Origin of the sequence: Pseudooctadecabacter jejudonensis, from assembly GCF_900172275.1 — a bacterium.
GTDB classification, from domain to species: domain Bacteria; phylum Pseudomonadota; class Alphaproteobacteria; order Rhodobacterales; family Rhodobacteraceae; genus Octadecabacter; species Octadecabacter jejudonensis.
In genome coordinates, this window is sequence record NZ_FWFT01000001.1 from 1 (window position 1) to 55598 (window position 55598).

The following is a 55598-nucleotide window of genomic DNA, read 5'->3' on the forward strand; positions in this document are numbered from 1 at the left end:
GGAGGAGAGGGAAATCTTAAAAAAGGGTGAGGCCATTTTCCGCCATTGGTCCGAGGACAATGGACGAACCAGTTCTTTGCGGGCCTAAAGCAATGAGATTTAGGTTTGTCGAAGAGCATAGGGCCAGAATGGTCTCAAGGTGTCCATGAGCGGCAAAGGCAACTGCTATGACAATGCCGCCGTCGAAACCTTCTTCAAGACGATCAAAGCCGAGTTGATCTGGCGACGATCATGGGCAACGAGGCGGCAGGCTGAGATGACCATCTTCGAATATATCAATGGCTTCTACAATCCGCGTCGTCGCCACTCAGCACTGGGTTGGAAAAGCCCGGTCGCTTTCGAACGCAAGGTGGCCTAAACGAGCACTTGGGGCGGCACTAAAGCGGGACAGGTCCAGTGTTTTTGTGTAAGAAGATGTGCCCCCTCCGCAGCCAATCACAGCTGAATGAAACCGCTTTCAAATCGGTCCGTCTCTGTGCAGTATGTCCCACGACATTCGCGCGAAAGAGGAACGACAGATGACCGACGCCCCCAGCCGCCCGCTTCGGTCCAGAGCGTGGTTTGACAACCCCGACAACCCGGGGATGACCGCGCTTTATCTTGAAAAATATATGAATTTCGGCCTCTCGCAGGAAGAGTTGCAATCCAACCGGCCGATCATTGGCATCGCGCAGACCGGTTCGGATTTGGCACCCTGCAATCGCCATCATATTGAATTGGCCAAACGGGTGCGGGAGGGGATCCGCGATGCAGGCGGGATTGCCATCGAGTTTCCGGTTCATCCCATCCATGAAAGCGGCAAGCGCCCCACAGCGGGGCTGGATCGCAACCTGACCTATCTGAGCCTGGTTGAGGTGCTGCACGGCTACCCGCTGGACGGCGTTGTGCTGACCATCGGGTGTGACAAGACCACGCCTGCGTTGCTTATGGCGGCCGCAACCGTCAACATGCCCGCAATCGCGCTGTCATCGGGCCCGATGATCAACGGCTATTTTCAGGGGGAGCGCGCGGGGTCCGGAACGATCATCTGGAAGGCGCGTGAGATGATGGCCAAGGGCGAGATCGACTACGCGGGGTTTGTGAAACTGGTCACGGCCTCTGCCCCGTCGATTGGGTATTGCAACACGATGGGCACGGCCTCGACCATGAATTCACTGGCCGAGGTGTTGGGCATGCAGCTGCCCGGGTCCGCCGCGATCCCTGCGCCGCACCGTGACCGGGCCGAGGTGGCGTTTCGCACGGGGCGGCGCATCGTTGATATGGTGCATGAGGATCTGAAACCGTCGGATATTCTGACGAAGGAGGCGTTTATCAATGCCATCCGCGTCAATTCCGCCATTGGTGGATCGTCTAACGCACCCATCCACATCGGCGCCATCGCGCGGCACATTGGCGTCGATCTGCCGGTGACGGATTGGCAAGCCTATGGGCGCGACATCCCGTTGTTGGTGAACATGCAGCCCGCGGGCGATTATCTGGCCGAGGATTTCTACCGCGCGGGCGGTGTGCCTGCGGTCGTCAACCAACTGATGGAACAGGATCTGATCCACGCGGATGCGCCCACGGTCAACGGTCAAACGCTGGGCCAGAACTGCGCAGGGGCGGCGATTGAGGACACGGATGTGATCCGTCCCTATGCGGCCCCCATCACCGAGCGGGCGGGGTTTCTGGTGCTGTCGGGCAATATTTTTGACGCGGCGATCATGAAAACCTCTGTCATCTCAGACGAGTTTCGCGCGCGGTATCTGAGCAACCCCGACGACCCGGAGGCGTTTGAGGGGCGCGCCGTGGTCTTCGACGGGCCGGAGGATTACCACGAGCGGATCGAGGACCCTGCCTTGGGCGTCACCGAAAATTCGATCCTGTTTATGCGCGGCGCGGGCCCCGTGGGCTATCCCGGTGCGGCTGAGGTCGTGAATATGCAGGCCCCTGCGGCCCTTCTGACGGCGGGCATTTCATCGCTGCCGTGTGTGGGCGACGGGCGGCAATCGGGGACCTCTGGCTCCCCCTCGATCCTGAATGCCGCACCTGAGGCGGCGGTGGGCGGGGGGCTTGCGCTTTTGCAGACTGGGGATCCGGTGCGCATTGATTTGGCGCGCGGCACCGTCAATATGCTGGTGGCTGAGGATGAGCTGGCCGCGCGGCGCACAGCCTTGGACGCGCAGGGCGGCTATGCCTATCCCGAAAGCCAGACCCCGTGGCAGGAAATTCAACGGGGACTTGTGGGCCAATTGGACAGCGGCGGGGTTCTGGAACCGGCTGTGAAATATCAACGTCTCGCGCAGAAGGGTCTGCCGCGGGACAGCCATTAGACAACAAGGAAAACGCAGATGAAACTTATTCGGTTCGGCCCCGCAGGTCAGGAAAAACAGGGTGTTCTGGATGACGCGGGCACACTCCGTGATCTGAGCGGGGCACTGGACGGCACCGCCGCCTATTTGTCCGACGCCTATATGGCGCAGATTGCGGCGCTTGATCTGGCCGCGTTGCCCGCTGTGCCTGCGGACACGCGCGTGGGCGCTTGCGTCACGGGGGTGGGCAATTTCATCGCCATTGGCCTCAACTACGCTGATCACGCGGCAGAGGCGGGCATGGACATCCCCGCAGAGCCTATTTTGTTCAATAAGGCGCCGTCCTGCATCGTTGGGCCCAACGACGATGTGCGCATTCCGCCCGGATCCGAGAAGACCGATTGGGAGGTCGAGCTGGCCGTCGTCATAGGCAAAACCGGAAGCTATATAGCCGAGGCTGATGCCATGGATCACGTCGCGGGTTTTTGCGTGTGCAACGACGTGTCCGAACGGGAATATCAGCTGGAACGGGGCGGCACATGGACCAAAGGCAAGGGCAGCCCGACGTTTGGGCCGCTTGGGCCGTGGTTGGTGACCCGTGATGAGGTGGACACCGCAGATCTGGCCATGACCTTGTCGGTAAACGGCGACACCGTGCAGAACGGATCGACGTCGACGATGATTTTCAAGGTGCCCCATCTGGTGTCCTATGTGTCCCATTTCATGGAATTGCAGGCCGGGGACGTGATCACCACGGGCACGCCCCCCGGTGTGGGCATGGGGCTGAAGCCGCAACGCTACCTGAAGCCTGGCGATGAGATGGTGCTTGAGATTGCGGGCCTTGGCGTGCAGCGCCAGACCGCTGTGGCCACACCGTAAAGAGGGGGGGTAATTATGTCAAAACTGACGGCGAAGACCTGTCTTGTGACCGGCGCCGCCCAAGGCATTGGTGCGCGCATCACAGAGGTGTTTTTGGAGGAGGGCGCGCGCGTCATTGCCGCTGATCTGCAATATGACGGCACCGGTACGGGGTTTGACGACACGGGCCGCCTCAACCGGCATCTGGACGTCACGAACCCCGAACAGGTTGCGGCTTTGGCGGCGGAGTTTCCGGACATCAATGTTCTGGTCAATTGCGCGGGCTATGTGGCGGCGGGCAGCGTGATTGACTGCACGCCTGCGGATTTTCAGCGCAGCGTCGATTTGAACGTTACGGCCACATATTCGGTCACCGCCGCGGTTTTGCCCGCCATGGTCGAGGCACGGGATGGTGTGATCATCAACATCGCTTCGGTGGTGTCATCGGTTATGGCCGCCCCCGGTCGTTTTGCCTACGGGGCGACCAAGGCGGCGGTGTTGGGGATGACGCTGTCCATTGCGCGGGACTTTTCGGACAAGGGCATTCGCTGCAACGCGATCAGCCCGGGCACCGTGGACACCCCGTCGCTGCACGAACGGCTGGCCGCCACGGGCGACGCCGAGGCCGCGATGACGGCATTCAAGGCGCGTCAGATGACGGGCCGGTTGGGCACGGTGGACGAAATCGCCGCTGTGGCGTTGCTGATGGCCTCGGACGATGCGACGTTCATGACAGGATCTAACGTCGTCATCGACGGCGGTATGTCCCTGTAAGCGGCGCGAAGGACACAGCATGCAGAAACTTGCGGTCATTACGGGCGGCAGCACAGGCATCGGCCACCACCTTGTGGGGGCGGTGGCCAAGGCGGGATACCGTGTAGCGTTCACGTACCATTCTACCGCCGCCCCGGCGGAGGCACTGGCGGAGACGTTGCGCGCGCAGGGCCATAGCGTCAGTGCGCACCGGTGTGATGTGGGGGATGCGGATCAGGTGGCAGGTTTTTATGACGCCCTTTTGGCCGAGACCGGACAGGCGCCTGATTTGCTGGTCAACAATGCCGGCATCCAGACATGGGCGCCGCTGCTGGAGTTGGACGTCGAGGACTGGGATCGAACAATCAAGACCAACCTGCGGGGCTGCTTTTTGAACACCCAAGCCGCCGCACGTCAGATGAAGGATCACGGCATCCGAGGGGCCATCGTCAACCTTGGGTCTGGCTGCAACAAATTGGCCTTCCCTAACCTTGTGGATTACACGGCGTCCAAAGGGGGGATTGAGCAATTCACCAAGGTGTCTGCCGCAGAACTTGGCCCCTACGGCATCCGCGTGAACTGCGTGGCCCCCGGTGCGATTGAAACGGACCGCACCAACGAGGAAGCGGATGGTTATGGCGACAAATGGTCGGCATTGACGCCGTTGCGCCGTGTGGGCAGGCCTGCTGATCTGGTGGGGCCGATCCTGTTTCTGGCCTCTGATGCGGCGGGCTTTGTGACGGGCCAAACCCTGTGGGTGGACGGAGGTGTCTTCACCCAAGCCGCGTGGCCACAAGACGCACGCTGAGAGGCACTGTCCCCAACGTCATCATGCGCGAGCCGCGCCAAAGGCATAGGCTGTCCGGGGGCTGCCTGTGGGGAGACCGCGGCCCGAACGGGCGCGCGGTGCGTTACAGCTGAACGGTGACGGGCAGGTGTTTGATGCCGCCCACGAAGTTTGACCGCAGGTATTGCACATCCCCCGCAGGTTCGATGGATTTCAGGCGGCGGCTGAGTTCCTGAAACAGGATGCGGACCTCAAGCCGCGCCAGATGCATCCCAAGGCAGACATGCGGCCCGTGCTGCCCGAATGCCAGATGCTGGTTCTGCGTGCGGGTCAGATCAATGTGAAACGGGTCAGGGATCGCGTCTGGGTCCCGGTTGGCGGAGGTCCACCAATAGACCACTTTGTCACCGGCACGAATGGTCTTGCCGTGGACTTCGGTGTCTTCGGTGCAAGTGCGGCGGAAATAGGTGGCGGGGGTGGCCCAGCGGATGATTTCATCGGCCATGGTGTCCCAGACGTCTTGCGTTTGCATCTGGTGCAGCAGTTCGGGTTTTTCGGCGATGGCGTGAACGCCTGCAGCGATGGAATAACGGGTGGTGTCATTGCCCGCAGCGACCAACAGGCAAAAGAAATTGCGAAACTCATCCTCGGAGATCACGGTGCCGTCTTTGGCCGGTTTCAGGATCATATGCAGAATGCCATCGGTGTCACCCATGCGCGCTTTGTGGTCCATCAGATCCTTGGCATAGGCGTACAGTTCGGCACCTGCGGGGGAGTTGAAGGGCATCAGGCGGAATTCATCCGTGGTCAGTTTATCGACCACATGATCGGTGAAATCCGGGTCCGAATTGGCCATCAAGGCGTCGCCCTTTTCCACCAACCATTCCAGATCACTTTCGGGCAGCCCCATGATGCGGCCCAACATGCGCATGGGCAATTCGCGGGCAATTTCGCGTGTGGCGTTGAAGGTGCCTTGGGCCAAGGCGCGATCAAGGATCGGGCCTGTGAGGTCAGTGATGTCTTGGGCGAAATTGGCGACGGAGGTTTTGGCAAAGGCTTTGAACACCTTCATGCGGGTCTGCAGATGTTCGGGGGCGTCGGTTTCCTGAAAGGTGCGTCGGGCAAGGTATTCTTCGCGGGTCTGGTCCTCGATCCGGATGCCTTGCGCCGAAGAAAAAACGCGAGGGTTGCCGTTCATCGCGGTGATGTCCGCGTTGCGGGTGATGGACCAGAATGGTGCGCCACCGTCCCATTCTGTCCAATGCACAGGGTCGTCGCGGCGCAGGCGGGCGAAGGTGTTGTGCGGCACGCCTTGGGTGTAGGTGTCGTGGCTTACGATGTCGGCATGGCCATCATCTGTCGGGGTCCACATGGACATGGCGCTCTGCCTCCTGCTTGGCATTAATTAACATGTGTAATATGCAAGACCATAAACCGGCCTCTGTCAAACGGAACCTGCGATGCATCTGGCTATTCTTGTGACCAATACGGATTTGTCCGACTTTGCCCATAGGCATCCGTTTGATGCCGAGAAATTCGAGACGATGGTGCACAGTGTCCGGCCTGATTGGACCTGTACGGCGTTCCGCGTGCATCTTGACGAATTCCCGCCCAGTCTTGCGCCCTTTGACGGGATCATCATCACCGGCAGCCCGGCATCGGTGCATGACACGGACCCGTGGGTGGGCCGGCTGTTGGAGGTGATCCGCAACACGACGCTGCCGTTGTTTGGGGCGTGCTATGGGCATCAGGCGATTGCCTTGGCCTTGGGCGGCACTGTTGGGGACAACCCCCATGGCTGGAGCCTTGGGTTGAAGCGCAGCGATGTCGTTGACCCCCAGCCATGGATGGCGGGGCTGGGCGGCAGCTATCGTCAGTTTGCGGCCCACAAGGAACAGGTGACGGCGTTGCCCGACGGGGCGCAGACGATCACATCCGCAGATGGCGTGCCCTGTGCGGGCTTTGTGATGGGCCGGCGGGTTTACACCACGCAGAACCACCCCGAAATATCGCCTGCCTTCTTTGAGGCTTTGTTGGCGGAATTCGGGCCGTCTTTTGGGGCGGACGTCGCGGCGGCGGCCAAAGCGTCGATGACGGGCCAGGACGATAATCTGGCCTACGCGGAGAGCATTGCTGCGTTCTTTGAACAGGCCGTTAAAGGCGAGCGGTATACTCGGTGATCTGGGCCTCAGCCTGGGTGATGAAGCGGGCGTTGCGGGCTCCGGTGTCGTCCTCATCTGCGCGGCTGATGTTCCAACCCACATAGCTGGCGGCCCGCAGCGCCATAAAGAGAGGCAGATGCGGCGTGTCCAGTGGCCGCAAAGAGGTATAGCCCGCCAGAAGTGCGGCGCGCAGGGCGGGGTAATCGCGGGCCGTCCGATGTTTCAACAGGGCTGTTGCGACATCGAACAAACGAAAGCCGAAGCCCCCGTCGTCAAAGTCGATGACGTGCAGGGTGTCACCAGACACCATCACATTTGCCGCCACGAGATCAGCGTGGATCAGCCCGTAGTCAAGGCTGGGCGCGATTTGGGTCAGGTCGTCGCGGGCGCTGTCGCGGAACGCCAACAGGCGCGTCTTTTGGTCCAAGTTCAGCGCGGGATTGTCCCAAAACCGATCCCAAAGCGGGGCGTGCCCCAAAAGGCCACCCTGATCCCATGCCGGACGGTCGCAAGATATGGCCTGTGGCCAGGCATCAATTGCACTGTGCATCCGCGCCATGTCGTGGCCCAGTTGGTGGAACACCTTTTCGCGCTGTGCGGCATCCATCTGGGGCAGGGCGGCATCAAGGGTTTCCCCCTCCAGCCAGGTCAGAACATCGACCTGCATCCCATCGACGCTGTGCAGATACGTGCCCTCAAGGCTGGCAATGGGCGAAGGAACAGACAGTCCCGCGCGGTCCAGCATCGCCATCCAGTCCAGTTCGGCCGCCAGTTCACTGTCCGTCCGGTAGCCCTGACGGTGGAGCCGCAGCGCAAAGCGGTTTTGGCCGTGCTCCACCCTGTAGACTGCGTTTTCGCGGACGGCGATCAGGGTGATCTTTGCCCCCTCAAGGCCCCATATAGGCAAGGCGTTGGCCGCTGTGTTCATGGGTGCAAGGACGTGTCCGCCAGCACTTCGTCCAGCGTGTCAAAAAGAAGATCCGCGTTGTCCTTGGAAAACGGCATCGGCGGACGGATCTTGAGCGTGTTTTTGTGGCGCCCCAGTTTCGACAGGATGACCCCGCGATGCCGCAGGGCGTTGATAACGCGGTCGGTGAAGTCGGAGGCGGGGGCTTTGGTGGTGCGGTCGGTCACCATTTCGGCCCCAAAGATGAGGCCAGAGCCGCGGATATCACCAATGACCTCATGTTGTGTTGCAAGCTTTTGCATCCGTTCACGGGCATAGGCACCGACGGTCTGGGCATTGGCAACAAGGCCCTTGTCGTCGATTTCTTCCAACACGGCCATGGCTGCGGCGCATGATACGGGGTTGCCGCCAAAGGTGTTGAAATAACGATACCCTGTGCGGAAGGCCGCGACGATGTCGTGGTTTGCGACAACGCCACCCACGGGGTGGCCGTTGGCCATGGGTTTGCCCAGCACCATCACATCCGGCACCACACCCATTTTTTCGTGGGCCCACATGTGGGTGCCCGTGCGGCCAAAGCCTGATTGGACCTCGTCACAGATTAGTAAACCGCCCGTACGGCGCACGACCTCCGCCACGGGTTTGAGCCACCCGTCGGGGAGGTCGGGGAAGCCTTCGTTGAGGAAATAGGGGCATACGACAAGGGCCGCAAAGCCTGTGCCGTCCTTTTCCAAACCGTCGATCTGTTGGGCCACATGGGCCGCAAAGGTCGTTCCATCAGGGTCGGGGTGGCGATAGCTGTCTGGGGCATCGACGAACCGGAAAAACTGGCCAAGTCCGAAGCCGACTGTTGGAATGTTGGATTTACCAAGCTGGCTGACCAGCGCGGTGTTCCCGTGATACGTCGCGTCGGTTGCAATGATCCCGCGTTTGCCAGTCACGGCTTCGGCCATGCGCAGGGCGATGTCGTTGGCCTCGGACCCCGTGCAGGTGAGGATCGCGGTATCAAGGCTGGCGTCGGTCGTGGCTGTCAGCCGTTCGATGTAGGACAAAATGCCCTCATGCAGGTAGCGCGTGTGCGTGTTGAGCGTGCTGGCCTGTCGGCAGATCGCCTCAACCACGCGAGGGTTGCAGTGCCCCACATGGGGCACGTTGTTGTAGCAATCCAGATACTTGCGCCCGTCTGCATCCCAAAGCCACACCCCTTCGCCGCGCACCAGATGCAGCGGGTCGTCGTAGAATGTGGACACGTTCGGCCCCATCAGGCGTGCACGGTCGACCAGCAGCTGTTCGGTGGAGCGCATTACAGATCGATCCGGAGGCCGTCGCGCCCCACGATCAGTTCACCGTCATAGTGATCCGCGCAGGCGGCGTGCCATTGGGCCTCGCCAAAGGTCGGATCGTCGGACGGGATGAGGTGGGACAGTGCCAGCCGTTTCGCCCCGGCCTTGGCTGCGGTTTTGGCCGCGTCATGGGCGAAGGTGTGCGACCGCAGCCAATGGGCCATCAGTTTGTCGTTGCCGGTGCCGTTGCCGACGCGGTCCAGCAAGGACGGCAGGGCTGCGTCCAACATGGCCTCGTGGATCAGCAGATCTGCCCCGCGCGCGAAGTCCTCCATCGCAGCGATAGGGGCCGTGTCACCGGAGAAGACGACGTGATGGGTGGCGGTTTTGAACGAAAAGGCAAAGCTGTCGATCAAGGGCGGATGTGCGGTGCGCATGGCGGTGACGGTCAGCCCGTCGTGATCCAGAACCGTGCCCGCATCGACCACATGGATGCGCACGAAACTGCGCAGATCCTCGCGGCCATCGTCGTCGATCCGAAGATCGATGTCGGCCTTCATGGAGGCCAGGAAACCGTCCCAATAGGCTTGCAGGCCGTCTGGGCCATAGACATCAACGGGCGTGACCAGCCCAGAACACCACGCGGTGTGGATGAGGGGGCCCAGTTCGATGTAGTGATCCGAATGCAGGTGGCTGATCAGAATGGTTGAGAGGCGTTTGAGGAGAAACCCCTGATCAACCAGCCCCCGCGTGACACCCAATCCGCAGTCTACTACGATCTGGCGGCCGCCCATGACGCACAGGTTGGATGTGGGCATGGACGATCCTTGCCGCACCGATGGCCCCCCCTTTGTGCCCAACAGGGCCACATAATTTTCCGTCATATCAGGGCCTTTCAGGCTGCGGCAAAACCGGCATCGAGTGCGGTCAGGATGGTGGTGGCGTCCGTCTCAGACAAGATCAGAGGGGGCGACAGGATCAGGTTCGGGCCGGAGACACGGACCATGGCACCGTTTTGATAGGCGACCTCCTGGACGGTTTGGGCTGTGGCTGCATCGATCGGCTTTTTGGTGGCGCGGTCGCTGACCATTTCCATAGCTGTCATCAGGCCATACCCCCCGCGCACGTCACCGATGATGTCGTATTTCTCCATCAACGCCCTGCAGCCTTCGTAAAGTTGGGTGCCCCTCGCGGCAGCGTTCTGCGGCACGTTCAGACGTTGGGTTTCGGCCAGACAGGCCAGGGCAGCGGCGGCCCCAACGGGGTGGCCGGAATAGGTGTAGCCGTGGCCGATCTTGGCGTTTGGATTGTCTTCGAACACGTCGAGCATCCGTTGCCCCATCATGACAGCGCCAAAGGGGAAGTATCCGTTGGTGATCGCCTTGGCCGTGGCCATCATGTCAGGCTGGATGCCCCACAGCCGCGCACCGGACCATGCGCCGGTGCGGCCATAGGCGGTGATGACCTCGTCGGTGATCAGCAGGATGCCATGGCGGTTGCAGATGTCCTGGACGGCGGGGGCAAAGCTGGGGTGGGGCGGGATGACGCCGCCGGCCCCCAAGATAGGTTCCATGATCATGGCCGCGATGGTGCCCGCACCTTGGAACGCGATTTCGTCCTCAAGCGCCTGCAGACAAAGCTGCGCAAGCGCCTCGGGGTCCGTTTCATTGAACGGATTGCGATAGGTGTAGGGGGCGGGGATGTGGAAACAGCCAGGCAAAAGGGGTTCATAGGCGGTGCGGAAATTCGCGTTGCCGTTGACGGAGGCGCCGCCGATATGCGTGCCGTGATAACCCTTTTTCAGGCTGAGAAACTTGGTCCGTCCGGCCTCGCCGCGCAATTTGTGATACTGCCGCGCCAGCCGCAGAGAGGTTTCGACGGAGTCCGACCCGCCCGAGGTGAAGAACGCGCGGCTGAGGCCATCTGGCGCGAAGAACTTTGACAGCTCATACGACAGCTCAATCGAGACATCGTTCGTCGTGCCGCGGAATGTGGAATAATAGGGCAGAATATCGAGTTGCTGCGCGATTGCGTCTTTGACGGGCTGGCAGGAATAGCCAAGGTTCACGTTCCACAGGCCGCCCACGCCATCGACCACGCGGTGCCCGTCAATGTCGGTGATCGAGACACCGTCGGCACCGGTGATGATCGTCGGCGGCGCATCGGCGCTGTCTTTTGGCGATGTCATCGGGTGCCACATCAGGCGGCCATTGTGTTCCTTCAGGAAGTTTGAATCTTTCATGATGTGCGTTCCAATGCGTTTGAATGTGTCAAAGAGCGGGCCCATGCGGCCTCAATTCCTGGGGGGATGGTGCCGCCCCAGTTGCGGGTGATGTTGCGGGCGGCGGTGACCAGTTCGGATTTGATGAGCTGTTCCAGGTCGGGGGTGAAGCGCGTGGCGACGCTGGCCACGGCGACCGCACCGGCAAGATGGCCGCTGTGGTCAAAGACGGGGGCGGACAGGCTTTGGATTTCGGCCTCATAGGTCTGGTTGGCGCGGCCAAACCCAGTGTCGCGGATGCTGGATACCAGGGCGGCCAGATCCGTTTGCGTCGTTGGTGTCGCCGCGGTGAACCCGCTCAGGGATGCCACCGCCACGTCAAACAAATCCTGAGGTCCAAAGGCAACGGCGCACAGGCCCGAGGCTGTTGCGTGCAGCGGGAAGGTGTTGATGTCGATCACGGCGCGGATGCTGTTGTGGGGGGCCTCGCAGGCGCACAACCCATAGAGCGTCTGCCCCGACAGAACGGTGACATGGGCGGTTTCGCCTGTAGCATCGGCCAGCGCGGACAGGACGGGTTTTGCCCCGTCCTTGCGCGGCACTGTCGCCTCGCGCAGTTGGGCCAGCTGCATCAGGGCGGGGCCCAGCCGGTAGTGTTTGGTTGCGGGGTTCTGTTCGACAAATCCCGCCGTTTCAAGGGCCTGAAGGTGGCGATAGGTCGTCGCCTTATCCCGCCCCGCCATCCGGCACAGCTGTGACAGCCCGATCTCAGGCTGGGAGGCCGAGAAATGCGTCAGAAGCGACAGGGCTTTGGTGGTGGAGGACATGATGGGCCTTCAGCATGGGCGAACACAAAAAAAGTTTGACACATGGGGTTAATCAAGACAAGCTTTTTGAAACGTCGGTTCATTATGTGAACCAGATAGCGGAGGCAGGAATGTTCAAGCGCACCACATCCATGTCGGCACGGGCGCTGGCCACGCCCTTGTTGGCGATTGGTGTGCGGGGCCTCGCAGCCCACAGACAGCCAAGACATATATGACGGCGAGACAAGGGTGACCCATGGACCAGACCAAGATTGACGCGTTGCGTGCGCAGCCCGTAGCCGGTTTTGACCATTTGATTGATGGAAAACATGTGCCGTCTTCGGACGGTGGCCGGATGGAGGTTATCTCTCCCATTGACGGGACGGTTCTGACGACCACTGCGGCGGGGACGGCGGCGGACATGGAGGCCGCGATTGCCTCGGCCCGTGCCGCGTTTGAAGATGGGCGCTGGGCCGGGCAGCCCCCTGCGGCCCGCAAGAAGGTGCTTTTGAAATGGGCTGATCTGATTGAGGCCAACGCGCTGGAATTGGCGGTGTTGGGCGTGCGCGACAACGGGACCGAGATCGGCATGGCTCTCAAGGCGGAGCCAGGGTCGGCGGCTGGTACGATCCGCTATTACGCGGAGGCTTTGGACAAACTCTATGGTGAAATCGCGGCCACCCCGGGTGATATTCTGGCGATGATCCACAAGGAGCCCGTGGGCGTGGTCGGCGCGATCATCCCGTGGAACTTCCCCATGATGATTGGCGCGTGGAAGTTGGGGCCTGCCTTGGCCATGGGCAATTCGGTCGTGCTCAAGCCTTCTGAAACGGCGTCACTGTCGTTGATGCGCATGGCTGAGCTGGCGTTGGAGGCCGGTTTGCCCCCCGGTGTGTTGAACGCCGTCACGGGCGAGGGCCGCGTGGTGGGGGAGGCCATGGGCCTGTCCATGGATGTGGATGTGCTGGTGTTCACCGGGTCGGGTGCCACAGGGCGTCGGCTGATGGAGTATTCTGCGCGGTCCAACATGAAACGGGTGTATCTGGAGTTGGGCGGCAAATCCCCCAACATCGTTTTTGCAGATGCGCCCAACCTTGAGGAGGCGGCCAAGGTCGCGGCGGGCGGAATTTTCCGCAATTCGGGTCAGGTGTGTGTCGCGGGGTCGCGCTTGCTGGTTGAGGCGGCCATCCATGACGAATTTGTCGCAGCTGTTGCCAAAGCGGCCGTGGCGATGCGCGTGGGCGATCCGTTAAAGGTCGACACCCACATCGGGGCGGTGAATTCCGAAGGTCAGTTGAAGGCCAATCTTGGCTTTGTGGACACGGCCACATCCGAAGGCGGGCAGGTTATCACCGGTGGCGGGCGCATTCTGGAGGACACGGGCGGCTTTTACATGGCCCCCACGATCATCACCGGCGTGGCCCGCGACGCGACGCTGGCCCAGAAGGAGGTGTTTGGCCCCGTTCTGGCCGTGACGCCGTTCGAGACGGAGGAGGAGGCCATTTCGCTTGCCAATTCAACCGTTTATGGCCTGGCCGGGGCCGCGTGGACATCGAACCTTGGCCGCGCGCACAGGATGGTCCGCGCGGTGCGCACGGGCGTGATGCATATCAACACGTATGGCGGCGCGGATGGCACTGTGCCCTTGGGAGGGGTCGGCCAGTCGGGCAACGGGGCGGATAAGTCCCTGCATGCGATTGAGAAATACGTGAACCTTAAAACCGCGTGGATCAAACTATGACAGACAAAACCATTCTGGTCATCGGCACCTATGACACCAAAGATGATGAACTGAGCTTTCTGGCGGGGGTGATCCGCGATCAGGGGGGACGGGTTGTGACCATGGATGTGTCCGTGCTGGGCGATCCATCACAGCCCACCGATTATTCCAAACATGCTGTGGCCGAAGAGGGCGGCAGCACCATTCAGGCCGCGATCGACAGTGGCGATGAAAACCACGCGATGCAGATCATGGCGAAGGGTGCAAGCCTATTGGCCGCGCGGCTGCATGCCGAAGGTGTGTTTGACGGCATGATCGTGCTGGGTGGGACGATGGGCACTGATTTGGCGCTTGATGTGGCTTCGGCCCTTCCGCTGGGGGTGCCGAAATACATCGTGTCGACTGTGTCTTTTTCCCCGCTGATCCCAGCAGACCGATTGGCGGCGGACACGCAGATGATCCTTTGGGCCGGGGGGCTTTATGGGCTGAACTCTGTGTGCAGGTCGTCGCTGTCACAGGCGGCGGGCGCTGTGTTGGGGGCCGCGCGTGCGGTCCAGAAAATGGACCCTACGAAGCCTTTGGTGGGCATGATGTCGCTGGGCACATCTGCATTGAAATACGTCATCCCGTTGAAACCCGCCCTGGAAGAGCGCGGGTTTGAAGTGGCCGTGTTCCACGCCACCGGCATGGGGGGGCGGGCGTTTGAAAGCCTTGCCGGGCAGGGGGCCTTTGCCTGTGTGATGGATTTCTGCACGCAAGAGCTGGGTAACCACATCCATGGATCGAACATATCGGCAGGGGCGGATCGTTTGACGAATGCGGGCCGGACGGGCACGCCGCAGATTGTGGCGCCTGGCTGTTATGATCTGGTTGATGTTGTCGGCTGGCAGCCGATTGATGCCAAGTGGGACGCGCATATGAAACATGCGCACAACCGGTTGCTGACGTCGATTGTGTTGCAGCCCGCAGAAACGAAGCAGGTCGCGCGCGCCCATTGCGCGCAGCTGGCAAAGGCCAAAGGCCCGACCGCGCTGATCCTGCCAGAACAGGGCCTTGGCGAATGGGACCGGGAAGGGGCCGATCTGCACAATCCCCAAGGGCTGAGCGCATTTCTGGCAGAGGTCGAGGCACAGGCCCCCGACACCATCACACTCCACCGCATCCCGTGTCACATCAACGATTCCGCCTTTGCGGACAAAGCGTTGAAGATCTTTGACGGCTGGTGCGCGGATGGCACCATCACGGTCTAATCCTGCGCGCCAGGATCCAGCCGTGTCAGAAGGTCGAGAAGGGTTTCATACTCTGCCGCGCCCAAGATGTCCTTGAACCCTTCCGCGATCTGCGCCGCTTGGGGGGCGTGGTCATTGATAATGCGCTGACCGGCTGCGGTGATTTCGATCAACTGACGGCGGCGGTCCTGGTCGTCGCGGGTCTGGGTGACAAAGCCCTTGTCGCGCAACGTGGCCGCGATGCGTGTCAGGCTGGGGAACAGAAGGCTTGATCTGTCGGCAAGCGTCTTTGTGTCCATCCGGCCAAAATCAGCCAAAACACGCAGAACGCGCCACTGTTGTTCGGTGATGCTGGTTTCTGACAACATGTCCCGAATGGGGGCCATCACGCCTTCCCGCGCGCGGATGAGGGCGATGGGAAGGGATCGGTTGGTGGAGGGAAGCGACTTTGACATGGGTCCTGAGATGCCCGCGATATGGATTGTTGACAACCGTTCTACCCATTAATTAACGTGCAACAATTAACATGTTAAGGAAATGGAGTGCCGCACGTTCATATCGAGTATTCCGCCAACCTCGAAGAGGTCGTGGATATGGGGGCGTTGTGCGAGGCCATCCGTCAGGCGGCGGCGCACCTTGAGGCCTTCCCAACCGCGGGCATTCGTGTGCGGGCCATCCGCGTGGATCATGTGGCGATGGCCGATGGGGATGCCAAACACGGGTTTATCGATCTTTCAGTCCGACTGAGAGAGGGACGACCCGACGACGTCAAACACGACGCGATCACGCGCATCTTTGCAGCCCTTCAAACCTTTATGGCCCCTGCGATGGACACCCGATCCATCGCGCTGTCCGCAGAGATGCGCGACATTGATGCGGCCCTTTCACCCAAATTTGGAAATGTCCGCGACCATATGGAGGACGGCACATGAGTGTTCTGGACGACAACATTTCAAAACTGGACGGCTTTTTGGCGCGGTTTCGTGAAACCGGCATTCAGAACCGGATTGCCGGTCAGGATGTGGCAGGGTCCCAGGGGGTGTTTCAGACGCTTTCGCCTGTTGATACGTCGGTGATCTGTGACGTGGCCCATGGTGCGGCGGCGGATATTGATAAGGCCGCCAATGCCGCCCACGACGCGTTTGCCGCCTGGCGCGATCTGCCCGCAGCGGAACGCAGGCGGATCATCATCCGCATCGCAGAAGGCATCGAAGCGCGCGCCGAAGAAATCGCGCTGTGCGAATGTTGGGACACGGGGCAGGCCTATAAATTCATGTCCAAGGCCGCCCTGCGCGGGGCCGAGAATTTCCGATATTTCGCCGATCAGGTCGTGCAGGCCCGCGACGGACAGCACCTGAAATCACCGACGTTGATGAACATTACCACCCGTGTGCCCATTGGTCCCGTGGGCGTGATTACCCCATGGAATACGCCGTTCATGCTGTCGACGTGGAAGATCGCACCTGCGCTTGCTGCGGGATGTACGGTTGTGCACAAGCCTGCCGAGGCCTCTCCGTTGACCGCGCGTTTGTTGGTGGAGATCGCCGAAGCGGCAGGCCTGCCGCCCGGTGTTCTGAACACGGTCAATGGCTTTGGGGAGGGCGCGGGCAAGGCGCTGTGCGAACACCCTAAGATCAAGGCGATTGCCTTTGTGGGCGAAAGCGGCACGGGGTCGAAAATCGTCAAACAGGGTGCCGATACGCTGAAGCGTAACCATCTGGAACTGGGCGGCAAGAACCCTGTGATCGTGTTTGACGATGCCGATCTTGATCGCGCCTTGGATGCCGCGATTTTCATGATCTATTCGATCAACGGGGAACGCTGCACCTCATCCTCGCGCCTGTTGGTGCAAGACACGATCCGTGATGCGTTCGAGGCCAAGCTGGTGGAGCGGGTGAACGCGATCAAAGTGGGCCACCCGTTGGACCCAACAACCGAAGTCGGCCCGCTTGTATCGCAAGACCATTTCGACAAAGTGACCCGCTATTTTGATATCGCCACCCAAGAGGGCGCGACCATCGCCGCGGGCGGTGAGACTGTGGGCGACGCGGGCTATTTCGTCCGCCCGACGCTGTTTACGCAGGCCCATAACAAAATGCGCATCGCGCAAGAGGAAATCTTTGGCCCCGTGCTGACGTCCATTCCGTTTTCCACCGAGGCGGAGGCGTTGGAGATGGCCAACGACACGGCCTACGGGTTGACGGGCTATCTGTGGACCAACGATCTGACCCGCGCCCTGCGCTTTACTGACACGTTGGAGGCGGGGATGATCTGGGTGAATTCCGAAAACGTCCGCCATCTGCCGACGCCGTTTGGCGGGGTGAAGGCCAGCGGCATCGGCCGCGACGGCGGTGATTGGTCGTTCGATTTCTACATGGAACAAAAGCACATCGGTTTTGCGACCGGTCAGCACAAGATCACCAAACTGGGAGCGCTCTAAGATGCCCGTACCTGCGCCAAACCTGTATCCCGATTTCAACGTCATCCGCCTGAGCCATGTGTGCCTGAACGTCAAAGACCTCAGCGCGTCCAGGGCGTTTTACACCGAAATTCTGGGCTTTCAGGTCACGGATGAAAGCGACAGCCACGTCTATCTGCGCGCCATGGAGGAACGGGGGCATCATTGTGTGATCCTGCAAAAATCCGATCAACCGGGCACGGTCGAGGTGATGGGGTTCAAGACCTTTGACGAAGACGACCTTGACCGCGCGGAGGCCTACTTCAGGGCCAAGGGCCGCCCGACGGAATGGGTGCAGCGCCCGTATCAGGGCAAGACGCTGCTGACGTCCGACAACCTTGGTATTCCGTTGGAGTTCTATCACAAAATGGACCGGCTGGCGCCGATCCACCAAAAATACGCGCTTTACCGTGGGGTGAAACCGCTGCGGATCGACCATTTCAATGTGTTCAGTCATGACGTGGACGCGTCGGTGGCGTTCTATTCAGACTTCGGCTTTCGGGTGACCGAATATACGGAGGACGAGGACAGCAAGATGTTGTGGGCCGCGTGGATGCACCGCAAGGGTGGGGTGCATGACATGGCGTTCACCAACGGGGTCGGACCGCGGATGCACCATGTTGCGTTCTGGGTGCCGACGCCCCTGAATATCATCGATCTTCTCGATCTGATGGCGACAACGGGGTATGTGGCCAATATTGAACGGGGGCCGGGGCGACATGGGATTTCCAATGCCTTTTTCCTGTATATTCTTGATCCTGACGGCCACCGGATTGAGATTTATTGCTCGGATTATCAGACAGTTGATCCTGATCTGGAACCGATCAAATGGGATTTGAAAGACCCGCAGCGCCAGACCCTCTGGGGGGCGGCGGCACCCGAAAGCTGGTTCAATCACGGCACGACGTTTGTCGGGGTTGAGACCAATGAGCCCAAGATCAAAGCCAGCCCGATTATTGCGCCCTAGGAGTGTGTCATGAATTGGGACGATTTCGCGGGATGGAGCAGACATATCGCCGATTGGGGCGCGCAGTATCACAAGACGCTGCGCGACAGGCCGGTCCGCGCGCAGACCAGCCCCGGTGAGATTGCAGCCCAGTTGCCAGATGCCCCGCCTGAGCGGGCCGAAGACATGGCCGATATCCTGCGCGACTTCGAAGATATTGTGATGCCGGGAATGACCCATTGGCAGCATCCACGGTTCTTTGCCTATTTCCCCGCCAATGCGACGCCGCCTTCGATGTTGGCTGAACAGTTGGTCAATACGGTCGCTGCGCAATGTATGCTGTGGCAGACCTCTCCGGCGGCGACGGAGCTGGAGGGGCGGATGATCGACTGGATGCGGCAGGCGCTGGGCTTGTCGGCCGGGTTTACCGGCGTCATTCAGGACAGCGCGTCGTCGGCCACGCTCTCCGCCGTGCTGACCATGCGTGAAAGGGCCACGGGATATACCGGCAACCGCAACGGGGTGTCGGGCAAAGGGGCGTTGCGGATTTATTGTTCCGATCAGGTGCATTCGTCCATAGACCGCGCCTGTTGGGTTGCGGGCATTGGGCAGGACAATCTGGTGAAGATCGCAGGCCAAGGCCCGCGGTTCGGGATGGATGCGGGCGCGCTTGAGGAGGCGATCCGTGCGGATATCGCGGCAGGGCATACGCCTGCGGGTGTGATCGCGATCACGGGGGGCACGGGCGTCGGGGCCTGCGATGATCTGGCGACTGTGGCGGCTGTGGCGCAGGCCTATGATCTCTACACCCATCTGGATGCCGCTTGGGCGGGCTCTGCCATGATTTGCCCCGAATACCACGCGGCGTTTTGGCAGGGTGTCGATGCCTACGACAGCATCGTGTTCAACCCGCACAAATGGCTGGGTGCGCAGTTTGATTGTTCCATCCAGTTTTTGCGCGATGCCACGCCGCAGTTGAATACGCTGAAGATTGAGCCGGAGTATCTGAAGACCACCGGCGACGGGGTGACGAATTATTCGGAATGGACGATCCCGCTGGGGCGCAGATTTCGGGCGCTGAAACTGTGGTTCCTGATCCGGTCCTATGGGCTTGAGGGATTGCAGACACGCATCCGTAATCATGTGACCTGGGCCGAGGCACTGTGCGCGGCCATCCGCCAGATCGACGGGTTTGAGATCAGCACCGATCCGATCCTCAGCCTGTTTTCCTTCCGCTGTCCGGGCGATGACGCGATGCAACAACGGCTGGTGGATGCGATCAACGATGATGGGCGGATTTACCTGACCCAAGGCGCTTTTGAAGGGCGCAAGATCATTCGGGTTCAGGTGGGCCAATTTGAGACAACACGCGAGGACGTCATGACCGTGGCATCGGTCGTGCAAGAGGTCTGGGAGGCCATCAAATGAATTTCGCAACCTATTCAAGCGGCGGTGACACGTTTTATGGGGGCGTCACAGAGGGCGGGATGATCGCGCTGAATGACGCGTTCCCGCAGTGGCCGACACTTTTGGATGCTGTGCAGGCAGACGGATTGGCGGCGTTGGGGGCCGCGGCGGCGGACAGGCCGGTGACCCACAAAGATGTTCAGTACGAAATGGTTTTGCCCAACGCGCGCCGCATTATCTGCGTGGGCGTCAATTTTCCGGACCGCAACGCAGAATACAAAGACGGATCCGAGCAGCCGAAATTTATGTCGCTTTTTCCGCGCTTTGCCTCTGGGTTTACGGGCCATGACCGGCCGTTGATCCGTCCCCCCGAAAGCGACCAATTGGATTATGAGGGCGAAGTCGCGGTGGTCATCGGCACGGGCGGGCGGCGCATTGCGCAGGCCGATGCCTATGATCACATCGCCGGTCTGACCATCTGCAACGAAGGCACGATCCGCGATTGGGTCCGCCATGCGAAATTCAATGTCACCCAAGGCAAGAACTGGGACAATTCTGGTGCGATCGGCCCGTGGTTGGTCCCCTTCACAGACGCCGCGCAACTGGATGACGCCCGCATCATCACCCGCGTGAACGGCGAGGTGCGGCAGGACGATGTGCTGGCCCGCATGATGCATCCGATCCGGCGGGAAATCGAGTATATCTCGACGTTTATGACGCTGGAGCCCGGCGATATCATCGTGACGGGCACCCCTACGGGGTCTGGTGCGCGGCTTGATCCGCCGCAATTCCTCAAACCTGGGGATGTGGTGGAGGTGGAGGTCAACACCATCGGCACCCTGCGCAACACCATCAAGGATGAAGAGGTATGACGCCCCAAGACCACGCCCAAGCGGCCGCTGATCTGCTGCGCGCCGAAACGACAGGCGCACAGATCGGCCTGCTGACGAAGCGCCACCCCGACATGGGCATGGACGATGCCTATGCGGTGCAGAACGCCATTTACCGCGCCAAACTGGGCCAAGGGCGGTCTGTGGTCGGCTGGAAAATCGGGCTGACGTCAAAGGCGATGCAATATGCGCTGAACATCGACATTCCCGACAGTGGTATTTTGTTCGACGACATGGTGTTTGACCATCGCGCGACAGTGCCTGCGGGGCGGTTTATCCAGCCCCGGATCGAGGCCGAGATTGCCTTTGTGATGAAGGCGCCGATTGGCGGCGCGGATGTCACGCGAGAGGATGTGATTGCGGCCACGGATTATGTGGCGCCGTCTATTGAGATCCTCGACACCCGTATTGTGCGGCTTGATCCCGAGACGAAGGCCACGCGCACCGTTTTTGACACCATCAGCGACAATGCGGCCAATGGGGGCGTGGTGCTGGGGGCGGAACGTCACGTAGTTGAGGCCTTTGATCTGCGCTGGGTTGGCGCAATCACGTCGCGCAATGGCGAGGTTGAGGAAACCGGTCTTGGGGCAGGGGTGTTGAACAATCCGGTGGAAAGCGTCGTTTGGCTGGCCCGCCGCATGGCGCAGTACGGGCAAACCATCGAACCGGGTCAGATTGTCCTGTCGGGCAGTTTCATCCGGCCTGTCGAATGCCCGTCCGGCACCGATATCCGCGCCGATTTTGGGCCTTTCGGGTCTGTTGAAATTGCATTTGCCTAAAAAGGATCACGCCATGCCAGCCCCCCACAATCCATTCAAAGCGGCCATCGCCCAAGGCAATGTACAGCTGGGGTGCTGGCTGGGCCTTGCGGATCCTTATATTGCAGAAATCAGCGCAGGTGCGGGGTTCGATTGGCTGTTGATTGACGCAGAACATGCGCCGAACGATTTGCGGTCCATCACGGCGCAGTTGCAGGTGATCGGCGCGCGTGGGGTCCATGCCATGGTGCGTCCGCCGATCGGAGAGACCTGGATGATCAAGCAATTGCTGGACGCAGGCGCGCAATCGCTGTTGATCCCCATGGTGGAAAGTGGCGCACAGGCACAAGGGCTGGTCGATGCGGTGACCTATCCGCCTCACGGCGTGCGGGGTGTTGGCTCTGCTTTGGCGCGGGCGTCTGATTTTGCTGCCATCGGGGATTACCTCACGACCGCGCGGGAGGAGATTTGCCTGTTGGTGCAGGTCGAGAACACGAAGGGCATGGCGGCGCTTGATGATATTTTGGCGGTTGAGGGGGTGGACGGCGTTTTCATAGGCCCGGCTGATCTGGCCGCGGATATGGGGTTTATCGGCAGCCCCAATCAGGCCGAGGTCAGGGCCGCCGTTCTGGACGCCATCACGCGTATTGTGGCAGCGGGAAAGGCGGCGGGTATCCTGACATTGGATCAAGGATTGCAGGCGCAGTGCCGCGATCTGGGGGCCACGTTTATCGCCACGGAAATTGATGTGACGCTGTTTGCCCGCACCATGCGGGCCTCGGCGGCGGAGGCGGCAAAGCGGTTTAAGTAGATCCGGTTTAGGCGGCTGGCGCGGCGGATGCCGCACACGTCGGGATCACGCCTGCGGGGCGCCACGCGGCCTTGGGTCAGATGCAACACCGGATCACTGTCTGTCGGACTGTCCTAACTGCGTTGAATTTCCAGCTTTGCGGCGACCCCCCGTGAGACGTCTTCAAAGACCAGACTGCCCCCGTGAAGTTTGGCGATGGTCGCAACGATGGTCAGGCCCAATCCGTGTCCGTCGATGGTGGCGGTGTCGTCGCCGCGCTGGAAGGGATCCATGAGGGCCTCGATGTCCTGGGCGCTGGATTGTGTGCCTTCGTCTTCGATCACAACGGTTGCGGTGTCTGCCGTTGTTTCGATGGAAACATGGGCGCGCCGTCCATATTTCAAAGCGTTTTCAATCAGGTTCGTGATCGCACGTTGCAATGCGACGGGTCGCGCCACAACGATGACATCCTGTTCAGAGGGGACGACACCCTGACCTTGGCGTGACATGAAGATTGATCTTGCGCCCTGCACGATCAATTCCTTGCTGTCTTCCGATTTCACGGGTCGCCCGATGTCCTGATAGTCGGCGACAATCGCATCAACGAGAGATGTGAGGGAAAGGGGGCGGGGGGCTTCTGAGTTCATTTCGACGTTTGTGTAGCTCAGAACGCTTTCGATGATGCCCGTCATGGTGTCGATGTCGTTTTCGAACTTTTTGCGCAGGTCAGCGTCGGGGATCAGGGCGGCGCGCAGGCGCAGGCGGGTCGCGGGTGTGCCAAGGTCATGGCTGACGCCGGACAGGACAGCGGCACGGCTGGCCAATTGATCCCGTTCCAGTTCAAGATACCCATTCACCGCTGAAACGATCTCGCGCAGTTCTTGCGGGCCGGTTGCGTCATATTGTGTGGGGCCGCCGACACGCCGCCGGTCGCGCAACTGTTGTGCAAACGACATGAAGTCGGCGGATTGGTTCAAGGCCAGCGTGATCATCGCACTCATGGAGACGACGGCCAGAAACACGGCCAACAGCCGCAGGTCCGAGGGGCTGGCCTCACATCCCCAGACCGTGCTGCCCTCAATGCCGATCCAAGGCGCATCGCCCATCTTTGCGACAACGACCGGATCACTGCAAAAGGAAGCAAATTTGGTGGTGACGGCGCCCAAGGTCTCTGCCGCTGTTTGGCCATCGCGGTTGGGCAGATCAGCGATGTTGTAAGTGAGGTCAGGGGACAACACCGCCAGCGTCAGGGGCAGGCCGACCCCGTTGGCCGTCACGTCTGGCGAAATGGGGATGATCGTCAGCCGCGATGCAGGGCTGGCACCGCGGATCTGGCGAAACTGGCCCGTGGCGGCAAGGGTCTGATCTTCGGGGGGCAATGTACGCAGTGTCACCCCAGCCGGTGGGGCCGTCCCATTCTGGAGAGCGCCATAGAGCGTCACGCCCGCCAGATAAGACGCAGACTGATGGGCGCGCCAGCTGGCCGTCGATTGCATCCACAGCCACGCCGACAGCCCCCCCGAAAGGAAGGCTGCGCTGACAAAGATAAGGCCAATGGAGCGAAGGTTCGACATCTGCGGGCTATTCGTCCTCGGCAGTGACGTCGACCGAAAAGACATAGCCGACACCGCGTTCCGTCTTGAGGATCTGTGGGGCTTTGGGGTTTGTCTCAATCTTGGACCGCAGACGCCCCACAAGGACATCAATCGACCGGCCCATGGCCTCTGTCGATTGGGATGTGCTGCCTGTCACATCAAATGCCACGGCGATTTCAGTGCGGGTGAGGGGGATGTGGGGGTTGGCCAGCAGGACCTGCAAAAGGGCGGTTTCACGTTGCGACAGGGCCACTTGGATGTTGTCAGGCGACAGAACCTCTTGCGATTTGGCGCGGTAGGTCCAGCCCGCAAAGCGGAACGTTTTGGTGTTGCGCCGATGCACAAGGGAGGAGGATCGCCGCGCACGCGACAAAACAGCCTTGACCCGCGCAAGCAGGAGTTCGGGGTTAAAGGGTTTGGTAATGTAGTCATCCGCGCCCACGGCATAGCCTGCCATCCGCTGGTGATCGGCCGACAGCGCAGAGACCATGATGACCGGCACGTCTTGTTCTTCGCGCAAGCGACGACAGATCTGCAGCCCGTTTTCATCGCCCAGCATCACATCAAGCAAGATCAGATCGACCCGACCACCATCGAGATGGGATTGGACCTCACGTTCGGAACTTGCCGGTAGGGCAATGGTCCCGTTCTGGCGCAGAAATTGCGTCATCATCTGCCGCATTTCAGAATCGTCATCGACAACAAGGATGCGAGGGATCGCCATAGTCTGCCTTTCTTTGATGCGACGGGCGGGTGAGACCGCGGCCTGTTTCAGCACCTATGTAACAACGTGCAACAAAATCGAGCCTAACGTAACATCGTGTAACGAAGTGCTTAGAAAATCGTGGGTAAGGCAGGAATACCAGCCCTGCATCAATTGCAATGCTGGGTCGGAATGAGGCGTATTCAGCCCACGCCCCACGTTGGGGTGCCAAAATTTCTGGGAGGAAATCTAAAATGACCATCAAACTTCTTGGTGCAGTATCTGGCATGGCGATCATCGCCTCATCCGCCGCATTCGCAGACGGCCACGCGGCGCCTGAGGCGGAAGTTCTGCACTACTGGACATCGGGCGGCGAGGCGCGTTCCGTGGCCGTTCTGCAGGAAGAGTTTGCCGCAAACGGCGGCACCTGGACCGACATGCCTGTCGCTGGCGGTGGCGGTGACGCCGCGGGCACAGCCCTGCGTGCCCGCGTTCTGGCCGGCAACGCGCCGACAGCTGCCCAGATCAAAGGCCCTGCCATTCAGGAATGGTACGAAGAAGGCGTTCTGGCTGACATCTCAGAGGTTGCAGAAGCCAACAACTGGTCCGGCATCCTGCCCGAAGCCATCGCAGGCCACATGCAGTGTGACGGCACATGGTGTGCAGCGCCTGTAAACGTGCACCGCGTTGACTGGATCTGGGCAAACGCCGAAGTTCTCGAAGCCAACGGCATCGAAATGCCAACAACATGGGACGAATTCAACGCAGCCGCCGAAACTCTGCAGGCCGCTGGCGTCATCCCACTGGCACACGGTGGTCAGGCTTGGCAGGACGCGACAGTGTTCGAAGCCGTTGCACTGGGCATCCTGGGCGCCGACGGTTTCCGCAAGGCCTTTGTTGAGCTGGACATGGACACCATCAAGTCCGACGACATGATCGCTGTTTTCGACCAGATGCGCACCATGCGTGGTTATGTCGATGACAACTTCTCCGGTCGTGACTGGAACCTTGCCACAGCTATGGTCATGAACGGCGAAGCGGCGTTCCAGATCATGGGTGACTGGGCCAAAGGCGAATTCATGGCCGCTGGCAAAGTGCCTGGCGAAGACTTCCTGTGTCTGTCCACGCCCGGTGACGGCTTCCTCTACAACGTGGACAGCTTTGCCATGTTCGCCGTTGACGGCGACGACAAGCAAGCCGGTCAGGCCCTTCTGGCGGAGTTGGTTGTTGGCGAAAGCTTCCAAGAAGTGTTCAACCTGAACAAAGGTTCTATCCCTGTGCGTACTGACGTCGCCCTGGATAACTTTGACAGCTGTGCCACACTGTCTGCTGACGACATGGCAGCCAGCAACGAAGGTGGGTCTCTCCTGCCATCTTACGCCCACGGCATGGCGCTTCGCGGCGCACAGGCCGGTGCAATCACGGACACTGTGACGGCACACTTCAACTCTGATATGTCGTCCGAGGACGCCGTTCAGATGTTGGCTGACGCAATCGCGAACAGCCTGTAAAAATGCCTCTACCTCCCTCCTCCTCTGCGTTCGCGTGGGGGGGGGGGCGAACCGTTAAAGGATCATCCAATGACCAAGTGGTTTGAAGAACACTTGCCGAAATTGGTATTGGCCCCCTCGTTCATCGTTGTCCTGATTTTCGTCTACGGCTTTATCGGCTGGACGGCCTGGGTTTCGTTTACGCGGTCGCGCCTTTTGCCAAGATACGAGCTTGACGGGTTCATCCAGTATGACCGTCTTTTTGACTCTCCCCGCTGGGACACAGCGTTTAGCAACCTGTTTGTGTTTGGCTTTCTGTTCATTGTGATTGCAATGATCCTTGGCCTCATTCTTGCTATTTTGCTGGATCAGAACATCCGCACCGAGGGTGCAATTCGCACGATCTACCTCTATCCGATGGCCCTTTCGATGATTGTGACCGGTACGGCGTGGAAGTGGATCCTGAACCCAGGTCTGGGCCTTGAGGCGACGGTGCGCGGCTGGGGCTTTGAGGACTTCACCTTCGACTGGCTCGTGAACCCTGACATGGCGATTTATACGGTTGTCATTGCCGCGATCTGGCAAAGCTCGGGCTTTGTGATGGCCTTGTTCCTGGCTGGCCTGCGGTCGGTGGATCAAGAGATCATCAAGGCCGCACAGGTCGATGGTATCCCCACATGGCGGGTCTACACGGCGATCATCATCCCCGCGATGGCCCCGATCTTTCTGTCCGCCTTTATCGTGCTGTCACACCTCGCGATCAAAAGCTTTGACCTTGTTATCGCGCTGACCGGCGGTGGCCCCGGCTACGCCACAGATCTGCCCGCCACGTATATGTACACGATGGCATTTTCGCGCGGTGACATTGGGCAGGCTGCAAGTTCCGCCATGATCATGATGGCCGTCGTGTTCACGATTGTTGTGCCTTACCTCTATTCCGAATTGAGGACCAAAGATGACTGATATCTCTTACACGCCGCCTCAGTCGGGCAGCCGTATGGCAAAGATTGTGCTGCGTTGGGGCCTTTACCTGATGCTGGGTGTCTTCATCCTGTTCTATCTGATGCCGCTGTTCGTCATGATCACGACATCCTTCAAGAGCCTTGATGAAATCCGCACGGGAGACCTGATTTCGCTTCCCCGCGAAGTCACGCTGGAGGCCTGGCGCACCGCCTGGTCCGAAGCCTGCACAGGCATTCAGTGCGAAGGCGTGCGTCCTTATTTCTGGAATTCGGTTCTGATTGCGATCCCTGCGGTTCTGATATCAACCCTGATTGGTGCCCTGAATGGATACGTTGTAGCGCAGTGGCGCTTTAGGGGGGCCAACCTGTTCTTTGCGCTGATGCTTTTTGGGTGCTTCATTCCGTTTCAGGTGGTTTTGCTGCCCATGGCCCGCATGTTGGGTCTGATGGGGATGGCTGGAACCATACCGGGGCTGATCTTTGTCCATGTCATCTACGGGCTGGGGTTCACCACATTGTTTTTCCGGAACTACTACGTGTCGATCCCGTCTGAGCTGACGAAGGCCGCCAAGGTCGATGGGGCAGGGTTCTTCCGCATCTTTTGGTCGATCTTCTTGCCGCTGTCCTTGCCGATCATCGTCGTGACCGTCATCTGGCAGTTCACCCAGATCTGGAATGACTTCCTGTTCGGCGTGTCCTTCAGCCAAGCAGGCACACAGCCTGTGACGGTCGCCCTCAACAACATCGTAAACTCAACCACTGGCGTCAAAGCTTACAACGTGGATATGGCCGCCGCGATCATCGCAGCCCTGCCGACCTTGTTTGTCTATGTCGTCGCTGGCAAATATTTCGTCCGCGGTCTGACCGCTGGATCCGTGAAAGGATAACTCCATGGCTCCCATCCTCGAAATCAACAACCTGTTCAAAAGCTATGGGTCGGTTGAAATTCTCAAAGACATCAACGTGTCCATCGAACAGGGGGACTTTCTTGTTCTGGTCGGCCCCTCCGGTTGCGGCAAATCCACCTTGCTGAACTGCATCGCAGGGCTTGAGCCGATCTCGGGCGGCACGCTGAGCATCAGCGGGCGTGACATGACCCACGTCAACCCCAAGGACCGAGACATCGCCATGGTGTTCCAGTCTTACGCGCTTTATCCGACGATGACCGTTGCCAAAAACATCACCTTTGGCATGAAGGTGCGCGGCGTCGATCAGGCCACGCAGGACGAAAAGCTGAAACAGGTCGCAGGCCAGTTGCAGATTGAACCGTTGTTGGATCGCAAACCGGGTCAACTGTCCGGCGGCCAGCGACAGCGCGTCGCCATGGGCCGTGCGCTGGTTCGTGACCCCAAACTGTTCTTGTTTGACGAACCGCTGTCCAACCTTGATGCCAAACTGCGCGTTGAAATGCGGACCGAAATCAAAGCTCTGCACCAGCGCCTTGGCGCGTCCATGGTCTATGTGACCCACGACCAGATTGAGGCGATGACACTGGCGACCAAGATTGTGGTGATGAAAGGGGGCGTTATCCAACAGATCGGCACCCCGTCCGAGATCTATAATCACCCGGCCAACCTGTTTGTGGCGGACTTCATGGGCAGCCCCGCGATGAACCTGATCCCGGCCACGACCCGGATGAACGGGAAGGGCCTGGAGGTTGAAATCGCTCGCGCCAACGGGACCCCGATCACTTTGATCGACACCAACAACAAGGACCTGCCCGAGAATGTGATCCTCGGCGTGCGTCCTGAAGACATCGCTGACGCATCGTTGCGCGGTGGTGAAGGGCGTCAGGAAGCCGATTGCATGATCGACATCGTAGAGCCTGCGGGCGCTGACACCTATGCGGTGATGCAGCTGGGCGGAAAGCACGTGACGGCACGTCTGCACGCTGAAACGGGTGCTGTGGCCGGACAACACCTCAACCTCGCGTTCGATCTGGGCAAAGTGTCTTACTTTGCGCCGGATACGGGCGAACGGTTGAATTAAACCCGTGCGGCTGGTTGCGGATATTGGTGGCACCAACGCCCGTGTGGCGTTGTGCGCGAAAGGCGTTATCGACGACACGTCAATCGAACGGTATTCCAACGCCGATTGGGATAGCCTAGATGACCTGCTGCGCGCCTATCGCGGCGCGCAGCGCGGTGCGGGGATCGATGAAATGGTCATTGCGGTTGCGGGGCCCGTGCACGCGGGCCGCGCGCGATTGACCAACCGCAACTGGACGATCAATGCAGATGCAATGAAACAGGACTTCGCGTGCAAGCGCGTGGTTTTGCTGAATGATCTTGGGGCCTTGGGACATGCTGTGCCTGTGTTTGGCGCAGATCACGTGACGCAGGTGTGCGGGGGAGACCTGCCCCGTGAACCCGACGGTCAGGCGTTGGTTGTGGGGATCGGCACCGGGTTCAACATCTCTCAGGTGATCTGCAAAGATGGGGCAACGGTGTGTCCGCCCGCAGAAGCGGGGCATGTGTCGATGCCGTCCGCGATCTTGGCTGAACTGGTCGAACATGGCTGTAATCCAGCCCTGTTTCCGACAATCGAGACCTTGTTTTCAGGCCGTGGCCTGACAGCCTTTTGTCGCGCGGTCACAGGCGCGGGCAGGCTCACGGGGGAAATGGCTGTGCAGGCGTACGCAACGGACGGCGCCCCCAACACCAAGGCTGCGATTGACCTTTATGCGCGGCTGTTGGGTTTGTTGTTGCGTGAATTTTCACTCAGCTACATGCCGACGCAGGGCATTTTTCTTGCGGGCAGCGTGGCGCGCGCCATTGTGGGATGCGCGTCGGATCCGCTTGTCACCGTCCTGAAAATGCCCTGCAGGTTTCGGGCGGACAGCACACCTGCGCTGTATGTGATTGAACAAGATGGCGCAGCCCTTTTGGGCAGCGCACGGTACTGATCTGGAACGTGGGTTGGCGCAGACCATGGTGCGCCGGTGACGATCGGCCGCAGCCGTCGCGCTGGGCGTTCGAAGCGCGACGGTCCGGTCAGACAAACGGAAGATAAAAGTCGCGGACCTCATCGACGCTTTTGCCGGTCAAGCGTTTGAATTCATCCCGTTTCAGGTACAGCAACGCGTCGCAGTACAATTCGCCAATCGCTTTGCGCAGTGCGACGTCATGGTCCAAAGCATCAAGGGATTTGTCCAAACCGGCCGGCACATGACGTTTTTCGCGCACGTTTTCCCAGCCGTCCAAATCCTCGGCTGGTTGCAGGGGCATCTTGTTGACGTAGCCCAAGCGGGCCGCCTGTAGAACGGAGGCCACGGCCTGATACGGGTTGGTCGCGCAATCGGCCATACGGTGTTCAAGACGTGCGGATTTGGGCGATTTGGTCGATGTTCGTGTGGTGACCAAGCGGTGATCTTCGGCCCAGTTTGCCCAGTAGCCCGCCAAGCCGCCCGCGGTCAGGCGGTCATAGCTGTTGACCGTCGTGGCCAGAAGACCGGCAAGCGCGGGGTGGTGGTGGATCAACCCCGCCACGCAGTGTTTTGCCAGATCAGACAGGCCACCGTTGGGCGCAATGGCGTTGTGTCCGTTTGTGTCATTGAAGCTGAAGTTCACATGCAAACCGGACCCGCCGCGATCCGGCACGGGTTTGGGAAGAAATGTCAGCAGCAGGCCCTTTTTCAACCCGATCTCACGCGCCATTGTTCGCAGCAGAAAGGCATCGTCGCAGGCTTTGACAGCGCCATCAAACCGAAGTGTCAGTTCGAACTGACCATTGTCGAATTCGCCGTTCATGCTCTCGATCGGGATGTCGGCGGCGTAGGCGGCCTCCCAGATGTCATCCATGACGCCCTTCGGATCACCTTCGGGGCCAGTGCTGTAGACGAAGGCGCCAGGGGTGTCATAGGGACGCCAAATGCCGTCTTCGTCGCGCTGGAAAATGAAGGCTTCGGTCTCAAGCCCGATCATGGGGGAGAACCCAAGGCTTTCCCAGTCCGACACTGCACGTTTGAGGGCGCCGCGCTGACACAAGCCAAAAGGCATGTCACCTGCATAAAGGTCGCCAAGGGCGATCTCCGTGCCGGGTTGCCATCCTTTGCGTCGTTCGGCGTCCAGCACCAATTCCATATCCGGCACGCCGTTGAAGAAATCGCAGCCCGGAACCGTTACAAGTTCGCGGTCATACGACACCGCAAACGCACCGCGCGCAAACCCAACCGTCCCACCGGCGGCCACATCCACGGGCACATATTTGCCGCGGGGCAGGTTAAGGTAATCGCAAAAGAGCGCCCGCGTCCGGTTGATATTCGTCATGTTTTTGGCCTTTGTCGCGCGTTCGTGTGGGACGTGCCTGCCCGTCGCACTGGACGGGCAGGCAACAGGGCCTTACTGGCCGATTGCTTCCATCATGCCGGTCACGACCTCGCGGTCATTTGCGACGCGACCAGCCGCAGTGGCCGCATCTTGCCAGTATACGCCAGCACCCGTTTCGATCATCAGTTGCTGGGCGGCCTCAGAGGCCATGGTCTCTTCGGCAATGGCAGCAAGGGTATCGACCACCTCTTGCGGGGTGCCCTTTGTGACAAAAAGGCCGTTCCACAATTCAAGATCTTCGATGCCGGCTTGGGACGACAAGGTTTCGACGCCGTCCAGCTTTGCGATGGGATCATTACCGATGTTGGCCAGGATGTTCAGGTCATCGAGGCAGGGTTCGATCAAGGCCAAAGTGGTGTTGATCACATCCGCGTCGCCCGCAGACAGCGTGTTGCAATCCAGCAGGTCAAAGGCGGAATCGTCCGCAAATTCAAAATCCATCGCTTGGGCGGCTGCAAAAGAGGCCACTGTGGGCGTCAGGCTGGCGCCGAAATGGCCCAGCACAACATCGTTGTCTTGGGCGTAGGCCGCAAGCTCTGCCATGTTGCTGTAGGGCGCATCACCAGAGGCTGCCAGAACGAAGGGATAGGTCAAAAAGATCCCGACGGGAACAAAGCTGTCCATTTCGATGCCGATGTCGATGAGGGGGCCCACAATTGGAACAACGCCCACAAAGGATCCCACAACAGTGCCATCCGCAGGGGCAGCGAGGACTTCAAGCGCGCCGGGGAAGGGGCCGTCGCCGCCACCGGGTTTGTTCACCACAGAGACGGACACGCCGGTCTTTTCTTGCATGTTCGCGGCAATCATCCGTGTGAGGATGTCTTCAAAATCACCCGGAGGGAATGGCACCACAAATTGCACAGGTGATGTGGGGTATTCTGCATAGGCCGGCAGGGCACCCACGAGGGCGGTTGTCGCAGCCAAAGCGGCCGTAAGTGCGAGATTTTTCATTATAGTCTCCCTTGTTGTTAGGTCATGTTTGATAATTCGTGCGTCTGTTTTTGATCGACGTCCAAATGATGAATCCTATGACCATGAGGATCACCACGAATAAGGTGCCCGAAACGGGCCGGTTGATCAGATCAACCGCTGATTTGATTTGCCCCGCGCCAGCGGTCAAACGTTCTACAATGATGGACCCAAGCACAAGGCCCAGCACAATCGGGACAAGTGGCCAGTCAAGGCGGCGCAGCACGAACCCGATAAAGCCGAAGATAACCGCAAAGATGCAATCCGTCAGGCTGTTGCGGATCGAATAAACGCCGACGAACGACAAGATCATGATGAACGCGCCCAGAAAACGGTTCGGGATGTAGACCATCTTGGCAATCAGACGTGTTGAAAACAGCAGGGTGATCAGGACCAACACATTGATGATCAACAGCGCGGTAAACAGGCTGAACAGGAAGTCGGGGTTGTTTTCAAAGATGTCAGGTCCCGGCTTGATCCCAGCGTCAAAGAACACGACCATCATCATCGCGGTCAGTGCTTCGCCGGGCACGCCCAAGGCCAAAAGGGGGATCATTGCGGCGGCGGGCACCGCGTTGTTGGATGTCTCTGATGCGATAAGTCCTTCGGGTGAACCATGGCCGAACCGTGCAGGGTCCTTGGACAAAGACCGTGCCGTTGAATAGCTGAAGAACTGCGCCACGAATTCGCCAACACCGGGGATGATGCCCATGATCGTGCCATAGATCGCAGAACACACCGTGATCAATTTGCGCCGAGCGATTTCGCGGAACCCGTTGAGAAGACCGCCCGAAATACGGGCCTCGGGCGGGTCATCATCCTTGCCGACCATCAGGTTCAGGGCCTGACTGAGGGCGAAGATCCCGACGATCACCACGATCAGGTTGAAACCGGAATAGAGGTATTCGATGTCGAAGGTGTATCTGTCGATCTGGCGGGTCGACTGCCGCCCGATCATGGCAATCAGAAAGCCGAACCCGAACAAAAGCGCCGCAATGCCCATGGTCTGCCGATGTGCGGCAATCAACAACACGCCGCCCAGAATTGCAGCCATCAAGATGTCACGCTGACCAAACAGCGCCCCAAGATCACGCAGGTATGGTCCAAAGGCGAACAAAGCCAGCAGCGCCATGATGATCGAAAAACAGCCCCCAAAGAATGAGGCAGAATAGGCCAGTGACAGCGCGCGCGAGGCCTCACCCCGGCGGGTCATAGCGTAGCCGTCATAGGTGGTCAGCGCGTTGACGGGTGTTCCGGGGGTGTTGATCAAAATGGCAGGGACAGCGCCGCCATACATGGACGACCCATAAACCCCCAAAAGCAAGACAAGACTGACCAGATCATCCAGAAACACCGTGGCGGGCAGCAGGATCGCGATGGCGATGGCGGGGCCAATCCCCGGCACCGCACCAATAGCCAAACCACCGACAGACCCGATCAGGATTGCAAGCAGCACGCTGGGTTGCATCAAACTGTCCAAACCTGTCAGAAACGCCTCCATGTGATCCCCTAGAAATACGTCAACATGAACGCGCGCGTGGCGTCAGGAAGTTGATCATAAAGCCAAATGTTCAATGGCGTTTTGATTTGCAGAAACGTGCGAAACGCCAGGACGACGGCGACACTGGATAGGAACCCCGTCATTATCCAGCGGGGGCTGCGATAGCCCAGACGCCATGTCAGATAGGTGCCCAAGATCAACGTCGAGACGAGGTAGCCCAGAATGGGCACGATCAGGGTGTAGCCAATAAAATAGGCCACATATTCCAAGGCCGCCACGTATTTGGTCAGCTCGAAATATGCGCTCGTGGGCAAAAGAAACCGTTTGCGCCATGTGGTTTCTTTCCACGACGCGCGTAAATTCCACAGGGCAGCGGGGACGAGAATGATCAGGCACAGCAGTGGTGCGACCCATGATTGTTTAACGATCCGGCCCAGACGGGTCACACGGCCTTCGATATCGGCGAGCCCAAATTGATAGGCGACGTAGGTTCCCATATCGTCTGGCAGTTTTCTGGCGTCCCAGCCGGTCTGGCTCCCAAAGAACACAAGGAAAAACAAGGCGAGCAAGGCCGCGACGATGGAGGCCTGAAAATCACCCCGTTTGCGGGAGAAATTGAACAGATCCTCGACTTTGACCTTCTTGTCGGGAGGGCATTCGCTTTGGAAACCGTGGCCTGCCTCAGCCGGCACGCTTTCATCAAAAAGGTAAAGGTCCGCGCTGGACCCGGCATTGGCCGTCATCGCACAACCCAATCACGGCGCGCCAAATCATCGAACTGTCTGCCCAACATCCTTGACCTCCCTCGACAAAGATTAGCGTGTTTTTTGACTTGGCCATGGCCAAACCCCAACGGCAGACTGCGAAGAGATAGTTAACATGTCAAGTATTAATGGCGTGAGCGATGCCCCTATAGGTCTTGCTGGCCCCTCGCATGGCAAATCGACCGGTCGATGTGCTTTGGCATCTCGCCGTGACTGGTGCAGCGTGGCCCTAGAAGGGGGGATTGGTTTGTCTTTCACGCGTCACGCGCATCCTCTGCATTTGCATTGCGGCAAAACCGACGTAAACACGCCAGACGTACATATTGGTGCAGTCAAACCCGTCAGCGTATCGCATCGCATCGGCCCCAAGTTGGAACGCCACTTTGACACAATAATTTCAGAGAGATTTGGCTCCGGCGGTAGGCAAAAAAACGATATTTCTTGATATGTCCTGTTATGACTAATCTATTAAAATCACTGAACAATCCGACCCTGAATAGGATCAACGCCTAACATCGAATATCATGACAGAACGAATTTAATGTCAGATAGGTTGATGGATGCCAAAACAAGCACAAAAACTGAGAGCCACACAAATTGACAGGCTCCGACCCAAACATGAGAACAGACCAACAGTCTATCCAGTTGGTCACGTTTCGGGGCTTCATATTCAGATCACGCCGAACAACGCGCGAAGCTGGTTTCTAAAAACTATGATCGGCACGAAGCGCCGTCACATTGGTCTTGGGTCATGTAGCGAAGTGCTGCTTGGCATGGCCGTGAACGCGGCCCGTGAAGCTAAAGAGCAAATCAGGAATGGTGTCGATCCTATCGCATTGCGACAAAAGGCTAGGGCGGCTCTGATTGCGGCTGAGGTGAAGGGGCCAACGTTTAGTGATGTGATGGACGCCTACCGTCCGAGACGGGCTGCTAAGATCACAGCTAAGAACCTCAAGAATTGGGAGGCGGCGTTGAACACCTACGCTGTCCCGACCTTGGGACATTTGCAGGTCGCCGACATTGTTATGCGCGACGTGCTGTCTGTTTTGGAACCCATATGGCTAGAAAAGAACGAAGCTGCGACCAAACTTCAAAGATCAATCCACGACATTCTTGATTATGCCATGGTCATGGAAATGCGGACGGGTGACAATCCAGCACGTTACCGTGGCAATTTGCAGATTGTGTTGCCAGAATTTAAGGGCAGCAAAAACTATCCAACTCTGCAGCTTAAAGATGTTCCGTCTTGGTGGGCTGATTTGTGCGAACAGGACAGCATGGGTGCAAAGGCACTGCAATTCCAAGCTATGACCGCCACGCGAACAGGGGCCGTTCGCCACGCGACATGGTCAGAGTTTGATTTAGAAGCCGGAATATGGACCGTCCAGCCAGCGCGAGTAGCTTCGAAAATACCCGCCAAAGACAGGCCGAAAAAGGTGCCACTAACACCTGACATGATTGAGCTGTTGAAAGATTTGCCAAGATACGCCGACAGCGACGTCGTTTTTCATGGGCCAAAGGGTAAGGCATTGTCAGACGCAACGGCGGGGAAGACAATGCGAATGCAACATGAAGCTAAGGTAGAGATTGACGGTGTCGGTTATGTGGACGGGCATACTGGTGCCGCTGCTATCCCGCACGGGCTTAGAACTGCCTTCCGCGTTTGGGTGTCTGACGTCTCTGATTATGAAGCTGATCTTGGTGAAATCGCGCTTTGGCATAAGCTAGGTTCTAAGACACAACAAGCCTACGACCGTGGTGATATGGTCGAAAAACGCCGCGCGATGATGGAGGATTGGGTGCGGTTTTTGCACGCCTCGACGTCCTAGACGTTAACACCGCGTAACAAGTTAGAACTACCCCTATTTGGAGGGGGTTGACAGCCATGATACGATATGAGTGTTGCTACTATTTTTCAGCGAATCGGCAACGAGGGAACGGTTTTATAGCCGAATCACCAGATTAGATTGGACGTCTATCTGGATTCCTTTTCGCACTACCCAGAAAGGAAGTCAACAAAAATGACTTTTCAAAGACAATTGAACTCGGTTGAGCTGCGCGACCGTCTAGGCGGAATTTCAACCATGACCCTATGGCGCATGGGGCAAGATGAAACGCTCAACTTCCCTGAGCCGTCAAGAATTCGGGGTCGCCGCTACTGGTCTGAGGCCGCTCTTGCGACGTGGATGGAACAGCAAGGGGGCGCGCAATAATATGACATTGCCAGAAAACGCCACCAGCGGCGAAACTAGTGGCGCAATCAATGCAGTGATTGTTAACTCTACCACACCCATAACGCTATCAAAAAAAGGGCAAGCTGCGCAAAATGCCGCTGAAAGGGGATTTAAGGTTTTTCCATGCAAAAAGGATGGAAAGGAGCCTGCCATTAGTGCGTGGCATAAGTATGCGACGGCTGACGTCGAACAGGTCCGTAGGTGGTGGACGGACAATCCAAACGCAAACGTCGGCTTGAACTTAAAGGCGTCAGATTTGGTCGCTGTAGATGTGGACAGCTACAAGCAAGACTGTGAATGGCAAATCTTCTCCGCTGGCTTGGATATTCCCGACACAACGATACAAACCTCTGCAAGAGGCGGCACACATTACATTTTCAAAGCACCTTTTGGGGCTGAATACGCTAGCACCGCTTGCAGTGGCGTTGATGTAAAACACAACGGCTATATCCTGCTAGATCAATCTACCTTTCAGGGTGGCACTTATGAAATGCAAACCGATTGGGACGATCTATCTGACGCCCCCGATTGGATACCGTTGAAGCAACGCCAAAGGGCCGTTCAAGCCCCTGCTACCGTGTCAAAGCTGGACCGCGCAAAGGTCATCGGGCTTCTAGATTTGGCTGAAAACAACTTTACGCGCGAAGAATGGGTCAAGATCGGCTTGGCCGCTAAAGGGGTTTGCGGGAATGAAGCCAGGGAAGCTTTCTTGGGGTTTTCCTACCGCTTTAGCGGCGCTAAAGAGGGTGACCCAGAGAAGCTTTGGGATACTTCATCGCCAGATGGCAGTTTGTCCGTTGGAACTCTCGTGCATTACCTTGGTGGCGAAGTCGCTACGTTTAACGGTGACGGTCTGAGCGAAGATGCTTTGGCCTTAGAGCTTGGCCTAATTGGCTGGAATAATGATGCTCGATACGCCGCTGATTTGGGCAGATGGTTTCTTTGGGAAGACGGCATCTGGCGACAAGATACTCTTAAGCGCCATATGACCCAAGTAAGAGAATTCTTACGTGGCAAAGGCGAAAGCTTGTTTGCATATGCGGCCAGAGAGGGAATTGAAGGCGTAGAGCTAGACAAAATAAGAGCGGCGGTAAAGTCTCTACGTGCTAACAGTAAGGTCCAAGCAGTCGAAACGCTAGCGCGCTCGAATCCCGCAAGTGCAACCTTGTCAGACTATTTTGACAAAAACCTCACGTTGCTTGGCACCCCGTCAGGAACAATTGACCTCACCACGGGCGATCTAAACGACGCCAAGCGAAAGGACATGATTACAAAGTCGGTTGCTGTATCGCCTGCACCCGCTGGATCGGTTCCAAAACGCTGGCTGACGTTTTTAGATCGAACGTTTGCAGGGGACGCGGAAAAGATTGCTTTCGTCCAACGTGCGGCGGGCTATGCGCTCACGGGACTGACAACAGAGCATAAATTGCTTTTTTTCCACGGTAGCGGTCGGAACGGCAAAGGCGTTCTTACAAATACACTTTCGGGCATTTGGAAGGATTATGCGCGTCAGGCGGCCTCAGAGATTTTTCTAAAGTCGTCGGGGGATAAGCACGCCACGGGTTTGGCAGGGTTGCAGGGGGCAAGGTTGGTGCTTGGTAGCGAACTACCACGCGGAAAGGTGTGGAATGAGGCGGTTATCAAAGACCTAACAGGTGGCGACAAAATAACCGCACGCTTAATGCGTCAGGATTTCTTTGATTTTGACCCGCAGTTAACCTTGATGATTTCAGGCAATACACGGCCAGACTTAAATGGCGTCGATGAAGCGATCCGCAGTCGCTTAGTATTGGTCCCGTTTGACGTGACTATCCCAAAGAATGAACGCGATCCAGATTTAGCGAACAAGCTAAAAGAGGAATGGCCTGAAATTCTACGGTGGTGCATTGACGGGTGTTTAGAATGGCGGCGCATCGGTCTGGCTGTCCCTGATTGTATTCAGCAAGCGAGCGATGGTTACTTTGACGATCAGGATTGGTTGGGTCAGTTTTTAGCCGATGAGACCTCCGACCTACTTGGCGGTTTCGTTTCTAACAGTGATCTTGAACGGCGTTTTGGCAGTTGGTCCGAAAAGAATGGCGCAAGCGAGGTAACTTTGAACGCCTTAAAGAGTCAGCTAAATGAGCGCGGCTATCCAAATGGGCGAACAAGTAAGGGGCGAGGGATTAAGGGGCTTAAATTGATCCAAAATGACACATAGTGACGGTTAATCCTTTATCATACGTAGGATGTAACAAATACGACTTTTCTATCCTACGTGCGATAATGGCTGAGGCGTCACAAAGCGTCATCCCCCAATTAAACCAATCGCCATGCCCCTGATAATATGCGGGCATGGCATATTCATTTGAACAGTTAAAAGACCGCGCTGCTCACCTATTGACCCATAAACGTATGGGGTCGGTGCAGCTAGCCAAGACAGTCACAACGGCAGGCGCGTCCCCATTTGATCCCCCTAGCACGTCAACAGTGTATCAGGACGTGCCTGCTGTCGTGGTCGGCGTATCGGCGGATTATGTGACTGCAAACAATCAAGTAAAGTCAACTGACCTGAGCGTCACAACTCTGTTGCCTGACGTATTGCCAAACTTAGGCGACACCGTGCGCGTGAATGGTCAGGATTTATCAGTCGTTCAAGTTAAAGCAATTCCGCACGGTGAACCCGTCGCGTTGCATATGATTGTGACCGTATGAGAGACGCTTACAGGGCCATCTTGTCAGCGATACTGTCAGAGGTGGCATTGCTACGCATGGCACTGTGCGTGGCTGTAATAGAGCAGAGCGGGGCCACCGTAAGCGTTTCTGGGGAGGGGCTAGCACGAGGTGGGGAGTTACCTGTTCTCTCTCCCGAAAATTCCGAAAAAAAATCCAATGACTGACGCGGATAAAGTAATCGAATTCGCCGCGACTTTGAAAATCCCTGAAGGCCCGAAAGCTGGCGAACCGCTTGTCCTTTGCCAATATCAGCAAGCATTTATCCGTGGGGCTTTAGAGCCTGACACGGAAATGGCAATCCTGACTATTGCACGGGGCAACGCAAAAACCGCTTTGGCGGCTGTCATCGCCTTGGCGCATTTGATTGGGGTCTATGACACGCAACCGCGCCGCGAAGTTTTGCTTGCCGCGCTGACCCGCGACCAAGCCAAAATCGCTTGGCAATTTGTCTTGGGGTTTTCGGAAAGTCTGCCCGATGATGTGCAAGAACAACTGACAATACGGCGTGGGTCCAAACTTGAGATAGAATTCAGCGGCCACAACGGCGGCATTGTTAAAGCCTTGGCGGCTGAGGGAAAAAGCAACCTTGGGTCGGCCCCGACTTTGGTGGTGCTGGACGAATTTGGGTTCTGGTCAGAAACCAAAGGCCGCGAACTAGAGCAATCCTTACTGTCGGGCTTGGGCAAACGGGCAGGGCGTGCGTTGATTATTTCAACGTCAGCGCCAAGCGACACGCACCCGCTGTCCCAATTGATAGACAACCCACCAAACGGCACCTTTGTTCTGGAATTCCGCGCCCCCGATGGCAAACCCGCTGACGATCTGGACGGTATTCTTGCGGCCAATCCGGGCGCGTCTGAGGGCGTGGGGTCAAGTGTTGCGTGGCTGCAAAAGCAAGCTGACAGGGCAATCGCACGGGGCGGGTCTGCGCTGACCAGTTTCAGGCTTTTGAACCTCAATCAACGCTTGTCAGACGAAACCCGCGACATGCTTTTGACTGTGGACCAGTATCTTGCAATCGAAACAGACAAGGTGCCAAAGCGCCAAGGTGATTGCATCATAGGCATTGATATGGGCGGCGCGGTAAGTATGTCCTGCGCGGCGTTCTATTGGCCCGAAACGGGGCGTCTTGAATGTTTGGGTGCCTTTGGGTCAGAGCCGACACTTGCAGCGCGTGGTGAAGCTGACGGGGTAAAGGACCGATACGTCGAGATGAATACACGCGGCGAATTGAAAACCATTGGCGGGCAAGTGGTGCCGATTGCCGCCTTTCTGCGTGATACGTTGTCCCATGTGGACGGTGAAAATGTCGTGGCGCTGGTCGCGGACCGTTACCGCCAAGCCGAATTCACCGAATCCCTTGTGCAAGCGGGTATCCGTGTCCCTGTCGTGTGGCGCGGGTTTGGTTTCAAAGACGGGAATGAGGACGCAACAAGGTTCCAGCGGGCTTGCTTTGATGAACAGGTTTTTACGGCCCCGTCACTTTTGTTGCGATCTGCCTTTGCCGATGCGGTTTGCCTGCGCGACCCTGCAAACAATATCAAAATCACAAAGGCACGTTCTAAAGGGCGGATTGATGCGGCGTCTGCAAGTGTCATTGCTATTGCTGAGGGACAAAGGCGCATTGCCCGCCCCGTAAAGGGGGCCACTGTTGTCGGGTGGGTCTAAGGACTATTTTCGCCATTCCAAGAAAGTGACGTCTAGTGCGCGGTGGCGGCGCTTACGGCCCTTAATTTTGAGGCGTGACGACTATGCCTGTGTCAGTTGTGGGTCTGTCGGACGTCTTGAAGTCGATCACATTGCACCTGTGCGCGACCGTCCAGATTTGGCGTTTGAACCGACTAACCTGCAATCGCTTTGCGCGGGGTGCCATACCCGCAAAACCCGCTTGGAATGTGGACACAAAGAAGCGTCCCCCGACCGCAAGGCATGGCAAGCGTTGATGCGCTGCCCAATTAGTTAGAACCTGCGAAACGCGGTAAAATGCCTGCAATTCAACGCAACATTGCATAGGTATTCACTTGCTCGATTCAGTCAAAATCCAAACCCGCCAATCCACTATCCGCCAAGAACTGTCTGCCCTAGTCGGCAAGGCGGTCCCCGATGCGGACGAGACACGTTCAATTGATGATCTATCAGCCGAATATGAAACCAATGAAAAGCGGTTCCGTGCGGCGCTTATCTCTGAAGACACGCAACGCCAAGAGGCTAAGGGCGAACTTGATACGCGGTCGGACAAAGAATTCTCCGACATGGTGTCAAAGTTTGAACTTCGCCAAGTCGCTTTGCATTTGGACGAAGGCCGCGCCCTTGATGGCGTCACGGCTGAGGTGGTGCAAGAGCTACGTAGCCAAGGCGGTTTCCGTGGCACCCCCGTTCCCTATGATGCGCTAGAACAGCGGGCGGGAGAAACCATTGCCAGCGGCACGCCGGACCCCATGACAACGCGCCCTTTGATCGAACGTCTATTCCCGCAATCCGTCGCGGCGAAAATGGGCGGGTCCATGATCCAGATCGGATCGGGCGAAACTGAATTCCCCGTCACCACGTCCAGCGTCACGGCGTCTTGGCAGGGTGGTGAGTTGGCCGAAATTGATGGCCCGCAAGCCTATACGACTGTCGATAAGGCGTTGGCCCCTGACAACACGCTTGGCATTCAAATGCGGATTAGTCGCAAGACCATGAAGCAAAGCGGCGCGGCGCTAGAGCAAGCTGTCCGGCGCGATATGAATGGCGCAATTGCCCAAGAGGTTGATCGTGTCGTGTTCCAAGGCACGGGGGCAGATGGGCAACCCTTGGGCTTGTTTACGGGTGCCACGACTTACGGCATTGCGCAAACCCCGATTGATGCGGCTGCAAGCTGGTCAGCGTTTCGCGCGGCTGTGGTTGAATTTATGACCGCGAACGCGGCGTCTGGTCCTAATGCGGTCAAGTTGCTGATGCGCCCTGAGATTTGGGCCGCGCTCGATGATGCCTTAACCACTGGCACGGCGGTCAGCGAATGGGACCGTCTGGTCAAAAACATTCCAGCGGGCAACATCGCAATGACGTCTAATGCCTTGGCTGCACCCGTTGGCGATCCTTTGGCGTCCTCTGCAATCCTGAGCACGAATTCCGGCGGCGTTGCCCCGTTCTTTGTGGGTCTTTGGGGGGCTGTGGACCTTATCCGTGACCCATATGCCGACGCGGCAAGCGGTGGCTTGCGGCTGACCGCGCTGTCCACAATGGACGTGACTGTCGCCCGTGGTGTCCAATCGCGTATCCTGACGGGTATCCAGTAAAATGCTGCTGCACGCTGCTGAATTCACCGACTTGGAATTGCGGCGGCGTGACGGCTTTTACAACGTGCGCGGTCGGTTCCCTTACAACAAACCCGCTGTCTTATCGGACGGCGGGCGAACAGGACGGCCCCGCAAAGAAATCATTGCGCCCCGTGCCTTTGCTTATCGCGTGAACGATCCGGCTGAGGACATTCATTTTTTACTAGGCCATTCCTATGACAAACCGCTTGCGTCCAAACTAACGCAAACCCTGTCTTTTGAGGACACGGCGGCGGCGTTGAACTTTGAAGCCAAAATCTTGCCAGCGGTTGCCGATACGTCCCACGGTGCCGATGCGCTGGCCCTTATTGAAACGGGTTTGGCGGTTGGTATTAGTCCAGGCTTTCGCATTCCACCAAAGCGCGCCGTCGCTGAGGCTGAGACGGTTGCCCATGAAGGTATGCGACCAAACGAGGGCGCATATAATGCAATCATTAGAACGGTTTGGCAGGCGCTCTTATATGAGATTAGCCTCGTGACACGCCCCGCGTATCCAGAAAGCCAAGTCGAAGCGCGATCATGGGACGTTTCTGAATTAGCTTCACCCAATAACCCAATGAAAAGGTGGCGTTTATGATGTCTAACGCGTTTGAAGCTACGAACCGAACTGTCATCGAACAAGAGGAAATTTCTACCGCAGTTTATCCAGACGCGCCGGACGGCCTCAGCGATGCGGCTGCGGCGCTTTCCAAGGAAATTGTTTGGGATCGTTTGGAACAATTCACCAACTACAAGATTGGCCAACGGTCGATCCAGTTTCGGGTTTGCTCGAATCGCGGCCAACCGTGGTGGATACCTGCGGAACGCCCTTTTGAGATTACAGGAATCCTAATCGCTGACACTACGTTAGACGACTATGTCGCAACGCCCGTGCGCCCCCGTGCTGACGGTGCTGTAAACCTTGAAGGCAAGGCTGCGCTAGTCACGGCAACGGTAGGGTTGGCAACGGCCCCGCCATTGTTCCTTGAGGCTTACAAGCGTTTGGCTGAATACTTTGCCGCGTCGCAGATCGGCCCTGAGGGTGTGACCCGTTACAGCTTGTCGGTTGGTCCTGACATTACTGAGGGCTATTCCAAACAAGCGACCCACACCGCCAAGGCGATGGTGAATTCCGGCGCGGCTGACCTGTTGCGCAAATATAGAAAACTAGGGGCTGCCCATGTTTAACCCGTTCAAACGCAAAGAAGCTGTGGTCGTGACGCGAAGTCAAAGCGGTTACACCGCTGAGATTATTGGCGCACGGGAAAGCTATATCGCTGGGACCCGTGGCCTTGCTGACCTGACGGCGACGGTGCAATCCGCTGTCTCATTATGGGAAGGCGCGTTCACTCTTGCTGACGTGTCTGGAACCGACCTGATCGACCGTGCATCCCTTGGTCTTATGGCACGATCATTGGCGTTGCGAGGTGAATGGGTTGCTTACATCACCGACGATGGATTGGTGCAAGCCTCGGATTGGGACGTGACCACAAAGAACGGCAAACCAACGGCCTACCGTCTGACCATTCCAGAAACAGGTGGGGCGCAAACGGTCACGGCCTTGGCGGGTGAGGTTTTGCATATCCGTATCGGCTGCGATCCTGCGGCCCCGTATTACGGCACGGCCCCATTGCGCCGCGCGTCACTGTCTGCGGGTCTGTTGCAAACCTTGGAAACCGCTTTGGCTGAGGTCTATGAAACTGCGCCAATGGGGTCTCAGATTGTGCCATTCCCAGAGGGTCCGGCAAACGATCTTGAAACGCTAGGCCGTGGGTTTCGTGGCCGTCGCGGGTCTGTCCTGTTGCGCGAATCCGTGGCCGTAACGGCGGCGGGCGGTCCAGCGCCTAGCACCGATTGGAAACCGTCTGACGTGTCGCCTGACATGCAAAAGACTATGGCGTCCCAAAGTCATGAACATGCAAAGGCGGCAATCCTGAATGTGTTTGGAATTCTGCCCGCGTTGCTGTCCGCCAATACAACGGGACCACTGGTCAGGGAAGCGCAACGCCACTTGGCAACTTGGGGTCTGCAACCGATTGCCATGCTACTGGCAGAGGAAGCCACCACTAAGCTAGGTCAGCCTGTCATGGTTGATGTGTTGCGGCCCGTCCAAGCCTTTGACGTAGGCGGTCGCGCAAGAGCGCTGTCCACGATTGTGAAGGCGATGGCAGAGGCCAAGGCGGCTGGCGTGGAAGGGGCAGACTTTGACAAAGCTCTGACGCTGGTGAATTGGGGGCTAGATGACGGGGTGGGCTGAGGATACACAAGTTTAGATTGCAATTGCCACCTGGCATCTAACTCTTTGGAGAACAGCTTTGACCGAATTACCTTTTCTAACCTACCTTCAGGCTGGTGGTGAAAACACCCTAGGATTCTACGGTGAAGGCTTCCAAGACATGGTTAAGAATGGAGAGGTGCCTTTTTTTGGTGCGCCAGTCGCGCAGCCTAACAGTTCAACGAAACAGTTTTTCTTCATTGAAGCGGTTATGCTTAGCTGTGCAAGAAATATTACTAGTGAACTTGCAGAGCCTTACGGAACGCAGTTAGCGCGTGCAGTGCAGATTGTTGAAACGAATACTGATGTGATAATTGACGCTATCAAGCTGGTCGATACCGGTGCTGAAGCTTGGGTTGAAATTATTGAAGATGAGGTTGGTGGCCGCCTTAAAGTTTTTCCACGCAATGACACGCGAGTTCAACTTTTTCTCAGCACTTTCCCCCCTGAGGCAAATCCGGAAAAGCCAGTCATGATCGACGTTACGTCGATCATTAATCACGCTAAGAGTGTAGCAAACGACTTTGGCTTAACAAAACCGGATTTAGACATAGCTAAAAGAGCATGATCTAGAAGAAGTTGGCGGTTAGCAACTGCCAGCATTCTTTTCCGCAGTGCCACTAGACAACATATTGTTGCAAAAATACAACGAAGTCTTTTTGTCAGATAGATTGTAGGGCGATCAAGTTGTTTTCCAATAAAACCCTTTAAATCAATGACTTAAGGGGTGTATTGGCTCCGGCGGTAGGGATCGAACCTACGACCAATTGATTAACAGTCAACTGCTCTACCGCTGAGCTACGCCGGAAAACCTTCGTCCGTATAGCCATGGGATTTCGGGGCGTCCAGAGGGATTTTACGTTTTTTCGACCGTCAGCAGAGAAAATTTTGCCGCTGCTGAAAGTGCGCCCAAAGGCGCGCAAATATCGCGCTTGGTCAGGTCGATAAGATGCGCCAGAACATTGCGTTCGGCCATAGGCAGGAGGGCGGTGGGCACATCGGTATAGATCAATTCCGTCAAGGCCCGCGCGGTTTGCGCGCCCGCCGTCAGTGCTGCGCGAATTTGGTCTTCGCGCGCTGTTCTATGGGCCAAAAGCGTTTCAATGCGCGCGCTGAGGTCAGCGATGGGTGCGCCGTGCCCGCTGAGACCGGTTTTGGAACCCAGATCTGCGAGGCGGCGGCAGGACGTCATGAAATCCGTCAGATCGCCATCGGGCGGCGACACCAATGACGTGGCCCAGCCCATGACCAAATCGCCTGTGAACACGATATCGTCGGTCTCATAACACAGATGATTGCCGAAATGGCCGGGGGTGTGCAGGGCTGTGATGGTCCGCCCGCCTGCGGTCAGGGTCTGGCCGTCGCACACTATCTCATCCGGCTCAAACGCGGCATCGACACCTTCGCCGCCCCCCACGGCCCCCGACACATCCTGCATGATGGCGGATCGGCCCGCATTGCTGTCCCCAAACGCCAACACTGGTGCGCCGGTGATGCGGGACAGGTCGCGGGAGAGGGGGCTGTGATCAAGGTGGCTGTGGGTCACAAGGATGTGGGTCACGGGGCGCCCACGGATCGCGCGCAGCAAAGCGTCCAGGTGGGGGGCGCTTTGGGGACCAGGGTCGATCACGGCGACGGTGTCTGTCCCTAAAAGATAGGTGTTCGTGCCCCAATAGGTCATGGGTGAAGGGTTGGGGGCCAGCACACGGACCACGCCTTTCGCTACCGTTTCGGGCACACCGGGCTGGGGCGCGGTTGTTGGGGTGGGGGGCTGCATGATCTTGCGTTTCCTTGGGCGACGTTTACCGCTAGCGTCTGGCCTATGGGATATCGCATGTCTTTTGGCTGGCTCAAACACTATATGCCACGGTCGCTTTATGGGCGGGCGGCGCTGATCCTGATTTTGCCGGTCATTACGCTGCAATTGGCGATTTCTGTGGTGTTTATTCAGCGCCATTTCGAGGGCGTGACCGAGCAGATGACGCGCACGATGGTGTTGGATTTGCAGCTGTTGCTGGATGCGGTGAATGCCGCACCTGATGCGCAGGCGGCGTCAGAGGCGGGCGCTGCTGTTGCGGTTCCTTTGCAGCTGGACATGGTTTTGCCCGCGACAGATGTCCCACAGGCAGATCAAAGACGGTGGTATGATTTTTCGGGCCGCGTGGTGATGCGGACGTTGAGGGCGAACGTGGCGGATGTGGGGCCAGTTGTGTTGCCCAATGACCGGCGGGCGCTGGTCTGGTTTGACACGGTGCATGGCCCTATGTCGGTGGAGTTTCGGCGGTCACGGGTGTCCGCGTCAAACCCGCATCAGCTGTTGGTTTGGATGGTGGTTCTGGGCGGTTTCATGACCCTGATCGCCTATAGTTTTCTGCGCAATCAGCTGCGGCCGATCAAACGGCTGGCGGCGGCCGCCGCCGAATACGGGCGGGGCCGCGTTGTCACCTATCACCCGTCGGGCGCGAACGAAGTGCGGGCGGCGGGGCATGCCTTTTTAGATATGCGCAACCGGATCGAACGGCAGACCCAATCGCGCACCATGATGTTGTCGGGCGTCAGCCACGATCTGCGCACGCCGCTGACGCGGCTGCGTTTGGGTCTTGGGATGATTGACGACGCCGACGTGGGGCCACTGGTGCGCGACGTTGATGACATGCAGCGGCTGCTGGATGCCTTTCTTGATTTCGCCCGTGGGGATGCCGAAGGAGAGGCCGAACCCGTCGATCCGATCGCATTGGCCCAGACCATACTGGCCGATGCCGCGCGCATGGGGCAGGCGGTCTCTGCGGGGGAGATGGTGGCGGATACCTCGGATGTGCGCGTATCGCTGCGCCCCATGGCCATCCGGCGGGCCGTGGAAAACCTGATCGGCAATGCGCTGCGCTACGCGGGCGAGGCGCGTCTGAGTGTCGTTGTCAGCCCGCGCGCCGTGGTCTTTTGTGTGGAAGACGATGGGCCGGGCATTCCGGCGGACCAACGCGAGGAGGCGCTGAAACCCTTTGCGCGTCTTGATCCGGCCCGCAATCAGGACAAGGGCACCGGCGTTGGGCTTGGCCTGTCGATCGTGTCTGATATTGCGCGCGCGCACGGGGGCAGCCTGCGGTTGGGCGACAGCGACGATCTGGGCGGTCTGAAAGCGGAGATTGTCTTGGCCCGTTAAACGGGGGCGGCTCTGATCATCTGCAGGCGGGGACGGTGGTAGGCCCGGCAGGACTTGAACCCGCAACCAAAGCGTTATGAGCGCTCTGCTCTAACCAATTGAGCTACAGGCCCGCCTAATGACGGTCGTACCAGAGGGGCCGCCATGGTCAAGCACGGGATTAAATTTGTTGTGCGGTTCATGAATTGTGATAGCGTTTGCGCCATAAAAATGGAAAAGGACAGACTTATGAAATTTTTTACAAGCGCATTTGCTATTTGTTTGGCCGGAATGGCCCACGCGGGGACTGCGGTTATTGAGCCGATTGGACCCGAAGCCTCAGGCGGTGGCAGCAGCGAAGGCATTCTTTTGGTGCTTTTGGCGGTGGGCGCCTTGATGATCCTGAACCGCGGGCAGGGCACAACACAACGCAATGCCGCCCCCGTCGCGCAAGATGCGGATGATGACGACGACATTATCATGAAGTTCTAAGATCGATCTGTGGCGCGCCTCGGTGGTGGGGCGCGCTGCATGCCGCAAGGCTACGGCGTTTGCCCGATCATCCGCCGCAGGGGTGACATCAGCACCGGCCCCAGACGCTGGGTCATCAACGGCGCGTCTTCTGGGGCATCGAGGCCAAAGCGCACGGCCTCATCCGGGTGCGTGACGTAAAGCGTCCCGAACATCCAATCCCACACAGCCAGATTTTGCCCGAAGTTCTTGTTGAAATGGATCGGGTTGGTGGAATGGTGCACCTGATGCTGTGCGGGCGAGATCACGAAACGTTCAACCACCGGCCCAAAGCTGACCCAGATGTGGGAGTGATGGAAATTTGTCACCAGCAGGTTCACAATCACAATGAACGCATTGGCACCCGCGATTGTGGCAAAGGCCACCTCATCCGTCAGGCTGCCGATGATCAGCCCATAGAGAGCTCCAATCAGGATCGCGTTAAAGCTCAGAGAGACCAGAATCCCCACAGGATGCTGCCGATAGGCCGTCAACGGTGTCAGGACAGCGGCGCTGTGGTGCACCGCATGCAAGGGCCAGATGGTGTTAATCGTGTGATAGGCGCGGTGCACCCAATACAACGAGAAATCGGTGATCATCAAAAGCAACAAGGCCATCAGCACTGGCGACAGGGTGAGACCCTGCAACAGCGGGCCGGGGCCATGGGCGACAACCCATGCGGCGACAAGGGGTGTGGCCGCAAATCGTGCGCCAACCTTGAACAGGATCATCAGTTGCCCCACGGCAAACAGCCACACATCCGTCTTTACCGACGGGTGCGACCAGATGCGTTTGGGCAGCAAAAACGCCCAGAACCCGCCTGTCTCACGGCGCCACGCATAAATGGCGTAGCCAATGGCCACAAACGACAGCAAATAAACCGGCGACAGCACCTGTTCGAGGCCAGCAAAGTCACGCAGATAGGCAATAAGGTCATCCATATCCGAACACTGGCCCGCGGGTTCATTTTGGTCAATGCCAACTGTTGCCGACGCCGGTCAAACGGGCTATCGGCCTTAGGCAAATCCAGCAGGAGGATATGCACATGGCTGAGGCGGGCAAAAACGGGCTGACGTATGCGGATGCCGGCGTTGATATTGACGCGGGCAACACACTGGTTGAACGGATTAAGCCTGCGGCCAAACGCACGGCGCGGCCCGGTGTGATGTCGGGCCTTGGCGGCTTTGGCGCGATGTTTGACCTGAAAGGCGCAGGCTACACCGATCCGATCCTTGTGGGCGCTACAGACGGTGTCGGCACCAAGCTGCGGATCGCGATTGATACCGGAAACGTGGATGGCGTTGGTATTGATCTGGTCGCCATGTGCGTCAATGATCTGGTGTGTCAGGGTGCTGAGCCTTTGTTTTTCCTTGATTACTTTGCGACCGGTAAGTTGGAGCTGGATCAGGCCACCCGTATCATCAACGGAATCGCCAAAGGCTGTGAACTGTCGGGCTGTGCCTTGATCGGGGGCGAAACCGCCGAGATGCCGGGCATGTACCCTGAAGGTGATTTTGATCTGGCGGGCTTTAGCGTCGGCGCGATGGAGCGTGGCACGGAGCTGCCCAAGGGGGTCGCAAAGGGGGATATCCTGTTGGGCCTGGGGTCCAACGGTGTGCATTCCAACGGCTATTCATTGGTCCGCAAGATCGTCGAACGCTCTGGCCTTGATTGGGCCGATGCCTCTCCGTTTGGGGAGGGCACATTGGGTGAGGCTTTGCTGGCCCCAACGGCGCTGTATGTCAAAGGTGCCGTGGATGTTTTGAAGACAGAACCTGGTGATGTGCGCGCGCTGGCCCATATCACGGGGGGCGGTTTGACTGAAAACCTGCCACGTGTGTTGCCTCAGGGGCTTGGCGCTGACATTGATCTGAACGCCTGGACGATGTTGCCGGTGTTCAAATGGCTGGCCGAGGAGGGCGGTCTTGATGAGGCGGAAATGCTCAAGACCTTTAATTGTGGGATTGGCATGGTCGCCGTCGTGAAGCCGGGGGCCGAAGGCGCCGCGTGTTATGCTTTGGCCGCCGCCGGCCATGATGTCGTTGAGATTGGCAAGATCACCGAAGGCGACGGCGTGCGGTATAAAGGATCGCTTTTGTGAAACGGGTCGCCATTCTGATATCGGGTGGCGGGTCAAACATGGTGGCGCTGGCTGAAAGCATGGTGGGGGACCATCCCGCGCGGCCGTGTGTTGTCATAGCCAATGATCCGGATGCGGGCGGGCTGGCAAAGGCAGCTGCGCTTGGGATCCCGACGGCCGTGGTAGATCATCGAGATTTTCCAAAGGATCGCAATGGGTTCGAGGGCGCACTTCATGCATCACTTGAAGAATATCAACCCGACTTTGTGTGCCTTGCAGGGTTCATGCGCATCTTGGGTGCAGGTTTTGTTGGGCAGTATGCAGGGCGAATGCTAAACATCCATCCGTCGCTTTTGCCCAAATACAAAGGCCTGCACACCCACGCCCGCGCGCTTGAGGCTGGCGATACAAATCACGGCTGCAGCGTGCATGAGGTGACGGCAGATCTGGATGATGGCCCGATTTTGGGACAGGCGCGGATTGAGGTTGTGGCCGATGACACGCCCGAAACCCTGGCCCAGCGGTTGCTGCCCTTGGAACATCAGCTGTACCCGGCGGTGCTGCGGCGCTACGTGATGGGGGACCGCACGCCTGTCTATCTTCCATCTGCGCCCGTGATGCCCTAAGGTTGCGACACCCGAGCGAGAAAAGCCCGCGAAAGACATATAAGAAGGCACCGGATGAAGACGATCACGACGACCCAAGACCTTGCCGCGTTCTGCGAAGAGGCCGCAAAGCATCCATACGTCACCGTCGACACCGAATTTCTGCGCGAACGCACCTATTACTCAAAGCTTTGTCTGATCCAGCTGGCCTTCAACGGGGATGGTGAAGACGACGCCGTGTTGGTTGATCCGCTGGTCGAGGGGCTTGATCTAGCGCCGCTTTATGATCTGTTTCAGGATGCAGGCGTGGTGAAGGTGTTTCACGCCGCCCGTCAGGACCTTGAGATTTTCTTTGTGGATCAGGGGATTATCCCGACACCGCTGTTTGACACCCAAGTGGCCGCCATGGTCTGCGGGTTTGGCGAACAGGCGGGCTATGAGACCTTGGTGCGCAAGATTGCGCGGGACAGCGTGGACAAATCATCCCGTTTTACCGATTGGTCACGGCGTCCGTTGACCGATGCGCAAAAGAAATACGCACTGGCAGATGTCACCCATTTGCGGGTGATTTACGAATTCTTGTCGGACCACCTTGCCAAATCAGGACGAAAGAAATGGGTGGCCGAGGAAATGGCCGTTCTCAACGATCCGGCGACCTATCGCGTCGATCCCGCCAACGCGTGGAAACGCGTGAAGACCCGCACAAATTCCGGCAAGTTTCTGGCGGTGGTGCGTGAATTGGCCCAGTTCCGTGAGGCCCACGCCCAAGCGCGCAACATCCCCCGCAACCGCGTGTTCAAAGACGACGCGCTGGTTGAGATCGCGTCAACCAAGCCGCAGTCGGAAAAGGATCTGGGGCGGTCCCGTTTGTTGCTGCGCGAGGCCCGCAAGGGGGACATTGCTGCAGGCATTTTGGACGCCGTGAAAGCCGGTTTGGCGGTCAAACCCGAGGACATGCCGCGCAGCGAGAGCCCGCGCGAAAAGCTGCAGGTGAACCCCGCTTTGGCGGATATGCTACGGGTGTTGGTGAAATCAAAGGCCGACAACGAGGGTGTCGCGCAAAAGCTGATCGCGACCAGTGCCGATCTGGATGCCATTGCCGGTGGGGTGCGCGATGTACAGGCCCTGCGCGGCTGGCGCAAAGAGGTGTTTGGCGCGGATGCGCTGCGCCTGTGCAACGGTGAGATCGGTTTGGCCGTGAAGGGCGAAAAGGTCGTAACCTTCGAGATTTAGGACGGGCGGGACTTAGCGCCGCGCCACGCGGGCATTGGATGCGGCCTGCACGCGGACAGAACGCACCGCGGCCAGCTCAGACATATCCATCACATAAGCTGCCGAAATTTGGCGGGCGCGTGCGCTGCCATCTGCACTGAAACCCTCCGGCGCTTGTGCGCGGAATGCAAGCGTTAGAACGCCGCCGTCAACGCCCGTTGGCACCAATTCAGCGTTGTAAAACCCCACGGTCGGGGCCACGCCCGTGGCGCGCACGATGGCGCCTGTTGTCGTGCGGTCCACACTGAGCGATGTGACGCTTTGAACCAAAGACCGGTTGTCGATCACGATGGTTTGACGGCCTTCGGGCACCAGCGGGCGAACATCGCTTGTTACAGCCTGCACCGGCGCGCTTTCGCTGGGGCCAAACCAGTTGAGCGGGTTGAAACGGCTTTCGGCCACGCGGGCACAGCCCGTGACAGTGAGCATCACAGCGGTGCCAAGAAGAGTTGCGCGGATCATGGATGTGCCCCTTTTGTCGTCCGGGGCGCGAGCCCCTTGGAAATTGTCTAACGTAAGTTACGGGTCATGAAAAGCGGGCACTGGACCTTTGGGAAGGGGGGGCCTAGATCGAAGGGAGAGTTGAGAAGGACAGCGCCATGGCCACCGAAGCCTTTGAAGAGATTGCCGAAACGTTTGAGTTTCTGGACGATTGGGAAGACCGCTATGCCCATGTCATCGATATGGGGCGCGAAATGGACCCGCTGGACGACGCCTTTAAGGTGCCCGCGACCAAAGTGGATGGTTGCGCGTCGCAGGTCTGGTTGGTGCCGCAGGTGGAGGGGGGCGTGTTCACGTTCAAGGGGGCCAGCGATGCGATGATCGTCAGCGGCCTGATTGCGATTCTGCGTGCGCTGTATAACGGGTTGAGCGTGGAGGACGTGCAGCGCGTCGATGCACGGGCGGAATTCGAACGACTGGGGCTGAATGATCATCTGTCCGCCCAGCGGTCCAACGGGTTGCGCGCCATGATCGAACGGATCCGGTCGGTTACGGCGTAGCGGACTGTTTGGCTGCGCCAAAAGCGCCCGCCCGCCGACCCGTTTGGCTTGAGTTTTTCTGGTCAGATGAAGGGGGGCGTTATGCCTGATCCGATAGCGCGGTGGCCAGATCGCCGTAGCCGGTATGCCGGTGTTCGAACGCAAGACCCAAACGGGCGGCGTGGGTTTGCGCGAGGGCGATCAAGCCTTCGTCTTTGGTTTGGGATTGATAGACCAATTTGGTATAATTGCCGAAATACATATCCCGAAGGTCAGGGTGGCGGTCGAGCCCGAGGGGTTTGATCACGAAAGCATCGAACTGGCGGACGAGGAAGTCTGTGAGGTAGAAGGCTGTCACTTCGTCTTGTGCTGCAAAAGCTGTGTTGCCTTCGAAGAAAGAATAGCAATGGGGCCCTGCGACCATTTTGACATCATGCGCATCGCAGACCTGTTGCAGCAGGCCGCCGGTCCCGCAATCGGCGTAGACGACGAAGATGTCGTCATAGGCGGCGCGGTGTTTTGTGATGGCCTGATCGACGGCATCAGGAATGCGGTCCGGATAGACGTGCAGGATTGCGGGCAGGCAGTGCAGATCCATATGATCCCACCGGTTGATCTTGATCAGGTCGAGGATTTCACGAGCCAGAGCCCCACAGGCCAGCAGCAGGATGCGCCCGCCTGTTTTTGCGGTCAGACCATGGGTGGTAAGCGTCGTGTCATCCATGAGCGTCAGAGACCCTCCTGACGGCGGCTCGGGCCTGCATTCGGCCGAAATGGGCGTGGAGTTTTGGGTAGTCGGCGATGTCGACGCCGTCGCCTTCAAGCCAGCGGCAGATGGTGTGCACGTGAATGTCCGCAATCGAATAGGCGCCCGCGACCCAATCGCCTGTCAGCTGATCTTCGATGTAGGCACAACTTGCGGCCATGGTTTGCGGCACTTTGGCCTGCATGGTGGCCTGGGCTGCCACATCATCTGACCAGCGTGCACCACGCATTTTATGGGCGTGGTTCACATGGAAGGTCGAGGTGCAATAGCTGAGCATCTCGCGCACTTTGGCGCGGTCGAAGGCGGTGTCGGGCATCAGCTGGCCGGATGTTTCGGCGATATATTCAAGGGTCGCGGGTGTTTCGGTCAACACGCCGTCGTCGGTGACAAGGGCAGGCACGCGGCCCTTGGGATTTAGCGCAAGGTAGTCGGGTTTGAGTTGGTCGCCATCCGCAAAGCTGATCCAGTTGATCTGATAGGCCAGGCCCGTTTCCTCAAGCGCGATGTGGCTGGCGAAGGCGACGGTGTTTTTGGCAGCAAAGAGGGTCAGCATGTTTTGGGTCCTTTGAACGGAAAACGCCCCCTGACTTTGGGACAGGGGGCGCGGTTCGTAAAGTCAGATCGCAGGCGATTTAGGCTGTGACGCCTTGATTGTGCTTACGCGCCATGAATGTCTTGGCGGTTTCCACTGCAACAGCAGCGTCGCGGCAATAGGCGTCCGCGCCGATGGCTTTGCCGAATTCCTCGTTGAGCGGCGCGCCACCCACCAGCACGGTGTAATCATCGCGCACGCCTTCTTCGACCATGGTGTCGATGACAACCTTCATATAGGGCATCGTCGTTGTCAAAAGGGCGGACATGCCGAGGATGTCGGGCTGTTCTTCCTTGAGGGCTTCCATGTAGTTTTCAACCGGGTTGTTGATGCCCAGATCGACAACCTCAAATCCAGCGCCTTCCATCATCATGGACACAAGGTTCTTGCCGATGTCGTGGATGTCGCCCTTGACGGTGCCGATGACCATTTTGCCCACGCGCGGGGCGCCGGTTTCGGCCAGAAGCGGTTTCAGGATGGACATGCCGCCCTTCATCGCATTGGCGGCCAACAACACCTCAGGGACAAACAAGATACCGTCGCGGAAATC

General features: G+C 58.4%; 55 protein-coding genes, 2 tRNA genes and 1 pseudogene (1 of these 58 running past the window's edge). 37 read left to right on the forward strand and 21 right to left on the reverse strand.

The annotated features are described in order from the left end of the window. Positions 1-124: 124 nt before the first annotated feature. The 5 genes and pseudogenes from PSJ8397_RS00005 to PSJ8397_RS00025 form a co-directional block, all read left to right on the forward strand. A pseudogene (locus tag PSJ8397_RS00005) lies at positions 125-358 on the forward strand (IS3 family transposase); the annotation flags it as partial. 160 nt (positions 359-518) lie between these two features. Beyond that, positions 519-2312 carry an IlvD/Edd family dehydratase gene (locus PSJ8397_RS00010; protein WP_085862512.1) on the forward strand — a complete coding sequence of 598 codons (1794 nt, stop codon included), beginning with the start codon at positions 519-521 and terminating at the stop codon, positions 2310-2312. A gap of 18 nt (positions 2313-2330) precedes the next feature. Continuing rightward, on the forward strand, positions 2331-3170 hold the full coding sequence (locus PSJ8397_RS00015; RefSeq protein WP_085862514.1) for a fumarylacetoacetate hydrolase family protein: 840 nt from the start codon (positions 2331-2333) through the stop codon (positions 3168-3170). Positions 3171-3185: 15 nt separating this feature from the next. Further along, positions 3186-3923, forward strand: coding sequence for an SDR family oxidoreductase (locus PSJ8397_RS00020; protein ID WP_085862515.1), 738 nt, complete (start codon positions 3186-3188; stop codon positions 3921-3923). A 19-nt stretch (positions 3924-3942) separates the two neighbouring features. Next, positions 3943-4710, forward strand: coding sequence for an SDR family NAD(P)-dependent oxidoreductase (locus tag PSJ8397_RS00025; protein WP_085862516.1), 768 nt, complete (start codon positions 3943-3945; stop codon positions 4708-4710). 103 nt (positions 4711-4813) lie between these two features. Here PSJ8397_RS00025 and PSJ8397_RS00030 read toward each other — a convergent pair whose 3' ends face one another. Then, positions 4814-6067, reverse strand: coding sequence for a cytochrome P450 (locus PSJ8397_RS00030; RefSeq protein ID WP_085862517.1), 1254 nt, complete (start codon positions 6065-6067; stop codon positions 4814-4816). 82 nt (positions 6068-6149) lie between these two features. On the opposite strand from PSJ8397_RS00030, the gene PSJ8397_RS00035 reads away from it, so the two are divergent. Then, complete coding sequence (locus tag PSJ8397_RS00035; protein ID WP_085862518.1) at positions 6150-6869, forward strand: type 1 glutamine amidotransferase; 720 nt, start codon at positions 6150-6152, stop codon at positions 6867-6869. Here the strand turns inward: PSJ8397_RS00035 and PSJ8397_RS00040 are convergent. Genes PSJ8397_RS00040 through PSJ8397_RS00060 form a run of 5 tightly spaced genes read right to left on the reverse strand, consistent with a single transcriptional unit; the run spans position 6844 to position 12089 of the window. Next, positions 6844-7779, reverse strand: coding sequence for a phosphotransferase (locus tag PSJ8397_RS00040; RefSeq protein WP_085862520.1), 936 nt, complete (start codon positions 7777-7779; stop codon positions 6844-6846). The genes PSJ8397_RS00035 and PSJ8397_RS00040 overlap by 26 nt on opposite strands. Beyond that, positions 7776-9062 carry an aspartate aminotransferase family protein gene (locus tag PSJ8397_RS00045; RefSeq protein ID WP_085862521.1) on the reverse strand — a complete coding sequence of 429 codons (1287 nt, stop codon included), beginning with the start codon at positions 9060-9062 and terminating at the stop codon, positions 7776-7778. The genes PSJ8397_RS00040 and PSJ8397_RS00045 overlap by 4 nt, the downstream gene beginning before the upstream one ends. Continuing rightward, positions 9062-9925 (reverse strand): MBL fold metallo-hydrolase, encoded by an 864-nt coding sequence (locus tag PSJ8397_RS00050; protein WP_085862522.1) that lies wholly within the window; start codon positions 9923-9925, stop codon positions 9062-9064. Before PSJ8397_RS00050 ends, PSJ8397_RS00045 begins: the two co-directional genes overlap by 1 nt. An 11-nt stretch (positions 9926-9936) precedes the next feature. After that, entirely contained in the window at positions 9937-11283 is a 1347-nt protein-coding gene (locus tag PSJ8397_RS00055) for an aminotransferase class III-fold pyridoxal phosphate-dependent enzyme (protein WP_085863417.1), read from the reverse strand. After that, positions 11280-12089, reverse strand: coding sequence for an IclR family transcriptional regulator (locus tag PSJ8397_RS00060; RefSeq protein ID WP_085862524.1), 810 nt, complete (start codon positions 12087-12089; stop codon positions 11280-11282). The genes PSJ8397_RS00055 and PSJ8397_RS00060 overlap by 4 nt, the downstream gene beginning before the upstream one ends. Positions 12090-12324: 235 nt before the next feature. Between PSJ8397_RS00060 and PSJ8397_RS00070 the strand changes: the two genes are divergently transcribed. Both PSJ8397_RS00070 and PSJ8397_RS00075 read left to right on the forward strand, forming a co-directional pair. Then, entirely contained in the window at positions 12325-13809 is a 1485-nt protein-coding gene (locus PSJ8397_RS00070; protein ID WP_085862527.1) for an aldehyde dehydrogenase family protein, read from the forward strand. Beyond that, entirely contained in the window at positions 13806-15038 is a 1233-nt protein-coding gene (locus tag PSJ8397_RS00075; protein ID WP_085862529.1) for a Tm-1-like ATP-binding domain-containing protein, read from the forward strand. The genes PSJ8397_RS00070 and PSJ8397_RS00075 overlap by 4 nt, the downstream gene beginning before the upstream one ends. On the opposite strand, the gene hpaR is transcribed toward PSJ8397_RS00075, so the two are convergent. Continuing rightward, complete coding sequence (gene hpaR / locus PSJ8397_RS00080; RefSeq protein ID WP_085862530.1) at positions 15035-15472, reverse strand: homoprotocatechuate degradation operon regulator HpaR; 438 nt, start codon at positions 15470-15472, stop codon at positions 15035-15037. The genes PSJ8397_RS00075 and hpaR overlap by 4 nt on opposite strands. An 87-nt stretch (positions 15473-15559) precedes the next feature. Between hpaR and PSJ8397_RS00085 the strand changes: the two genes are divergently transcribed. The 7 genes from PSJ8397_RS00085 to PSJ8397_RS00115 are packed head-to-tail and all read left to right on the forward strand — an operon-like array spanning position 15560 to position 22287. Next, positions 15560-15949, forward strand: a complete 390-nt coding sequence (locus PSJ8397_RS00085) for a 5-carboxymethyl-2-hydroxymuconate Delta-isomerase (RefSeq protein WP_085862531.1) — start codon at positions 15560-15562, stop codon at positions 15947-15949. Then, a complete protein-coding gene (gene hpaE / locus PSJ8397_RS00090; RefSeq protein WP_085862532.1) occupies positions 15946-17457 on the forward strand; it encodes a 5-carboxymethyl-2-hydroxymuconate semialdehyde dehydrogenase in 1512 nt (503 codons plus the stop codon). The genes PSJ8397_RS00085 and hpaE overlap by 4 nt, the downstream gene beginning before the upstream one ends. A 1-nt stretch (position 17458) precedes the next feature. Next, entirely contained in the window at positions 17459-18442 is a 984-nt protein-coding gene (hpaD, locus tag PSJ8397_RS00095; RefSeq protein WP_085862533.1) for a 3,4-dihydroxyphenylacetate 2,3-dioxygenase, read from the forward strand. A 9-nt stretch (positions 18443-18451) separates the two neighbouring features. After that, on the forward strand, positions 18452-19849 hold the full coding sequence (locus tag PSJ8397_RS00100) for a pyridoxal phosphate-dependent decarboxylase family protein (RefSeq protein WP_085862534.1): 1398 nt from the start codon (positions 18452-18454) through the stop codon (positions 19847-19849). Continuing rightward, entirely contained in the window at positions 19846-20700 is an 855-nt protein-coding gene (locus tag PSJ8397_RS00105) for a fumarylacetoacetate hydrolase family protein (protein ID WP_085862535.1), read from the forward strand. The genes PSJ8397_RS00100 and PSJ8397_RS00105 overlap by 4 nt, the downstream gene beginning before the upstream one ends. After that, positions 20697-21497: a 2-oxo-hept-4-ene-1,7-dioate hydratase gene (hpaH, locus tag PSJ8397_RS00110; RefSeq protein WP_085862536.1), complete on the forward strand. Its 801-nt coding sequence runs from the start codon at positions 20697-20699 to the stop codon at positions 21495-21497. The genes PSJ8397_RS00105 and hpaH overlap by 4 nt, the downstream gene beginning before the upstream one ends. Before the next feature lie 13 nt (positions 21498-21510). Beyond that, the gene (locus PSJ8397_RS00115; protein ID WP_085862537.1) at positions 21511-22287 is read left to right on the forward strand and encodes an aldolase/citrate lyase family protein; all 777 of its coding nucleotides are present in this window, start codon (positions 21511-21513) and stop codon (positions 22285-22287) included. A 113-nt stretch (positions 22288-22400) separates the two neighbouring features. On the opposite strand, the gene PSJ8397_RS00120 is transcribed toward PSJ8397_RS00115, so the two are convergent. Together PSJ8397_RS00120 and PSJ8397_RS00125 are read right to left on the reverse strand one after the other, a co-directional pair. Next, positions 22401-23840, reverse strand: coding sequence for a sensor histidine kinase (locus PSJ8397_RS00120; RefSeq protein WP_085862538.1), 1440 nt, complete (start codon positions 23838-23840; stop codon positions 22401-22403). Positions 23841-23847: 7 nt separating this feature from the next. After that, on the reverse strand, positions 23848-24585 hold the full coding sequence (locus tag PSJ8397_RS00125) for a response regulator transcription factor (protein ID WP_085862539.1): 738 nt from the start codon (positions 24583-24585) through the stop codon (positions 23848-23850). Positions 24586-24851: 266 nt separating this feature from the next. Here PSJ8397_RS00125 and PSJ8397_RS00130 point away from each other — a divergent pair, with 266 nt between their 5' ends. The 5 genes from PSJ8397_RS00130 (at position 24852) to PSJ8397_RS00150 (ending at position 29921) form a co-directional block, all read left to right on the forward strand. Next, positions 24852-26075, forward strand: coding sequence for an ABC transporter substrate-binding protein (locus tag PSJ8397_RS00130; RefSeq protein ID WP_407691736.1), 1224 nt, complete (start codon positions 24852-24854; stop codon positions 26073-26075). A gap of 69 nt (positions 26076-26144) precedes the next feature. Continuing rightward, positions 26145-27017 (forward strand): carbohydrate ABC transporter permease, encoded by an 873-nt coding sequence (locus PSJ8397_RS00135; RefSeq protein ID WP_085862541.1) that lies wholly within the window; start codon positions 26145-26147, stop codon positions 27015-27017. Further along, positions 27010-27903, forward strand: a complete 894-nt coding sequence (locus PSJ8397_RS00140) for a carbohydrate ABC transporter permease (RefSeq protein ID WP_085862542.1) — start codon at positions 27010-27012, stop codon at positions 27901-27903. The genes PSJ8397_RS00135 and PSJ8397_RS00140 overlap by 8 nt, the downstream gene beginning before the upstream one ends. Before the next feature lie 4 nt (positions 27904-27907). Further along, the gene (locus PSJ8397_RS00145; protein ID WP_085862543.1) at positions 27908-29005 is read left to right on the forward strand and encodes an ABC transporter ATP-binding protein; all 1098 of its coding nucleotides are present in this window, start codon (positions 27908-27910) and stop codon (positions 29003-29005) included. Between the two features lie 4 nt (positions 29006-29009). Continuing rightward, on the forward strand, positions 29010-29921 hold the full coding sequence (locus PSJ8397_RS00150; RefSeq protein ID WP_159453066.1) for a glucokinase: 912 nt from the start codon (positions 29010-29012) through the stop codon (positions 29919-29921). An 88-nt stretch (positions 29922-30009) separates the two neighbouring features. Here PSJ8397_RS00150 and PSJ8397_RS00155 read toward each other — a convergent pair whose 3' ends face one another. From PSJ8397_RS00155 to PSJ8397_RS00170, 4 genes are all read right to left on the reverse strand, one after another. Further along, positions 30010-31284, reverse strand: coding sequence for a type I glutamate--ammonia ligase (locus PSJ8397_RS00155; protein ID WP_085862545.1), 1275 nt, complete (start codon positions 31282-31284; stop codon positions 30010-30012). A 72-nt stretch (positions 31285-31356) separates the two neighbouring features. Continuing rightward, on the reverse strand, positions 31357-32298 hold the full coding sequence (locus PSJ8397_RS00160; protein WP_085862546.1) for a tripartite tricarboxylate transporter substrate-binding protein: 942 nt from the start codon (positions 32296-32298) through the stop codon (positions 31357-31359). Between the two features lie 22 nt (positions 32299-32320). After that, positions 32321-33817 carry a tripartite tricarboxylate transporter permease gene (locus PSJ8397_RS00165; RefSeq protein ID WP_085862547.1) on the reverse strand — a complete coding sequence of 499 codons (1497 nt, stop codon included), beginning with the start codon at positions 33815-33817 and terminating at the stop codon, positions 32321-32323. Between the two features lie 8 nt (positions 33818-33825). Then, positions 33826-34560, reverse strand: a complete 735-nt coding sequence (locus tag PSJ8397_RS00170) for a tripartite tricarboxylate transporter TctB family protein (RefSeq protein WP_085862548.1) — start codon at positions 34558-34560, stop codon at positions 33826-33828. A gap of 581 nt (positions 34561-35141) precedes the next feature. Between PSJ8397_RS00170 and PSJ8397_RS00175 the strand changes: the two genes are divergently transcribed. The 11 genes from PSJ8397_RS00175 to PSJ8397_RS00215 all read left to right on the forward strand — a co-directional run bounded on the left by PSJ8397_RS00175 (position 35142) and on the right by PSJ8397_RS00215 (position 45672). Beyond that, on the forward strand, positions 35142-36410 hold the full coding sequence (locus tag PSJ8397_RS00175; protein WP_085862549.1) for a tyrosine-type recombinase/integrase: 1269 nt from the start codon (positions 35142-35144) through the stop codon (positions 36408-36410). A gap of 192 nt (positions 36411-36602) precedes the next feature. After that, complete coding sequence (locus tag PSJ8397_RS16950; RefSeq protein WP_159453067.1) at positions 36603-36794, forward strand: transcriptional regulator; 192 nt, start codon at positions 36603-36605, stop codon at positions 36792-36794. Position 36795: 1 nt separating this feature from the next. Then, positions 36796-39015 (forward strand): phage/plasmid primase, P4 family, encoded by a 2220-nt coding sequence (locus tag PSJ8397_RS00180; RefSeq protein WP_159453068.1) that lies wholly within the window; start codon positions 36796-36798, stop codon positions 39013-39015. Between the two features lie 134 nt (positions 39016-39149). After that, positions 39150-39509: a hypothetical protein gene (locus PSJ8397_RS16765; protein ID WP_143515301.1), complete on the forward strand. Its 360-nt coding sequence runs from the start codon at positions 39150-39152 to the stop codon at positions 39507-39509. Positions 39510-39821: 312 nt separating this feature from the next. Beyond that, positions 39822-41198 (forward strand): terminase large subunit domain-containing protein, encoded by a 1377-nt coding sequence (locus PSJ8397_RS00185; RefSeq protein WP_235000525.1) that lies wholly within the window; start codon positions 39822-39824, stop codon positions 41196-41198. Positions 41199-41223: 25 nt separating this feature from the next. Next, a complete protein-coding gene (locus PSJ8397_RS17300) occupies positions 41224-41493 on the forward strand; it encodes an HNH endonuclease (RefSeq protein ID WP_268794650.1) in 270 nt (89 codons plus the stop codon). Between the two features lie 58 nt (positions 41494-41551). Beyond that, positions 41552-42811, forward strand: coding sequence for a phage major capsid protein (locus PSJ8397_RS00195; protein WP_085862552.1), 1260 nt, complete (start codon positions 41552-41554; stop codon positions 42809-42811). 1 nt (position 42812) lies between these two features. After that, on the forward strand, positions 42813-43427 hold the full coding sequence (locus tag PSJ8397_RS00200; RefSeq protein WP_085862553.1) for an HK97 family phage prohead protease: 615 nt from the start codon (positions 42813-42815) through the stop codon (positions 43425-43427). Next, entirely contained in the window at positions 43424-44017 is a 594-nt protein-coding gene (locus PSJ8397_RS00205; protein ID WP_085862554.1) for a hypothetical protein, read from the forward strand. The genes PSJ8397_RS00200 and PSJ8397_RS00205 overlap by 4 nt, the downstream gene beginning before the upstream one ends. Next, positions 44010-45086 (forward strand): phage portal protein, encoded by a 1077-nt coding sequence (locus PSJ8397_RS00210; RefSeq protein ID WP_143515302.1) that lies wholly within the window; start codon positions 44010-44012, stop codon positions 45084-45086. Before PSJ8397_RS00205 ends, PSJ8397_RS00210 begins: the two co-directional genes overlap by 8 nt. Before the next feature lie 58 nt (positions 45087-45144). Continuing rightward, positions 45145-45672, forward strand: a complete 528-nt coding sequence (locus PSJ8397_RS00215) for a hypothetical protein (RefSeq protein WP_143515303.1) — start codon at positions 45145-45147, stop codon at positions 45670-45672. Between the two features lie 165 nt (positions 45673-45837). Here the strand turns inward: PSJ8397_RS00215 and PSJ8397_RS00220 are convergent. After that, positions 45838-45912 (reverse strand) — tRNA-Asn (locus PSJ8397_RS00220). Between the two features lie 48 nt (positions 45913-45960). Continuing rightward, entirely contained in the window at positions 45961-46881 is a 921-nt protein-coding gene (locus tag PSJ8397_RS00225; RefSeq protein ID WP_085862557.1) for an MBL fold metallo-hydrolase, read from the reverse strand. Between the two features lie 57 nt (positions 46882-46938). On the opposite strand from PSJ8397_RS00225, the gene PSJ8397_RS00230 reads away from it, so the two are divergent. Further along, positions 46939-48264, forward strand: coding sequence for an ATP-binding protein (locus PSJ8397_RS00230; protein ID WP_085862558.1), 1326 nt, complete (start codon positions 46939-46941; stop codon positions 48262-48264). Positions 48265-48300: 36 nt separating this feature from the next. Here the strand turns inward: PSJ8397_RS00230 and PSJ8397_RS00235 are convergent. Further along, a tRNA-Ile gene (locus tag PSJ8397_RS00235) sits at positions 48301-48377 on the reverse strand. A 115-nt stretch (positions 48378-48492) separates the two neighbouring features. On the opposite strand from PSJ8397_RS00235, the gene PSJ8397_RS00240 reads away from it, so the two are divergent. Continuing rightward, positions 48493-48735: a hypothetical protein gene (locus PSJ8397_RS00240; RefSeq protein WP_085862559.1), complete on the forward strand. Its 243-nt coding sequence runs from the start codon at positions 48493-48495 to the stop codon at positions 48733-48735. 50 nt (positions 48736-48785) lie between these two features. Here PSJ8397_RS00240 and PSJ8397_RS00245 read toward each other — a convergent pair whose 3' ends face one another. Then, positions 48786-49694 (reverse strand): sterol desaturase family protein, encoded by a 909-nt coding sequence (locus PSJ8397_RS00245; RefSeq protein ID WP_085862560.1) that lies wholly within the window; start codon positions 49692-49694, stop codon positions 48786-48788. A 104-nt stretch (positions 49695-49798) separates the two neighbouring features. Between PSJ8397_RS00245 and purM the strand changes: the two genes are divergently transcribed. Genes purM through rnd form a run of 3 tightly spaced genes read left to right on the forward strand, consistent with a single transcriptional unit; the run spans position 49799 to position 52671 of the window. Further along, positions 49799-50854, forward strand: a complete 1056-nt coding sequence (purM, locus tag PSJ8397_RS00250) for a phosphoribosylformylglycinamidine cyclo-ligase (RefSeq protein ID WP_085862561.1) — start codon at positions 49799-49801, stop codon at positions 50852-50854. Then, on the forward strand, positions 50851-51459 hold the full coding sequence (purN, locus tag PSJ8397_RS00255) for a phosphoribosylglycinamide formyltransferase (RefSeq protein WP_085862562.1): 609 nt from the start codon (positions 50851-50853) through the stop codon (positions 51457-51459). The genes purM and purN overlap by 4 nt, the downstream gene beginning before the upstream one ends. Positions 51460-51513: 54 nt before the next feature. Then, entirely contained in the window at positions 51514-52671 is a 1158-nt protein-coding gene (gene rnd, locus PSJ8397_RS00260; protein WP_085862563.1) for a ribonuclease D, read from the forward strand. 12 nt (positions 52672-52683) lie between these two features. On the opposite strand, the gene PSJ8397_RS00265 is transcribed toward rnd, so the two are convergent. After that, positions 52684-53172 carry a hypothetical protein gene (locus PSJ8397_RS00265; RefSeq protein WP_085862564.1) on the reverse strand — a complete coding sequence of 163 codons (489 nt, stop codon included), beginning with the start codon at positions 53170-53172 and terminating at the stop codon, positions 52684-52686. Between the two features lie 137 nt (positions 53173-53309). On the opposite strand from PSJ8397_RS00265, the gene PSJ8397_RS00270 reads away from it, so the two are divergent. Then, on the forward strand, positions 53310-53711 hold the full coding sequence (locus tag PSJ8397_RS00270) for a SufE family protein (protein WP_085862565.1): 402 nt from the start codon (positions 53310-53312) through the stop codon (positions 53709-53711). Between the two features lie 79 nt (positions 53712-53790). On the opposite strand, the gene PSJ8397_RS00275 is transcribed toward PSJ8397_RS00270, so the two are convergent. The 3 genes from PSJ8397_RS00275 to PSJ8397_RS00285 form a co-directional block, all read right to left on the reverse strand. After that, positions 53791-54414 carry a DUF1638 domain-containing protein gene (locus tag PSJ8397_RS00275; protein WP_085862566.1) on the reverse strand — a complete coding sequence of 208 codons (624 nt, stop codon included), beginning with the start codon at positions 54412-54414 and terminating at the stop codon, positions 53791-53793. Beyond that, on the reverse strand, positions 54407-55009 hold the full coding sequence (locus PSJ8397_RS00280; protein WP_085862567.1) for a glutathione S-transferase family protein: 603 nt from the start codon (positions 55007-55009) through the stop codon (positions 54407-54409). Before PSJ8397_RS00280 ends, PSJ8397_RS00275 begins: the two co-directional genes overlap by 8 nt. A gap of 79 nt (positions 55010-55088) precedes the next feature. Further along, positions 55089-55598, reverse strand: partial view of a corrinoid protein gene (locus PSJ8397_RS00285; RefSeq protein WP_085862568.1) — the 3' portion only. 195 nt of this gene lie beyond the right edge of the window; 510 of the gene's 705 nt are visible here — the last part of the coding sequence; its start codon lies beyond the right edge, outside the window; it ends in the stop codon at positions 55089-55091.

Excerpts from the sequence above, each read along its gene's own strand:
- PSJ8397_RS00010 (WP_085862512.1), top strand. The coding sequence starts at position 519 with ATGACCGACGCCCCCAGCCGCCCGCTTCGGTCCAGAGCGTGGTTTGAC.
- PSJ8397_RS00015 (WP_085862514.1), top strand. The coding sequence starts at position 2,331 with ATGAAACTTATTCGGTTCGGCCCCGCAGGTCAGGAAAAACAGGGTGTT.
- PSJ8397_RS00020 (WP_085862515.1), top strand. The coding sequence starts at position 3,186 with ATGTCAAAACTGACGGCGAAGACCTGTCTTGTGACCGGCGCCGCCCAA.
- PSJ8397_RS00025 (WP_085862516.1), top strand. The coding sequence starts at position 3,943 with ATGCAGAAACTTGCGGTCATTACGGGCGGCAGCACAGGCATCGGCCAC.
- PSJ8397_RS00030 (WP_085862517.1), bottom strand. The coding sequence starts at position 6,067 with ATGTCCATGTGGACCCCGACAGATGATGGCCATGCCGACATCGTAAGC.
- PSJ8397_RS00035 (WP_085862518.1), top strand. The coding sequence starts at position 6,150 with ATGCATCTGGCTATTCTTGTGACCAATACGGATTTGTCCGACTTTGCC.
- PSJ8397_RS00040 (WP_085862520.1), bottom strand. The coding sequence starts at position 7,779 with ATGAACACAGCGGCCAACGCCTTGCCTATATGGGGCCTTGAGGGGGCA.
- PSJ8397_RS00045 (WP_085862521.1), bottom strand. The coding sequence starts at position 9,062 with ATGCGCTCCACCGAACAGCTGCTGGTCGACCGTGCACGCCTGATGGGG.
- PSJ8397_RS00050 (WP_085862522.1), bottom strand. The coding sequence starts at position 9,925 with ATGACGGAAAATTATGTGGCCCTGTTGGGCACAAAGGGGGGGCCATCG.
- PSJ8397_RS00055 (WP_085863417.1), bottom strand. The coding sequence starts at position 11,283 with ATGAAAGATTCAAACTTCCTGAAGGAACACAATGGCCGCCTGATGTGG.
- PSJ8397_RS00060 (WP_085862524.1), bottom strand. The coding sequence starts at position 12,089 with ATGTCCTCCACCACCAAAGCCCTGTCGCTTCTGACGCATTTCTCGGCC.
- PSJ8397_RS00070 (WP_085862527.1), top strand. The coding sequence starts at position 12,325 with ATGGACCAGACCAAGATTGACGCGTTGCGTGCGCAGCCCGTAGCCGGT.
- PSJ8397_RS00075 (WP_085862529.1), top strand. The coding sequence starts at position 13,806 with ATGACAGACAAAACCATTCTGGTCATCGGCACCTATGACACCAAAGAT.
- hpaR (WP_085862530.1), bottom strand. The coding sequence starts at position 15,472 with ATGTCAAAGTCGCTTCCCTCCACCAACCGATCCCTTCCCATCGCCCTC.
- hpaE (WP_085862532.1), top strand. The coding sequence starts at position 15,946 with ATGAGTGTTCTGGACGACAACATTTCAAAACTGGACGGCTTTTTGGCG.
- hpaD (WP_085862533.1), top strand. The coding sequence starts at position 17,459 with ATGCCCGTACCTGCGCCAAACCTGTATCCCGATTTCAACGTCATCCGC.
- PSJ8397_RS00100 (WP_085862534.1), top strand. The coding sequence starts at position 18,452 with ATGAATTGGGACGATTTCGCGGGATGGAGCAGACATATCGCCGATTGG.
- PSJ8397_RS00105 (WP_085862535.1), top strand. The coding sequence starts at position 19,846 with ATGAATTTCGCAACCTATTCAAGCGGCGGTGACACGTTTTATGGGGGC.
- hpaH (WP_085862536.1), top strand. The coding sequence starts at position 20,697 with ATGACGCCCCAAGACCACGCCCAAGCGGCCGCTGATCTGCTGCGCGCC.
- PSJ8397_RS00115 (WP_085862537.1), top strand. The coding sequence starts at position 21,511 with ATGCCAGCCCCCCACAATCCATTCAAAGCGGCCATCGCCCAAGGCAAT.
- PSJ8397_RS00120 (WP_085862538.1), bottom strand. The coding sequence starts at position 23,840 with ATGTCGAACCTTCGCTCCATTGGCCTTATCTTTGTCAGCGCAGCCTTC.
- PSJ8397_RS00125 (WP_085862539.1), bottom strand. The coding sequence starts at position 24,585 with ATGGCGATCCCTCGCATCCTTGTTGTCGATGACGATTCTGAAATGCGG.
- PSJ8397_RS00130 (WP_407691736.1), top strand. The coding sequence starts at position 24,852 with ATGGCGATCATCGCCTCATCCGCCGCATTCGCAGACGGCCACGCGGCG.
- PSJ8397_RS00135 (WP_085862541.1), top strand. The coding sequence starts at position 26,145 with ATGACCAAGTGGTTTGAAGAACACTTGCCGAAATTGGTATTGGCCCCC.
- PSJ8397_RS00140 (WP_085862542.1), top strand. The coding sequence starts at position 27,010 with ATGACTGATATCTCTTACACGCCGCCTCAGTCGGGCAGCCGTATGGCA.
- PSJ8397_RS00145 (WP_085862543.1), top strand. The coding sequence starts at position 27,908 with ATGGCTCCCATCCTCGAAATCAACAACCTGTTCAAAAGCTATGGGTCG.
- PSJ8397_RS00155 (WP_085862545.1), bottom strand. The coding sequence starts at position 31,284 with ATGACGAATATCAACCGGACGCGGGCGCTCTTTTGCGATTACCTTAAC.
- PSJ8397_RS00160 (WP_085862546.1), bottom strand. The coding sequence starts at position 32,298 with ATGAAAAATCTCGCACTTACGGCCGCTTTGGCTGCGACAACCGCCCTC.
- PSJ8397_RS00165 (WP_085862547.1), bottom strand. The coding sequence starts at position 33,817 with ATGGAGGCGTTTCTGACAGGTTTGGACAGTTTGATGCAACCCAGCGTG.
- PSJ8397_RS00170 (WP_085862548.1), bottom strand. The coding sequence starts at position 34,560 with ATGACGGCCAATGCCGGGTCCAGCGCGGACCTTTACCTTTTTGATGAA.
- PSJ8397_RS00175 (WP_085862549.1), top strand. The coding sequence starts at position 35,142 with ATGCCAAAACAAGCACAAAAACTGAGAGCCACACAAATTGACAGGCTC.
- PSJ8397_RS16950 (WP_159453067.1), top strand. The coding sequence starts at position 36,603 with ATGACTTTTCAAAGACAATTGAACTCGGTTGAGCTGCGCGACCGTCTA.
- PSJ8397_RS00180 (WP_159453068.1), top strand. The coding sequence starts at position 36,796 with ATGACATTGCCAGAAAACGCCACCAGCGGCGAAACTAGTGGCGCAATC.
- PSJ8397_RS16765 (WP_143515301.1), top strand. The coding sequence starts at position 39,150 with ATGGCATATTCATTTGAACAGTTAAAAGACCGCGCTGCTCACCTATTG.
- PSJ8397_RS00185 (WP_235000525.1), top strand. The coding sequence starts at position 39,822 with ATGGCAATCCTGACTATTGCACGGGGCAACGCAAAAACCGCTTTGGCG.
- PSJ8397_RS00200 (WP_085862553.1), top strand. The coding sequence starts at position 42,813 with ATGCTGCTGCACGCTGCTGAATTCACCGACTTGGAATTGCGGCGGCGT.
- PSJ8397_RS00205 (WP_085862554.1), top strand. The coding sequence starts at position 43,424 with ATGATGTCTAACGCGTTTGAAGCTACGAACCGAACTGTCATCGAACAA.
- PSJ8397_RS00210 (WP_143515302.1), top strand. The coding sequence starts at position 44,010 with ATGTTTAACCCGTTCAAACGCAAAGAAGCTGTGGTCGTGACGCGAAGT.
- PSJ8397_RS00225 (WP_085862557.1), bottom strand. The coding sequence starts at position 46,881 with ATGCAGCCCCCCACCCCAACAACCGCGCCCCAGCCCGGTGTGCCCGAA.
- PSJ8397_RS00230 (WP_085862558.1), top strand. The coding sequence starts at position 46,939 with ATGTCTTTTGGCTGGCTCAAACACTATATGCCACGGTCGCTTTATGGG.
- PSJ8397_RS00240 (WP_085862559.1), top strand. The coding sequence starts at position 48,493 with ATGAAATTTTTTACAAGCGCATTTGCTATTTGTTTGGCCGGAATGGCC.
- PSJ8397_RS00245 (WP_085862560.1), bottom strand. The coding sequence starts at position 49,694 with ATGGATGACCTTATTGCCTATCTGCGTGACTTTGCTGGCCTCGAACAG.
- purM (WP_085862561.1), top strand. The coding sequence starts at position 49,799 with ATGGCTGAGGCGGGCAAAAACGGGCTGACGTATGCGGATGCCGGCGTT.
- rnd (WP_085862563.1), top strand. The coding sequence starts at position 51,514 with ATGAAGACGATCACGACGACCCAAGACCTTGCCGCGTTCTGCGAAGAG.
- PSJ8397_RS00265 (WP_085862564.1), bottom strand. The coding sequence starts at position 53,172 with ATGATCCGCGCAACTCTTCTTGGCACCGCTGTGATGCTCACTGTCACG.
- PSJ8397_RS00270 (WP_085862565.1), top strand. The coding sequence starts at position 53,310 with ATGGCCACCGAAGCCTTTGAAGAGATTGCCGAAACGTTTGAGTTTCTG.
- PSJ8397_RS00275 (WP_085862566.1), bottom strand. The coding sequence starts at position 54,414 with ATGGATGACACGACGCTTACCACCCATGGTCTGACCGCAAAAACAGGC.
- PSJ8397_RS00280 (WP_085862567.1), bottom strand. The coding sequence starts at position 55,009 with ATGCTGACCCTCTTTGCTGCCAAAAACACCGTCGCCTTCGCCAGCCAC.